The organism is Pleomorphomonas oryzae DSM 16300 (assembly GCF_000422965.1).
Taxonomy (GTDB): domain Bacteria; phylum Pseudomonadota; class Alphaproteobacteria; order Rhizobiales; family Pleomorphomonadaceae; genus Pleomorphomonas; species Pleomorphomonas oryzae.
In genome coordinates this window covers 171,464-226,736 of sequence record NZ_AUHB01000004.1, presented here as the reverse complement: position 1 = coordinate 226,736, position 55,273 = coordinate 171,464, and the positions used below count along the sequence as shown (strand labels likewise).

General features: G+C 63.8%; 56 protein-coding genes and 1 tRNA gene (2 of these 57 cut by a window edge). 32 read left to right on the top strand and 25 right to left on the bottom strand.

All coding sequences use genetic code 11. The features are described 5' to 3' along the window. Window positions 1-69 carry the 3' end of a biosynthetic peptidoglycan transglycosylase gene (locus G522_RS0108725; RefSeq protein ID WP_026790709.1) on the top strand. The gene continues 675 nt to the left of window position 1, outside the view, so only the last 69 of its 744 coding nucleotides appear in the window; the start codon falls outside the window, past its left edge; it ends in the stop codon at window positions 67-69. A 189-nt stretch (window positions 70-258) separates the two neighbouring features. Further along, entirely contained in the window at window positions 259-441 is a 183-nt protein-coding gene (gene rpmF, locus G522_RS0108720) for a 50S ribosomal protein L32 (protein WP_026790708.1), read from the top strand. 99 nt (window positions 442-540) lie between these two features. On the opposite strand, the gene G522_RS0108715 is transcribed toward rpmF, so the two are convergent. Beyond that, entirely contained in the window at window positions 541-924 is a 384-nt protein-coding gene (locus tag G522_RS0108715) for a hypothetical protein (RefSeq protein WP_026790707.1), read from the bottom strand. Between the two features lie 245 nt (window positions 925-1,169). Between G522_RS0108715 and G522_RS0108710 the strand changes: the two genes are divergently transcribed. Next, on the top strand, window positions 1,170-2,921 hold the full coding sequence (locus G522_RS0108710; RefSeq protein ID WP_026790706.1) for an EAL domain-containing protein: 1,752 nt from the start codon (window positions 1,170-1,172) through the stop codon (window positions 2,919-2,921). Window positions 2,922-2,927: 6 nt separating this feature from the next. Here the strand turns inward: G522_RS0108710 and phaR are convergent, their stop codons facing one another. Then, complete coding sequence (gene phaR / locus G522_RS0108705) at window positions 2,928-3,497, bottom strand: polyhydroxyalkanoate synthesis repressor PhaR (protein ID WP_026790705.1); 570 nt, start codon at window positions 3,495-3,497, stop codon at window positions 2,928-2,930. Window positions 3,498-3,734: 237 nt separating this feature from the next. On the opposite strand from phaR, the gene G522_RS0108700 reads away from it, so the two are divergent. Further along, window positions 3,735-6,716: an AsmA family protein gene (locus G522_RS0108700; protein ID WP_026790704.1), complete on the top strand. Its 2,982-nt coding sequence runs from the start codon at window positions 3,735-3,737 to the stop codon at window positions 6,714-6,716. Window positions 6,717-6,726: 10 nt separating this feature from the next. Here G522_RS0108700 and G522_RS0108695 read toward each other — a convergent pair whose 3' ends face one another. From G522_RS0108695 to G522_RS26175, 3 genes are all read right to left on the bottom strand, one after another. Continuing rightward, the gene (locus tag G522_RS0108695) at window positions 6,727-8,967 is read right to left on the bottom strand and encodes a heavy metal translocating P-type ATPase (protein ID WP_026790703.1); all 2,241 of its coding nucleotides are present in this window, start codon (window positions 8,965-8,967) and stop codon (window positions 6,727-6,729) included. Between the two features lie 70 nt (window positions 8,968-9,037). Further along, on the bottom strand, window positions 9,038-10,054 hold the full coding sequence (gene glk, locus G522_RS0108690) for a glucokinase (RefSeq protein WP_026790702.1): 1,017 nt from the start codon (window positions 10,052-10,054) through the stop codon (window positions 9,038-9,040). Window positions 10,055-10,066: 12 nt separating this feature from the next. Next, window positions 10,067-10,492 carry a methylglyoxal synthase gene (locus tag G522_RS26175; protein WP_051228487.1) on the bottom strand — a complete coding sequence of 142 codons (426 nt, stop codon included), beginning with the start codon at window positions 10,490-10,492 and terminating at the stop codon, window positions 10,067-10,069. Window positions 10,493-10,916: 424 nt separating this feature from the next. Here G522_RS26175 and G522_RS0108680 point away from each other — a divergent pair, with 424 nt between their 5' ends. The 10 genes from G522_RS0108680 to upp all read left to right on the top strand — a co-directional run bounded on the left by G522_RS0108680 (window position 10,917) and on the right by upp (window position 21,189). Continuing rightward, window positions 10,917-11,912, top strand: coding sequence for a BMP family lipoprotein (locus G522_RS0108680; protein WP_026790701.1), 996 nt, complete (start codon window positions 10,917-10,919; stop codon window positions 11,910-11,912). A gap of 80 nt (window positions 11,913-11,992) precedes the next feature. Then, a complete protein-coding gene (locus G522_RS0108675) occupies window positions 11,993-13,516 on the top strand; it encodes an ABC transporter ATP-binding protein (RefSeq protein ID WP_026790700.1) in 1,524 nt (507 codons plus the stop codon). 7 nt (window positions 13,517-13,523) lie between these two features. After that, on the top strand, window positions 13,524-14,627 hold the full coding sequence (locus G522_RS0108670; RefSeq protein WP_026790699.1) for an ABC transporter permease: 1,104 nt from the start codon (window positions 13,524-13,526) through the stop codon (window positions 14,625-14,627). 11 nt (window positions 14,628-14,638) lie between these two features. Further along, entirely contained in the window at window positions 14,639-15,607 is a 969-nt protein-coding gene (locus G522_RS0108665; RefSeq protein ID WP_026790698.1) for an ABC transporter permease, read from the top strand. A gap of 1 nt (window position 15,608) precedes the next feature. Then, window positions 15,609-16,028: a cytidine deaminase gene (gene cdd / locus G522_RS0108660; protein WP_026790697.1), complete on the top strand. Its 420-nt coding sequence runs from the start codon at window positions 15,609-15,611 to the stop codon at window positions 16,026-16,028. A 6-nt stretch (window positions 16,029-16,034) separates the two neighbouring features. After that, a complete protein-coding gene (locus G522_RS0108655) occupies window positions 16,035-16,856 on the top strand; it encodes a purine-nucleoside phosphorylase (RefSeq protein ID WP_084633067.1) in 822 nt (273 codons plus the stop codon). Beyond that, entirely contained in the window at window positions 16,853-18,169 is a 1,317-nt protein-coding gene (deoA, locus tag G522_RS0108650; RefSeq protein ID WP_026790695.1) for a thymidine phosphorylase, read from the top strand. Before G522_RS0108655 ends, deoA begins: the two co-directional genes overlap by 4 nt. Window positions 18,170-18,254: 85 nt before the next feature. Further along, on the top strand, window positions 18,255-19,472 hold the full coding sequence (locus tag G522_RS0108645; RefSeq protein WP_026790694.1) for a phosphopentomutase: 1,218 nt from the start codon (window positions 18,255-18,257) through the stop codon (window positions 19,470-19,472). Between the two features lie 11 nt (window positions 19,473-19,483). Further along, window positions 19,484-20,470, top strand: coding sequence for an adenosine deaminase (add, locus tag G522_RS0108640; protein ID WP_036838606.1), 987 nt, complete (start codon window positions 19,484-19,486; stop codon window positions 20,468-20,470). A 92-nt stretch (window positions 20,471-20,562) separates the two neighbouring features. After that, window positions 20,563-21,189, top strand: a complete 627-nt coding sequence (gene upp, locus G522_RS0108635; RefSeq protein ID WP_026790692.1) for a uracil phosphoribosyltransferase — start codon at window positions 20,563-20,565, stop codon at window positions 21,187-21,189. A 75-nt stretch (window positions 21,190-21,264) separates the two neighbouring features. Here upp and G522_RS0108630 read toward each other — a convergent pair whose 3' ends face one another. From G522_RS0108630 to G522_RS29500, 9 genes are all read right to left on the bottom strand, one after another. Next, entirely contained in the window at window positions 21,265-22,239 is a 975-nt protein-coding gene (locus G522_RS0108630; protein WP_026790691.1) for a type II secretion system F family protein, read from the bottom strand. Between the two features lie 8 nt (window positions 22,240-22,247). Further along, entirely contained in the window at window positions 22,248-23,246 is a 999-nt protein-coding gene (locus G522_RS0108625) for a type II secretion system F family protein (RefSeq protein ID WP_026790690.1), read from the bottom strand. A gap of 25 nt (window positions 23,247-23,271) precedes the next feature. Then, the gene (locus G522_RS0108620) at window positions 23,272-24,738 is read right to left on the bottom strand and encodes a TadA family conjugal transfer-associated ATPase (RefSeq protein ID WP_026790689.1); all 1,467 of its coding nucleotides are present in this window, start codon (window positions 24,736-24,738) and stop codon (window positions 23,272-23,274) included. Between the two features lie 23 nt (window positions 24,739-24,761). Beyond that, the gene (locus G522_RS0108615) at window positions 24,762-26,033 is read right to left on the bottom strand and encodes a CpaE/TadZ family protein (protein ID WP_026790688.1); all 1,272 of its coding nucleotides are present in this window, start codon (window positions 26,031-26,033) and stop codon (window positions 24,762-24,764) included. A 12-nt stretch (window positions 26,034-26,045) separates the two neighbouring features. Further along, window positions 26,046-26,756 (bottom strand): CpaD family pilus assembly protein, encoded by a 711-nt coding sequence (locus tag G522_RS26170; RefSeq protein WP_051228458.1) that lies wholly within the window; start codon window positions 26,754-26,756, stop codon window positions 26,046-26,048. Window positions 26,757-26,778: 22 nt separating this feature from the next. After that, window positions 26,779-28,170, bottom strand: a complete 1,392-nt coding sequence (locus G522_RS0108605; RefSeq protein ID WP_026790687.1) for a type II and III secretion system protein family protein — start codon at window positions 28,168-28,170, stop codon at window positions 26,779-26,781. Window positions 28,171-28,211: 41 nt separating this feature from the next. After that, on the bottom strand, window positions 28,212-29,006 hold the full coding sequence (gene cpaB, locus G522_RS0108600; protein ID WP_026790686.1) for a Flp pilus assembly protein CpaB: 795 nt from the start codon (window positions 29,004-29,006) through the stop codon (window positions 28,212-28,214). 151 nt (window positions 29,007-29,157) lie between these two features. Further along, the gene (locus G522_RS0108595) at window positions 29,158-29,670 is read right to left on the bottom strand and encodes an A24 family peptidase (protein ID WP_026790685.1); all 513 of its coding nucleotides are present in this window, start codon (window positions 29,668-29,670) and stop codon (window positions 29,158-29,160) included. A gap of 227 nt (window positions 29,671-29,897) precedes the next feature. Further along, the gene (locus G522_RS29500; RefSeq protein ID WP_084633050.1) at window positions 29,898-30,071 is read right to left on the bottom strand and encodes a Flp family type IVb pilin; all 174 of its coding nucleotides are present in this window, start codon (window positions 30,069-30,071) and stop codon (window positions 29,898-29,900) included. A gap of 409 nt (window positions 30,072-30,480) precedes the next feature. Here G522_RS29500 and G522_RS26165 point away from each other — a divergent pair, with 409 nt between their 5' ends. From G522_RS26165 to G522_RS0108570, 4 genes are all read left to right on the top strand, one after another. After that, window positions 30,481-31,035, top strand: a complete 555-nt coding sequence (locus G522_RS26165) for a pilus assembly protein N-terminal domain-containing protein (RefSeq protein ID WP_051228457.1) — start codon at window positions 30,481-30,483, stop codon at window positions 31,033-31,035. 81 nt (window positions 31,036-31,116) lie between these two features. Further along, on the top strand, window positions 31,117-31,686 hold the full coding sequence (locus G522_RS0108580; RefSeq protein ID WP_051228456.1) for a TadE/TadG family type IV pilus assembly protein: 570 nt from the start codon (window positions 31,117-31,119) through the stop codon (window positions 31,684-31,686). Further along, a complete protein-coding gene (locus tag G522_RS0108575; protein WP_026790683.1) occupies window positions 31,680-32,267 on the top strand; it encodes a TadE/TadG family type IV pilus assembly protein in 588 nt (195 codons plus the stop codon). Before G522_RS0108580 ends, G522_RS0108575 begins: the two co-directional genes overlap by 7 nt. 119 nt (window positions 32,268-32,386) lie before the next feature. Beyond that, window positions 32,387-34,021 (top strand): hypothetical protein, encoded by a 1,635-nt coding sequence (locus tag G522_RS0108570; RefSeq protein ID WP_156886879.1) that lies wholly within the window; start codon window positions 32,387-32,389, stop codon window positions 34,019-34,021. 19 nt (window positions 34,022-34,040) lie between these two features. On the opposite strand, the gene G522_RS0108565 is transcribed toward G522_RS0108570, so the two are convergent. Both G522_RS0108565 and G522_RS0108560 read right to left on the bottom strand, forming a co-directional pair. Continuing rightward, a complete protein-coding gene (locus G522_RS0108565) occupies window positions 34,041-34,544 on the bottom strand; it encodes a retropepsin-like aspartic protease family protein (RefSeq protein WP_026790681.1) in 504 nt (167 codons plus the stop codon). A 63-nt stretch (window positions 34,545-34,607) separates the two neighbouring features. Beyond that, the gene (locus tag G522_RS0108560) at window positions 34,608-35,780 is read right to left on the bottom strand and encodes an amidohydrolase (protein WP_026790680.1); all 1,173 of its coding nucleotides are present in this window, start codon (window positions 35,778-35,780) and stop codon (window positions 34,608-34,610) included. A 189-nt stretch (window positions 35,781-35,969) separates the two neighbouring features. Between G522_RS0108560 and G522_RS26160 the strand changes: the two genes are divergently transcribed. After that, window positions 35,970-36,557: a CAP domain-containing protein gene (locus tag G522_RS26160; RefSeq protein ID WP_156886878.1), complete on the top strand. Its 588-nt coding sequence runs from the start codon at window positions 35,970-35,972 to the stop codon at window positions 36,555-36,557. 112 nt (window positions 36,558-36,669) lie between these two features. Here the strand turns inward: G522_RS26160 and G522_RS0108550 are convergent, their stop codons facing one another. Further along, entirely contained in the window at window positions 36,670-37,086 is a 417-nt protein-coding gene (locus tag G522_RS0108550) for a MarR family winged helix-turn-helix transcriptional regulator (RefSeq protein ID WP_026790679.1), read from the bottom strand. A 54-nt stretch (window positions 37,087-37,140) separates the two neighbouring features. Here G522_RS0108550 and G522_RS0108545 point away from each other — a divergent pair, with 54 nt between their 5' ends. Next, on the top strand, window positions 37,141-37,926 hold the full coding sequence (locus tag G522_RS0108545) for an alpha/beta fold hydrolase (protein WP_026790678.1): 786 nt from the start codon (window positions 37,141-37,143) through the stop codon (window positions 37,924-37,926). A 15-nt stretch (window positions 37,927-37,941) separates the two neighbouring features. On the opposite strand, the gene G522_RS0108540 is transcribed toward G522_RS0108545, so the two are convergent. After that, a complete protein-coding gene (locus G522_RS0108540; protein ID WP_026790677.1) occupies window positions 37,942-38,469 on the bottom strand; it encodes a response regulator in 528 nt (175 codons plus the stop codon). 155 nt (window positions 38,470-38,624) lie between these two features. Between G522_RS0108540 and G522_RS0108535 the strand changes: the two genes are divergently transcribed. From G522_RS0108535 to G522_RS0108505, 7 genes are all read left to right on the top strand, one after another. Beyond that, window positions 38,625-38,710 (top strand) — tRNA-Leu (locus G522_RS0108535). A gap of 145 nt (window positions 38,711-38,855) precedes the next feature. Beyond that, window positions 38,856-39,629: a GntR family transcriptional regulator gene (locus tag G522_RS26155; RefSeq protein WP_051228485.1), complete on the top strand. Its 774-nt coding sequence runs from the start codon at window positions 38,856-38,858 to the stop codon at window positions 39,627-39,629. 105 nt (window positions 39,630-39,734) lie between these two features. Further along, window positions 39,735-41,258 (top strand): putative N-acetylmannosamine-6-phosphate 2-epimerase, encoded by a 1,524-nt coding sequence (locus tag G522_RS0108525; RefSeq protein ID WP_026790676.1) that lies wholly within the window; start codon window positions 39,735-39,737, stop codon window positions 41,256-41,258. Between the two features lie 17 nt (window positions 41,259-41,275). Further along, complete coding sequence (locus tag G522_RS0108520) at window positions 41,276-42,595, top strand: ABC transporter substrate-binding protein (protein ID WP_026790675.1); 1,320 nt, start codon at window positions 41,276-41,278, stop codon at window positions 42,593-42,595. A 162-nt stretch (window positions 42,596-42,757) separates the two neighbouring features. Further along, on the top strand, window positions 42,758-43,627 hold the full coding sequence (locus tag G522_RS0108515) for a carbohydrate ABC transporter permease (RefSeq protein WP_026790674.1): 870 nt from the start codon (window positions 42,758-42,760) through the stop codon (window positions 43,625-43,627). Continuing rightward, window positions 43,624-44,457 (top strand): carbohydrate ABC transporter permease, encoded by an 834-nt coding sequence (locus tag G522_RS0108510; RefSeq protein ID WP_026790673.1) that lies wholly within the window; start codon window positions 43,624-43,626, stop codon window positions 44,455-44,457. The genes G522_RS0108515 and G522_RS0108510 overlap by 4 nt, the downstream gene beginning before the upstream one ends. A gap of 38 nt (window positions 44,458-44,495) precedes the next feature. Further along, the gene (locus G522_RS0108505; protein ID WP_026790672.1) at window positions 44,496-45,569 is read left to right on the top strand and encodes an ABC transporter ATP-binding protein; all 1,074 of its coding nucleotides are present in this window, start codon (window positions 44,496-44,498) and stop codon (window positions 45,567-45,569) included. Between the two features lie 6 nt (window positions 45,570-45,575). On the opposite strand, the gene G522_RS0108500 is transcribed toward G522_RS0108505, so the two are convergent. Further along, entirely contained in the window at window positions 45,576-46,157 is a 582-nt protein-coding gene (locus G522_RS0108500) for a cytochrome b (RefSeq protein ID WP_026790671.1), read from the bottom strand. 369 nt (window positions 46,158-46,526) lie between these two features. Between G522_RS0108500 and G522_RS30000 the strand changes: the two genes are divergently transcribed. Beyond that, window positions 46,527-46,700, top strand: coding sequence for a hypothetical protein (locus G522_RS30000; protein ID WP_156886877.1), 174 nt, complete (start codon window positions 46,527-46,529; stop codon window positions 46,698-46,700). A 70-nt stretch (window positions 46,701-46,770) separates the two neighbouring features. Next, complete coding sequence (msrB, locus tag G522_RS0108490) at window positions 46,771-47,172, top strand: peptide-methionine (R)-S-oxide reductase MsrB (RefSeq protein WP_026790669.1); 402 nt, start codon at window positions 46,771-46,773, stop codon at window positions 47,170-47,172. A gap of 35 nt (window positions 47,173-47,207) precedes the next feature. Here msrB and ppa read toward each other — a convergent pair whose 3' ends face one another. The 6 genes from ppa to G522_RS30370 form a co-directional block, all read right to left on the bottom strand. Further along, complete coding sequence (gene ppa, locus G522_RS0108485; RefSeq protein WP_026790668.1) at window positions 47,208-47,744, bottom strand: inorganic diphosphatase; 537 nt, start codon at window positions 47,742-47,744, stop codon at window positions 47,208-47,210. A 106-nt stretch (window positions 47,745-47,850) separates the two neighbouring features. Continuing rightward, entirely contained in the window at window positions 47,851-48,372 is a 522-nt protein-coding gene (locus tag G522_RS26150) for a GNAT family N-acetyltransferase (protein ID WP_051228454.1), read from the bottom strand. A 75-nt stretch (window positions 48,373-48,447) separates the two neighbouring features. Next, on the bottom strand, window positions 48,448-50,007 hold the full coding sequence (locus G522_RS28925; protein ID WP_051228453.1) for a L,D-transpeptidase family protein: 1,560 nt from the start codon (window positions 50,005-50,007) through the stop codon (window positions 48,448-48,450). 250 nt (window positions 50,008-50,257) lie between these two features. Further along, window positions 50,258-51,217 carry an acetyl-CoA carboxylase carboxyltransferase subunit alpha gene (locus G522_RS0108470; RefSeq protein WP_026790667.1) on the bottom strand — a complete coding sequence of 320 codons (960 nt, stop codon included), beginning with the start codon at window positions 51,215-51,217 and terminating at the stop codon, window positions 50,258-50,260. 159 nt (window positions 51,218-51,376) lie between these two features. Beyond that, window positions 51,377-52,312 (bottom strand): site-specific tyrosine recombinase XerD, encoded by a 936-nt coding sequence (locus tag G522_RS0108465; protein ID WP_026790666.1) that lies wholly within the window; start codon window positions 52,310-52,312, stop codon window positions 51,377-51,379. After that, entirely contained in the window at window positions 52,309-52,545 is a 237-nt protein-coding gene (locus G522_RS30370; RefSeq protein ID WP_036838602.1) for a hypothetical protein, read from the bottom strand. The genes G522_RS0108465 and G522_RS30370 overlap by 4 nt, the downstream gene beginning before the upstream one ends. Window positions 52,546-52,631: 86 nt before the next feature. Between G522_RS30370 and G522_RS26135 the strand changes: the two genes are divergently transcribed. The 3 genes in view from G522_RS26135 to G522_RS0108445 are tightly spaced (at most 35 nt apart) and all read left to right on the top strand, a layout consistent with a single transcriptional unit that may run on beyond the window. After that, window positions 52,632-53,264: a shikimate kinase gene (locus tag G522_RS26135; RefSeq protein WP_051228452.1), complete on the top strand. Its 633-nt coding sequence runs from the start codon at window positions 52,632-52,634 to the stop codon at window positions 53,262-53,264. Between the two features lie 35 nt (window positions 53,265-53,299). Next, the gene (gene aroB, locus G522_RS0108450) at window positions 53,300-54,439 is read left to right on the top strand and encodes a 3-dehydroquinate synthase (protein ID WP_026790665.1); all 1,140 of its coding nucleotides are present in this window, start codon (window positions 53,300-53,302) and stop codon (window positions 54,437-54,439) included. Next, on the top strand, window positions 54,439-55,273 hold the 5' portion of the coding sequence (locus tag G522_RS0108445) for an HlyC/CorC family transporter (protein ID WP_036838599.1). Its footprint extends 461 nt past the window's final position; the window shows 835 of its 1,296 coding nt (coding positions 1-835); its start codon is at window positions 54,439-54,441; its stop codon lies beyond the right edge, outside the window. Before aroB ends, G522_RS0108445 begins: the two co-directional genes overlap by 1 nt.

Sequence of the window (55,273 nt, the reverse complement as noted above, 5' to 3'; positions counted from 1 at the left end):
ACGCTGTCGCGCATCATCGAGCGCCGCGTCAGCCAGTCCGGCGCCTATATCGAATGTCTTGCCCCTTGATGGGCGGCTTTCTCCATCGGTCGGCTGCCATCGGGATTGCGACGGAGGGGCGCACTTTTTTCCGGGCAGGCACTGGCAAAGTGGGCCGTCAGTCTGTATAAGGCCGCATCTTTAGGAACGAGCGCCCGCGCGCCCGAATGATGGACCATTGCGGTTCCCCCTTCCGAGCGGGCGATGGAGTAGAAGACAATGGCAGTTCCCAAGCGAAAGACCTCGCCGTCCAAGCGGGGCATGCGTCGGTCGCACGATGCGCTGAAGCAGCCGACCTACGTCGAAGACAAGACCTCGGGCGAGCTGCGTCGTCCTCACCACGTCGATCTCAAGACCGGCATGTACCGCGGCCGCCAGATCCTGGCGCCCAAGGAAGCCTGATAAGAGATTTGCTCGGCCGTCTTCGGCGGCCGGCATATAGACCTGAAAAGAGCCGGTGCTTTGCGCCGGCCTTTTTGTTTTTGTCCAGAGTGAAGGCGATCAGTATTCGGCGGTGCCGAAGAAGCCGGGCTCGAGATCGGTCACGCGGCGGTAGCCATCGCGATAGAGCGCGTCGGCCCGGGTGACGATCTGCGAGGGGTCGCGGCGAACGCGCCGCTCGCCGGTGGCCGCGTCGCCGAGATTGAGGGCGGCGAGCTGGGCGATGAAAGGCGCTGAGGCAGGATCGCTCGGCGGCATCGTCGTCGCGCGACGGAAAGTTTCAGTCCGTTGTTCGGCGCGAAGATCGACAAGGGCGAATTGCTGCTCGCCGCTGGCGGATGCGCCTTCGGTCGCCTCGACATAACGACCATCTGCGCGGCGAGGCGTCTTTTCGAGACGCTGGCTGCCGACGCTTTCGCCGATGGAGCCGACCGATCCGATCATTGTCGCAGGCCTTTCAAGGGGCTGTGCCGTTTCGGCACAAAGTGAACCGACGTGCAGACTACTGAGCAACCGGCGCGCCACCCTTCAAGAATGGTTAAGAAAAGGTTAATGCGCAAGACGATGGATTGAAAATAGATCGGTGTCCCAGGCATTTCGCAGCCTGGATGGTGGGGAAGGATCAAAATCCCGGTTCCCGTCGCGGGAGTGTTGCGCTAGGTGTTCCAAAACGACGAGGACGGCGGCTGATGGATGACGATCTCGTTTCTTCCGAAGGGCACGGGCTGGCCGGTGGCGCCGTCGGCGCAGCCATGGCTGCGGCGGGCGTCGCTGCCTACGAGCACGACTATGCCGAAGACCGCCTTCGCTGGTCGCCGAACGCCGGCGAAGTTCTCGATCTTCCAAGCTATGAAGTGCCGCTTTCTGGCCGGGCGCTTCAGCGTCTGATTGGGCCGCAAGCGGCAACGCTGCGGCTTGCCGCAACGCCGCCACCCATGCTGTCTGCCGAGCGCATCGGGCCCGACTACCGGATCGTCTACGATCTGATGCCGCGCGGCGGCAAGCCGCAGGGTGTGCGCATCGAAGAGAGCGGCAGCTGGTTCGGCCCGGATGGCCAGCCGGCGCTTGGCGCGCGTGGCACGGTGCGGGTGCTGCCGCGCCATGTGGAGATGGTCGCCCCGGCCCGCCTTTACGGACCGGATCGTCGTCTCGATCGCGACGAACTGCTTCAAAGCCTCGATGACCGGCTGAAGATGCTCGAGGCAGGGGGCGGCACGGCGGTATTCCTGATCATTGCCGTGCTGGACATCGGACGGATCAACGCCAATTTCGGTTACGAGGCCGGTGATCGAGTGATCGATGCCGCCGGTGAACGCATTCTTCGCCGCATGCGGCAGGGCGACATATTCGGCTCGTTCTCGGGGCACAAGTTCGGCGCCATTCTCAATGACTGCGACGAGCATGCACTGATCATCGCCACCGAACGCTTCCGCGACGCGGTGCGCGGCGAGGCGATCGACTGCGACGGTGCCGCCGTACGCGCCGATATCGCCATCGGAGCCGTCATGCTGCCCCAGCATGCGCTGTCCGGCGCCATGGCGGCCAACCGCGCCGAGGAAGCGCTCGGCGACGCCCGGCGCGACATCGATCGCCGCCTCACCCTTTATGAGCCGTCGGCGGCCCGCGATGCCCTCCGACGCCGCAACGTCGAGATCGCCGAGACCATCCAGCGTGGCCTTGCCGAGGACCGCTTCGTGCTGGCCTATCAGCCGATCGCCCGTGCCGGTGATCGGGCGGTGATCTATTACGAGGCTCTCAGCCGGCTGGCGCTGCCATCGGGAGAGATCGTCTCCGGTGGCCCCTATGTGGAAGCGGCGGAAAAGCTCGGCTTGATCCGGCGGCTCGACATGCGGGCGCTGACGCTGGTGATGGCCGATCTCCAGGCGTCGCCGTCGCTCAAGCTCTCAGTCAACGTGTCGCCGGAAACACTGGCCGATCCGGCCTGGCTCAGCATGCTGGTGGCCGGGGCGCGCCGCGATGGCGATGCGCTGAAGCGACTGACCATCGAGATCACCGAGACGGCGGCACTGTCACGTCTCGACGACCTCCGGCATATGGTCTCCACGGTGCGCGACATCGGCTGCCGCATTGCCATCGACGACTTCGGCTCGGGCCATACTTCGCTCAGGATGCTACGCGACATCAAGCCGGATTGGCTGAAGATCGACGGCGCCTTCATCCGCGATATCGGCCGCGACGCCGATGCCGTGGTGTTCGTCAGGGCGCTCACCACGCTGGCCAGCCATTTCGGCATTCGCACCGTTGCCGAATTCGTCCAGGACGAAGCTTCGGCCGTGCTGCTGGCCGAGCTCGGCATTTCCGCTTTCCAGGGACGGCTGATCGGCGAACCGCGCCTCAGGGCCGGCCCGGGCGCCACGGTGCTCGACGGTCTCGATGACGACGGCTGGCTGCACGGCCCACTCGCCGTGGCTCCAGCTTGATCGAACCTATTTGATTTCGGGCGCCGCCAGCCGGTCGAGCCGCCGCCGCATGGCTTCGAGTTCGTCGCGCAGTGCGTCGATATCGGCCGCTCGGCCTTCTGCCGGGGGTGCCTCTTCCTCTGGAGCTTCGCCGGGCAGGGCGGCGCGCACCGCGCGCTCGAAGGATTCGGCGTTGAGCCGAACCTGCTCGCCGAGCTTTTCGCTGAGGGTGGAGGCGCCCAGAGCCTCGCCGGCGATGCCGCGCATCTTGCCCTGCTCGCGGGCAAACTGGCCGATGGAATATTCGAGGAAGGCGGGCACCATGGCCTGCAATTCATCGCCGTAGAAGCGGATGAGCTGCCGCAGGAAGTTGACCGGCAGGAGATGCGGCCCGCGCGTTTCTTCCTCAAGAATGATCTGCGTCAGCACCTCATGGGTAATGTCCTGATCGCTGCGGGCGTCGATCACCACAAAGTCGGTGTTGGCGCGCACCATGGCGGCGAGATCCTGCAGGGTCACGTAGCTGGAGGTGCCAGTGTCGTAGAGCCGCCGGTTGGCGTATTTCCGAATAACCGTGCTCTGCCTCGTCTTGGACATCGGAGCCTCTTGCTACGTCGTCGTTCTTCAACGCTGTCTATCCAACATAGGGGTAATGGTGCGCCGCAGCCAAGTCTTTTGCCCTGCAGTCATTCCTTTCTGCGGCGCGGAATAAGGCTTCTCCCATCGGATAGTCGGAGAAGGATGCCAAAGTCCGAAAGGGCTGGTATTGTATAAACTTGTACCGGTTCGGAGGGGAATCCGGTGCTTGCCTTGGAGGCATGAGGGTCGGGGGGAATGATTCGCGTCGTCACCGCCTTGTCGGGGCTGGTGTTGATCGTCCTGGCGTTACGCCTGGCGATGGCGCCGCTATTTCCGCTCGATAAGTTCGTGGCGCCATCCATCGCTGCCTTCGAAGCGGAGACCGGTACGGCCGTCAAATACGGGGCTGCCGATCTGACGCTGTTGCCGACGCCCTCCGTGGTGGCCAGCGACGTTGCGATCGACCTTCCGGATGGTCTCGGCAATGTGCATGCCGCCCGACTTTTCCTTGCTCTCAACCCGCTGCCTTTCCTGTCCGGTTCGGCCGAACTCGCCAGCGTGACGGTCGAGCGGCCGACCCTCAGCCTCGCCGTTAAGGGTGGCGATCTCGACCCGGCGAAAGTTATCGGCGCGCTGACCGAGCTGGCAAGCCGAGCAACCGATCGGCATTTCCTGGCCACCGATGGGCGACTGGTCATTTCCGCCGGTGGTGCGGAAGCCAGCCTCGACGGGGTTGCGGTGTCGGCGACCCGTACCGACAGCGGCGACCGGCTGATTTTCAAAACGATGCTGCACGACACGCCGCTGTCGTTGACGATAGAGGCGGGAACGACTGGCGCCATGCGGGCGCAACTGACCATTCCGGCGCTGAGTGCCGGTCTCGATGGCGGCGTTGCAGGGGGCGCTTTTGCTGGGCGCCTCGATTTGTCGGTGCCGGATACCGCCGCTCTCGGCGGCCCCTTTGCGGTTGCGCCCGGGGCAGTCGAGCTTAACGGCGCCATTACGCTGTCGTCCGGCCGGGCTGAAATGGTCAATGCGTCGGCAACCGTTTTGGGCAGCAGCGGCCGACTGTCCGCGGCGCTCGATCTCGGTGCACCGCGCGCTTCCGCCGATCTCCATGCCGATTTCGCACGATTGCCGGCCCAATCGCTGGCGACGCTCGCCGCGCTTGCCGCTCGCCTTGGCTTCGATCCCGTTGGCGGCCATGCACCCTTTGACGCCGGAATCGATCTGAAGCTCGCCGAGCTTACGCTTCCCGGCGGCCAGATCCACGGCGTTCGTCTGACGGCCGTCGACCGCGAGGGGCGCTTCGGCGCGCTGTTCGATGCGATGGCGGGCAAAGGCACCTTGTCGAGCCGGCTCGACCTTGTCCCCGACGGGGACGGCCGACGCCTTGGTGCTTCCTTTGCCGTAAAGGACATCGAAGTTGGGGAGGTCTTATCCCTGGCAGGTCTTGCCGCATCACCGCTGAGCGGCCGTCTTGCCGCTGATCTCCGCCTGTCGGCGCACGGCCGATCGACCGATGAGCTGGCGGCAACGATCGCCGTCGATGGCGCCGGCCAGCTTCGTGACGGACGCTTGGGCAGCCTTCCGCTTGCCAGCGGGATCGTGTTGCCGGCCCTGACCGGGATTTCGGCCGATCTTTCTGTGGTCGGTCTCGACAAGCCGGCGCAGCTCACCGGCCAGGCAACCGCTCCATCGGGCGTCATTGCCCTGGAAGCGGCGGTGCCGCCGCGCCGGTTGATCGAAGGGGGCGCGGCACCGGTCGAGGCTCGGCTTAACGGGCCGATCCTGTCCGCCGGCTTCGATGGCGACATCGATCCCATGGCATTCTCGGCGAACGGCAGCCTGACGCTGGCCAGTCGCCAATTGCCGATGTTGGCTGGCGTTGCCGGCCTGCCGGCGGAAGCCTCGCTGGATGGCCAGCTGGAAGCCGGCGCCGGACGCATGACGCTGTCCGACGCGCGGTTGATACTCGGCGATGGCGCCTTTGCCGGCCTGCTCGACCTGTCGACGGCCGGCGATCGCAGCCGGCTGACCGGCCGGCTCAGTGGCGATACCGTCGATATCGCCGCCTTGGCCGGTGCGTTTGGCGAGGCGCTGTCTGGAACAAGCCGGCCGCTGTGGACAGCGACCGATGCCGACCTGCGCATCGAGGCGACGCGGATCGCTGCCGGTCCGGTAGCGGCAGCTGGCGGCCCCGTCGATCTTCACCTTGGCGACAAAGGCGCCGAGATCGGACTTCCTCATCTGTCGCTCGGTGGCGGCAGCGGTTCCGCGGCACTGACCGTCAAGGCGGGGGATCGGCCGGCCTACGTGCTCAAGGGCAAGCTCGAGGGGGCACGCCTTGCCAGCCTCGCGCCGTTGATTGGTAGCGTTGCCGACGGTGAGATCAATCTTGCGGCCGATGTCAGTGCCGAGGGAAAGAAGCGCGATGATCTCTTCAAGTCGGCAACCGGGAGCGCCGATTTCTCCATCGTCCATGGGACTCTCGACGGCCTTGACCCGGTGGCGCTGATCGGCAGGCTTGCCCACTCGGTGCAGACCGGTTTCGGGTCGGATCGGGGACGCTTCGGTTTTGATAAACTGTCCGGCCATGTGAAGTTGGTGAGGGGCTTGGTGACAGGCGACAATCTCGCCTTCGCGGCCGGCAATCTCCAGCTCACTGGGGCGGGTACACTCGGCCTTGCGGGCGGTGCGCTCGACCTGCGCCTCAAGCCAACGATGAAGGATTATCCGGATTTCGAAGCGCCGGTGGCGGTCGTCGGCCCGCTGGCCGCGCCGCGTCTTTATCCCGATCTTCCCGGCCTCATCGGTGATCCCACCGCCGGCTATGCGCACCTCGCCGCCATGACCGGCGGCTTCGCCCGCTTGATCGGTGGCGATGCCGCGCCGAAGCTCGAAGCCGTCGGGCCGGACGCGATGACCTCGATGATCGACAAGCTTGCCGAACCGCCAAAACCGGTGGAAGAATCCGTAGCGCCCGAAGCCTCCGTAGCGCCCGCAGCTCTTGTTACCGCCGTTGCGCCAGCCGCGATCGTTCCGCCTCTGCCGCCGGTTCGTCCGGCCAGCCTTGCCTCCCTACCGCAGCGAGGAGAGGGGACTGCTCGCTCGCCTGGCCTCGCAGGCGGTCCGCTCGATCTTGGGGCACTCGGACGAACGCCCGCCAGCGTAGCGCCGACGAGTGCGCGAACCGGCTCCTGTCGACCGGGGCGGGACGGACGTTGCATTCCCTGACGGGAGTGGTTCAGCCTTTTGCCGACCCTATCGGCAGGAGCTTCGGAACCCAACGGGTGAGCAGGCCGGCATTGGTCACCACCGATACCGAACTCATGGCCATGGCGGCGCCGGCCAGGGCCGGCGTCAGCAGGCCGAAGGCGGCGAGCGGAATGCCGATGATATTGTAGATAAACGCCCAGAACAGGTTCTGGCGGATTTTCCGGGAGGTGGCGGCGGCAATGTCGAAGGCGGCGGCGACAAGGCGCGGATCGGGGCGCATCAGCGTGATGCCGGCCGTTTCCATGGCCACATCGGCGCCTGACCCCATGGCAATACCAACATCGGCGGCGGCCAGCGCCGGGGCGTCGTTGACGCCATCGCCGACCATGGCGAGGCGATTGCCGGCGGCGCGCAGGCTCTCCACCTCGCTGGCTTTGCCCTCCGGCAGCACCCCGGCTCGCCAGTCGTCAAGACCGGCGGCGCCGGCAATGGCGCGGGCGGCGGGCGGCCGGTCGCCAGTGAGCAGCAGCGTCCGGATGCCGCGCTGGCGCAGCTCGGTCACGCCGGCTGGCGCTTCCGGCCGCAGGGCGTCGGCATAGCCGAACAGGCCGATGGCCCGCCCGTTCTCGGCGACATAGGCGAGCGTCATTTCCGGCCGGAGGCGGCCGAGGCCGGCGCGGTCGATATCGGCATGGTCGATGCCATGGTCATCCATCAGGGTGGCGGTGCCGATTAGAACATCGGCGCCGGCGACACGGGCGGTGAGCCCCTTGCCGGGCACGGCCTTTACCTCCTCAGCGGCGAGGGGAGCGGCACCGTCTGCAGCGGCGCGGGCCAGCGTGGCGCGGGCGAGCGGATGCTCCGAGCCCGTCTGGGCGCCGGCTGACAGCGCCAGCAGCCGGGCCGGTTCGACACCGTCGGCGACGACGAGTTCCTGGAGCTCGGGGTGCCCAACGGTGAGGGTCCCGGTCTTGTCGAACACCACGGTGTCGATGTGGGCGGCGCGCTCCAATACCTCGATGTCCTTGATGAGGATACCGGCGCGGGCGGCGGCACCGGTGCCGGCGACCAGAGCGGTCGGTGTGGCGAGGCCGAGGGCGCAGGGACAGGCGATCACCAGAACCGCGACGGCGGCGGCCAACGCCTGTTCGAGATCGCCGCCAAAGATCAGCCAGAGCGCAAAGGCAACGGTCGCCACGCCGACCACTGTCGGCACGAAGACGGCGGCGATGCGGTCGACGAGCCGTTGTACCGGCGCCTTGCCGGATTGGGCGTTCTCGACCAGGCGGGTGATACGGCCGAGCGTCGAGTCCTCGCCGACGGCGCCGACTTCGACGGTGACCGCTCCCTCGCCATTGACGGCGCCGGTGACCACCGGGTCGCTCGACGCCCGCCGCACCGGCAGGCTCTCGCCGGTAATCACCGCCTCGTCGAAATGGCTTTCGCCGGTCAGGATGCGGCCATCGACCGGCACGCGCTCGCCGGGGCGGATCAGAACGCGATCGCCGGGCAGGATGGTGGTGATCGGCACGACGGTCTGGCTGCCGTCGTCGGCGAGCTTGGTCGCCGTCTCAGGACGCAGCGCCATCAGCGAACGCACTGCTCGAGTGGTGGAGGCCTTGGCGCGCTCTTCCAGGAACTTGCCGAGGAGGACCAGCGTCAGCACGACGGCGGAAGCTTCGAAATAGAGATGATCCTCCACCATATGGTGGACGCTTGCCATCATATAGACCGAGAAGCCCCAGGCGGCCGTGGTGCCGAGCGATACCAGCACGTCCATGTTGGCGCCACCACCCCGCAGGGCATTCCAGGCACCGCGATAGAAACGACGTCCGGCCAGGATCTGCACGGCCGTCGCCAGGATGAGCTGGGCATAGGCCGGCAGAATGTGGCCGAGGCCGGCCATCATGGCCACCATGGCGACAACAAAGGGCAGCGTCAGCAGAGCGCAGACCGCCAGCAGCCAGGCGGTACGGCGGCGGGCTGCGGCGGCTTCCGCTTCGCGCGCTTCCCGCTCGGCATGGGCGACAACGGGATCATCAGATCTCAACGTTGCCGAGAAGCCGGCCCGGTCGACTGCCGAGGCAACCGTCTCGGGCGTTACCTCCGGGGCGACCGCGACGTCGGCGCGCTCAAGGGCGAGATTGACGCGAGCATCGAGGATGCCCGGCGTCTTCTTCAGCACACGCTCAAGGCGGGCCGAACAGGCGGCGCAGGTCATGCCACGGATATCGAAGGAGCGGACGGAGCTTTCGGCGGGGTCGGTCATGTCTTACCTCTGCCAACTTATAGCAGATGCCTGTGGCCGGCCGCGCGCCTCCCATTCACTTTGTCGTTGCTCAGCCAACCCAGTGCCGGCCGTCGAGGCGCAGGCCGAAGGTGCCGGGGCGGCGGGCAAAATCGACGAGGCCGGCGAGCGCCGGGCGGTCGTGGACGATGATCGCCGTTGGCAAGGTGGCCATCAGTCCCTGGTGCGGATACTTGTCTTCGAAGGCGGCGCGGAAGCTGCCCTGCTGCAGCACCTTGACGATGCGCGGCGCGATGCCGCCGGCCAGATAGACGCCGCCATGGGCGAGGAAGGTCAGGGCGAGATTGCCGGCGATGCGGCCGAGATGCTCGGCGAACAGCGCGACGGTTTCGACGGCCAGCGGATCGCCCGTTTCGGCGGCGCCGGTGACGGCGGCCGGCGTCTCGCAGGCCGGGAAGGCCTTGCTGGCGGCGGCAACCGCCCGATAGAGGCGCAGAAGGCCGGAGCCGCAGATGATGGTCTCGCCGGTGACACGGCCGCCGGCGCGCTCGATATGCGGCCAGATGTCATAGTCGCGGGCCGTTACCGGTGCGAGGTCGATATGGCCGCCTTCGCCGGGTACCGGCACCCACAGGCCCGCAGCATCGACCAGGCCGGCGGCGCCGAGGCCGGTACCGGGGCCGATCACCACCTTGGTGCCGCGTTCGGGCGGCAGGGTACCGCCGACGGTGACCAGATCCTTCGGCTTGAGGCCGGGTAAACAAAGACCGAGCGCTTCGAAGTCGTTGAACAGAATGACGTGATCGAGCCGGAAGCGTTCGATGAGGCGCTTCGGGGTAACGACCCATGGGCAATTGGTGAGCTGGGTGCTTTCCTCGCCGATCGGTCCGGCCAGGGCGAAGACCAGCGATTTCGGCACGGGCGCGCCGGAGCCGATCACCGCGCCCTGGATGGCGTCCTCAATGGTCGGAAACAGCCGCGTTTCGACGGTGTCGAAATGGCGGATGTCGGCATCGGCATCGGTCAGGAGGGCGAAGCGGGCGTTGGTGCCGCCGATGTCGGCGAACAGGACCGGAAAGGTGACGACGCTGGGGGCGCTCTGGGACATCGTGATCTTCGCTCAGTCAGAGAAAACAGGGATGGGGAGGGCGAAACCGTCGGCGCGGATCAACAGCTCCGCCGTTGCGCGGTTGAGGGCCATCGGGATGTCGTAGACGACCGACAGGCGGGTGAGAGCCTTGACGTCGACGTCGTGCGGCATGGGGGACAGCGGATCGATGAAAAAGATGAGGCCGCCGAGCCTGCCTTCGGCGATCATCGCGCCGATCTGCTGATCACCGCCGAGCGGGCCGCTCTTCAGGCGGGTGATCGTGAGAGAAGGGCAGGCCTCCTGAATCCGGCCGCCGGTGGTGCCGGTCGCGAACAGGCGGAAGCTCGACAGCCAGCGTTCGTGGACGCGGGCGAAAGCGACCATCTCGTCCTTCTTGGCGTCGTGGGCGACGAGCGCAATGGCCGGGGCGATGGCGGATGCGGTAGGCGCAGTCATCGTGTCCTTCGGATGCAGCAGGAACTCGCTGGGCACGCTCTTAGCGCCTTTCCCCCTGAAACGGTATTGGTTTTGCTCCTCGCCCTCTGGAAATTTCAGTGTCACAGGCCTTACTACCCCGGCTATTCTATGGGCAAATACGTAAGTTTCAGGCAGCGTTGGATCGACAATGTCGGCATCGGGCACTCGAATGGAACGCCGGAGCCGCACGATTCCGCGGTTGTTGACGCCGAATCTGGCAGCGTCTGCCTTCGCCGAAAGCGTTGTGCATCAATATTGTCCATTTGGTCAAAAACAGAAGAAAGACGATGCAAACGCGTAGAAAGCATGCTTAGGTATGCGCCACTCGGGGGAGGGGCAAAATGGGGTTTCCTCCGCCGACCAGCCCGAACGGGGGCTCCTTCCAAAAGGGGTGAGGAACACGATGATCAACAAACTGATCGGCGCTACCTTTGTCGCAGCCATGCTCACCAGCACGGCCATGGCGGCGGACATCAAGCCGGCGCTCGTCTACGGTACCGGCGGCAAGTTCGACAAGTCCTTCAACGAAGCAGCCTACGGCGGCGCGGAGAAGTTCAAGGCCGAGACCGGCATCGAATACCGCGATTTCGAGCCGACCGGCGACACCCAGGGTGAGCAGGCGATCCGCAACTTCGCCTCCAAGGGCTTCAACCCGGTGGTGGCCGTCTCCTTCGCCTGGACCTCCGCTATCGAGAAGGTGGCAACCGAATTCCCCGACACCAAGTTCGTCATCGTCGACGCCGTTGTCGACAAGCCGAACGTCCGCTCGGTAGTCTATAAGGAAGAAGAAGGCTCCTACCTCGTCGGCACCGTCGCCGGCCTGTTCTCGAAGACCGGCAAGGTCGGCTTCGTCGGCGGCATGGATATTCCGCTGATCCGTAAGTTCGAGTGCGGCTACGATCAGGGCGCCCGTGCGGCCAAGGCCGGCAACGAGGTGCTGCAGAACTTCATCGGCACCACCGGCGCCGCCTGGAGCGATCCGGTGCGCGGCGGCGAGCTTGCCAAGGGCCAGATCGATCAGGGCGCGGACGTCATCTACGCGGCGGCCGGTGCTTCGGGCATTGGCGTGCTTCAGACGGCTGCCGACCAGGGCAAGTTCTCGATCGGCGTCGACAGCAACCAGAACTACCTGCATCCGGGCTCGGTGCTGACCTCGATGGTCAAGCGCGTTGATCTCGCCGTCTACGGCGCTTTCTCCGACACCAAGGCCGACAAGTTCACGGCTGGCGTCCAGGCGCTGGGTATCAAGGAAGACGGCGTTGCCTGGGCTTATGACGACAACAACAAGCCGCTGATCACGCCTGAGATCCTGGCGGCCGTTGAGAAGGCCAAGGCCGATATCGTCTCCGGCGCTGTCAAGGTGCACGATTACATGTCGGACAACTCCTGCCCGAAGTGATTTCACCATCGTGAGGGCGCAAGGCATGGCCGGTTTTCGGGCGTGCCTTGCGCCTTTTTCGTATCCGGAGCCGTCAAGCCGTGAGCTCATCCCCGACCGCAGCGCCCGCCATCGAACTGATCGGCATCGACAAGAAGTTTGGCGCCGTCCACGCCAACAAGAACATCAACCTCACCGTTGCCAAGGGTTCGATCCACGGCATCATTGGTGAAAATGGCGCCGGCAAGTCGACGCTGATGTCGATCCTCTACGGCTTCTACCAGGCTGATGGTGGGTCGATCCGCATCAATGGCAAGGACACCGTCATCCATGACAGCCAGGCGGCGATTTCCGCCGGCATCGGCATGGTTCACCAGCACTTCATGCTGGTCGAGAATTTTTCCGTCTTGGAAAACGTGATCCTCGGCGTCGAGCGCGGAGCGCTGCTCGGCCGGGGCGTTTCCGACGCACGGTCGGCGCTGAAGCGTCTTGAGGCGGATTACGGGCTGGAAGTCGATCCCGATGCCATCATCGAGGAACTGCCGGTCGGTCTGCAGCAGCGTGTCGAGATCCTGAAGGCTCTCTATCGCGGTGCCGAGATCCTGATCCTCGACGAGCCCACCGGTGTGCTGACGCCGGCGGAAGCCGATCATTTGTTCCGCATCCTCGGCGTGCTGCGCGACCAGGGCAAGACCATCATCCTGATCACTCACAAGCTGCGCGAGATCATGGCGATTACCGATACGGTGTCGGTGATGCGGCGCGGCGAAATGGTGGCGACCCGCAAGACCTCGGAAACCACGGTGGAAGAACTCGCCGAGCTGATGGTCGGCCGTCGCGTGTTGTTGCGGGTCGAGAAGGGACCGGCCGCGCCCAGCGACGTGGTGCTGTCGGTCAGGAACCTCACCGTCAAGGACAGCCGTGGGGTCACCATGGTCGACAACGTGTCCTTCGACGTTCGTGCCGGTGAAGTGGTGGGTATCGCCGGTGTCGCCGGCAACGGCCAATCGGAGCTTCTGGAAGCGATCACCGGCATCCGCAAGCCGGTCTCCGGCGAGATCCTCATGCACGGCAAGCCGGTGACCGGTTTCGATGCTGCCCGCCTCCGGGCGCTCGGTATCGGCCACATCCCCGAAGACCGGCACCACATGGGTCTCGTGCTGGGCTTCGAGGAGAATGAGAATTCCGTCCTCGGTTATCATCGTGACGATCGTTACGGCAAAGGCCCCTTCCTCAATCTCGACGCCTGCCGCGACGACGCCAAGGCCAAGATCGAGAAATACGACATCCGGCCACCCAACTGCCGGCTGAAGACCGCCAATTTCTCCGGTGGCAACCAGCAGAAAATCGTCGTTGCCCGCGAGATCGAGCGCGATCCGTCGCTTCTGGTGGTGGGGCAGCCGACGCGCGGTGTCGACATCGGCGCCATCGAGTTCATCCATCGCCGGCTGATTGCCATGCGCGACGCCGGCAAGGCGGTGCTGCTGGTGTCGGTGGAACTCGACGAGATCCGCTCGCTGTCCGACCGCATCCTCGTCATGTTTGCCGGCCATGTGGTCGGCGAAAAAACGCCGGATACCGGTGAACAGACCCTCGGCCTGATGATGGCCGGCATTGCCGCGTGAGGCCGAGATGAGCACCGCGTCCGTACCGCTTCCCAACTGGATCACTTACGGCCTGATGCCGTTCCTCAACCTCGTGGTTGCCTTCCTGATCTCCGGGCTTGTCGTCTGGTTCATCGGCGAGAGCCCGCTCGAAGCCGTGAAGCTCCTCTTGCAAGGGGCGCTCGGCAATGGCGAGGGTATCGGCTTCACGCTCTATTACGCCACCAACTTCATCTTCACCGGTCTGTCGGTGGCCGTCGCGTATCATGCCGGCCTGTTCAACATCGGCTCGGAAGGTCAGGCCTATGTCGGTGGCCTCGGCGCGGCGCTCGCCTCGCTCGCCCTCGACCATTACGTGCCCTGGTATGTGACGATGCCCTTCGCGGTGATCGGCGCCGCGATCTTCGGCGCCGCCTGGGCGCTGATCCCGGCCTGGCTGCAAGCCAAGCGCGGCAGCCACATCGTCATCACCACCATCATGTTCAACTTCATCGGCGCGGCGATGATGGTCTATCTGCTCGTCCACGTGCTGATCGTGCCGGGCAAGATGGCGCCGGAAACCCGCGTCTTCCTGGAGGGTGGGCAGCTTCCGAAGCTCGATTGGCTGATCGCCATGTTCGGCGGCAAGATTGGTGCTGCGCCGTTCAACGTGTCGTTCCTCATCGCGCTGGTCATGTGCGCCGCCGTCTGGGTGCTGATCTGGCGGACCAAGTTCGGCTACGAGATCCGCACGCTCGGCGCCAGCCCGACCGCTGCCGTCTACGCCGGCATTCCCTATGTGAAGACGGTGATCATCACCATGCTGATCTCCGGGGGGCTCGCCGGCATGATGGCGCTCAACCCGGTGCTGGGCGCTTCGGCCCGCCTGCAGGTGGAATTCGTCGGCGGCGCCGGCTTCGTCGGTATCGCCGTGTCGCTGATGGGGCGCAGCCACCCGATCGGTATCGTGCTCGCCGCCATCCTCTTCGGCGTGCTCTATCAGGGCGGTGACGCCCTATCCTTCGACATGCCGAAGATCACCCGCGACATGATCGTCGTCATCCAGGGTCTGGTGGTTCTGTTCGCCGGCGCCCTCGAATACCTGTTCCGCCCGGCCATCGTCCGGCTGTGGCAGCGGTTCGGCAAGGCCTGAGGGGGAGAGTCATGGAAAATCTCGACATCATCTCGATCCTCGGCTCGACCATCCGCCTGTCGATCCCGCTGATCTTCACCGCACTCGCCGGCCTGTTTACCGAGCGGGCCGGTGTGTTCGACATCGGCCTCGAAGGCAAGATGCTGTTCTCGGCCTTTGCCGCGGCGGTCGCCGCCTTCATGACCGGCTCGCCCTGGATCGGTCTTCTGGCCGGTATCGCCGTGTCGGTTCTGATCTCGCTGATCCATGGCTTTGCTTCGATCACCAATCGCGGCAACCAGATCGTGTCGGGCGTTGCCATCAACTTCCTGGCGTCCGGCCTGACCGCCGTGCTGGGGCAGGCCTGGTTCAGCCAAGGCGGCCGCACACCGCCGCTGTCGCCCTCGGCGCGCTTCACCGAAATTGTCTTTCCCTATGCCAACCAACTGCGAGACACCGGCTTTATCGGCCGCTTCTATGCCAATGTGATTTCAGGCCACAACATCCTGACCTACATTGCCTTCCTCGCCGTACCGGCCTCCTGGTGGATACTCTATCGCACCCGCTTCGGCCTGCGCCTGCGCGCGGTCGGCGAGAATCCCGGTGCCGTCGACACAGCCGGCATTTCGGTCACCTGGCTGCGCTACCGGGCGACCATCTGTGCCGGCATTCTCTGTGGTTGCTCGGGCACCTATCTCGCCATCGCCCAGTCGGCGGGCTTCGTGAAGGATATGTCGGCCGGCAAGGGCTTCATCGCTCTCGCCGCGCTGATCTTCGCCAAGTGGCGTCCAGTGCCGGTGATGCTGGCCTGTCTGCTGTTCGGCTTCCTCGACGCCTTCGCCAACTTCATGCAGGGCAAGAATGTCCCGGGCATCGGCGAGGTGCCGGTGCAGATCTTCCAAGCGCTGCCGTATGTGCTGACCTGCGTGCTGCTCGCCGGCTTCATCGGTGTGGCTCGGCCGCCGAAAGCTGGCGGCGTACCCTACGTCAAGGAGCGCTGAGATGGCCGATTTCGACAAGCTGTTCGCGGCGGCGAGTGCCGCTCGTGCAAGGGCGCATGCGCCCTATTCCAACTATGCCGTCGGCGCGGCGCTGCTCGCCGACGACGGCAACATCTATTCCGGCTGCAACGTCGAGAATGCCGCTTTCCCCGAGGGCTGGTGCGCCGAGACGACGGCGATCGGCCAGATGGTGATGGGCGGCGCCAAGCGCATCGTCCGCGCCGTGGTGGTGGCGAGCCGCATCGACGGCGAGCGCGTGCCGGGCGGCCGTTTCTGCACGCCTTGCGGCGGTTGCCGCCAGCGCTTGTCGGAGTTCGCAGCGTCGCCGGCGACCGAGATTTGGGCCGCCGATCCCGACGGTGCCAGCCAGCATTTCACGATGGCCGAGCTGTTGCCGGCCGGATTCGTTCTGGAGGAGTGAACGAACATGTCCGAGATGTCCAACGCTGCCCGCGCGGCGGCGATGATTGCTGCCAAGACGGATCTGAAGCCGATCGTCGGCATGGTGCTCGGCTCCGGGCTCGGTTCGTTCGCCGATAGTGTCGAGGGCGCCGTCCGCTTCTCCTTTGCCGACCTGCCGGGCTTTCCGGTGTCCACCGTCTCCAGCCACAAGGGCGAACTGGTCATTGGCCGCATCGCCGGTCAGCCCGTCGCGGTGCTATCCGGCCGCGCTCATTACTATGAGCATGGCGAGGCGGCGATCATGAAGACGCCGATCGAGGTACTGAAGCTGATCGGCTGCAAGGCGGTGATCCTGACCAACGCGGCTGGCGGGCTGCATCTCGAGGTCGGCCCGGGCGAGTTAATGCTGCTCACCGACCACATCAACTTCACCGGCTCCAATCCGCTGGTCGGCGAACTCGGCGATGAGCGCTTCGTCGGCATGTCGCAGGCCTACGATCTGCGTCTGCAGTCTCTGTTCCGTGAAGCGGCTGCCGCCGAGGGCATCAAGCTGCATTCGGGCGTCTATGTCTGGTTCACCGGGCCGTCCTTCGAGACGCCGGCCGAGATCCGCGCTGCCAAGATCCTGGGTGGCGACGCTGTCGGCATGTCGACGGTGCCGGAAGTGATCCTCGCCCGCTACATGGGGCTCGAGGTAGCCGCCGTCTCCACCGTCACCAATCCGGCCGCCGGGCTCACCGATCAGGAGCTCAGCCATGAAGAGGTGAAGGAAGCCGCGCCCAAGGGAGCCGAGAAGCTCCGGCGCATCCTGCCGCGCGTTATCGCTGCCTATGGAGCATCCGCATGAGCTTCCTGCCGCAGGAGATCATCCGCAAGAAGCGTGACGGCGCCGTGCTCAGCTGCGAAGAGATCACCTTCATGGTCGAGGGCCTGACCGCTGGCTCGGTCACCGAGGGACAGGTGGCGGCTTTCGCCATGGCCACTTTCTTCCGTGGCATGACCATCGACGAGCGCGTGGCGCTGACGCTGGCGATGCGCGACTCGGGCACCGTTCTCGACTGGTCCGACCTGCCGGGACCGGCCCTCGACAAGCATTCGACCGGCGGCATCGGCGACACCGTGTCGTTGATGCTGGCGCCGGCCGTCGCTGCCTGTGGCGGCTACGTGCCGATGATCTCGGGCCGTGGCCTTGGACATACCGGTGGCACGCTCGATAAGCTCGACACGGTGCCGGGCTACAAGACGCAGCCGGATAACGAACTGTTCCGCAAGGTGGTGCGCGAAGTGGGCTGTGCCGTCATCGGCCAGACCGCCGATCTGGCTCCGGCGGACAAGCGCGTTTATTCCATCCGCGACGTGACCGGTACGGTGGAGAGCATCGACCTCATCACCGCCTCGATCCTCTCTAAGAAGCTCGCTGCCGGCCTCCACGGTCTCGTCCTCGACGTCAAGACCGGCACGGGTGCCTTCATGGCAACCCTTGAGGACTCGCGCGCTCTGGCCGAAAGCCTTGTCCATGTAGCGAATGGCGCCGGCTTGCCCACCATCGGCCTGATCACCGACATGAACGAGCCGCTCGGAACAGCGGCCGGCAACGCGCTGGAAGTGCAGCTCGCTGTCGATTTCTTGACTGGCAAGCGCATCGACCCGCGCATGTGGGACGTGACGGTGGCGCTGTCGGCGGAAATGCTGGTGATCGGCGGCCTTCGTCCCGATGCCGCCGAGGCACGTGTCGCGGTCGAGGAGGCTTTCACCTCCGGCCGGGCAGCGGAAGTGTTCGGCAGTATGGTCAGCGCGCTCGGTGGTCCGATCGATTTCGTGACCAAGGCCGACAGCTATCTTGCCAAGGCGCCGGTGGTGAAGCCGGTTTATGCACCTCAGGCCGGCACCATCGCCGCCATTGATGCACGGGCGATCGGTGTTGCCGTCGTCGGGCTCGGCGGTGGCCGTACCCGGCCACAGGATCCCATCGATCCGTCGGTTGGCTTCTCGGCGCTGGCCGGTCTTGGCGAGGACGTCGGCTCGGATCATCCGCTCGGCTTCGTGCATGCGGCAAATGAATCGGCTGCCGACGCCGCTGCGGCCGCGCTGATTGCTGCCTACCGGTTCGGCGATCGGCCGGAACGCGGCCCGTCGGTGATCGAGCGGGTCGGCGGTTGAGGTCTTTCCTGGGGTGGTCGCGGACGGCGCTGCCCCAGGGAACAAGAATAAGATTGAGGCGCGGCTCAGGCGCCGAGGAGGATCCATGAAACGAGCCATCATCATCGTGCTCGACAGCTTCGGCATCGGCGGCGCGCCGGATGCTGCTCGCTTCGGCGACGAGGGCTCCGACACGCTCGGCCACATCGCTGCCGAGTGTGCGGCCGGACGAGGTGATCGGGACGGTTTGCGGTCGGGACCGCTTGCGCTTCCCAATCTCGAGCGCCTCGGCCTTGGGCTGGCCGCCGAACTTGCTACGGGCCGGAAGCCGGCCGGTTTTACCCGCATGACGGCCGAGGGGCGCTATGCCGCTCCCGCCGAAGTGTCGAGCGGCAAGGATACGCCGTCCGGCCATTGGGAGATCGCCGGCGTGCCGGTGCCTTTCGAGTGGGGCTATTTCCCGCCGGAGCCGCCGAGCTTCCCGCCTGAACTGATCGAAGCCTATGCGCGCGAGACCCACGTGCCCGGCATCCTCGGCAATTGTCATGCCTCCGGTACCGAGGTCATTGCCCGCTTCGGTGAGGAACACATCCGCACCGGCAAGCCGATCGTCTATACCTCGGCCGATTCCGTCATGCAGATCGCTGCGCACGAGACGCATTTCGGCCTCGCCAAGCTGCTGGCCGATTGCGAGATCGCCCGCAAGCTGGTCGATTCCTACAAGGTCGGCCGGGTGATTGCCCGCCCCTTCGTCGGCGAGACCAAAGATACCTTCAAGCGCACCGCCAACCGGCGCGACTATGCCGTGCCGCCGCCCGAGCCGACGCTGCTCACCCGCGTCGAAGCGGTGGGCAGCAAGGTCTACGGCATCGGCAAGATCGGCGACATTTTCGCCCACCAGAACATCACCATCACTCGCAAGGGCAAGTCCAACGACGGCAACCTTGATCTCGGCATTGCCGCGCTCGGCGAAGCCGGCGCCGGTGATCTCGTGTTCGTCAACCTCGTCGATTTCGATACCGAATATGGTCATCGGCGCGATGTTGCCGGTTACGCCGCCTGTCTGGAGGCCTTCGATCGGCGGCTGCCGGAGGTGGAGGCGGCGATGGCCGAGGGCGATATGCTGCTGATCACCGCCGATCACGGCTGCGATCCCACCTGGCGTGGCAGCGATCACACACGGGAACGCGTGCCGGCGCTGTTTGCCGGTCCGCATGTTCCATCCGGTCCCGCCGGACGACCCGACACCTTTGCCGACATGGCCGAGACCGTTGCCGCCTGGCTCGGCCTTGCACCGGGCCTGCACGGCCGCTCACTGCTCTGAAAGACAGCCCCATGACCGAACCGACCGCCGTGCCTTCGGTGCCGAAGGCCGAACTGCACGTTCATCTGGAGGCCGGCGCCGCGCCGGACCTCGTTCGTCGCAACGCCGCCCGTTATGGTGTCGATGTGTCACGTCTTTTCGACGAGGAGGGACGCTATCTCTGGACGGACTTCTCGGCCTTCCTCGTTGCCTATGACCTTGCCGCGTCGGTATTCCGCACGCCTGAGGATTTCGCGGAGATTGCCGAGGTCTATCAGCGGCAGGCTGCCGCTGCCGGCTCGATCTATACCGAGTTCTTCGTGTCGCCGGATTTCGGCGAACGTTCCGGTCTCGGCTACCGCGCCTATCTCGACGGCATCGCCGAAGGATTGCGACGTGCCGAGGCGGCCACGGGCATCATTGGTCGCATCATCCCGCTTGTCGAGCGGCACTATGGTCCCGAGCGGGGTGTCGAGGCCGCGCGGGCTGCGGTCAATAATCTCGTTCCGGAAGTTGTCGGCTTCGGTATGGCTGGCGAGGAGCGCCTGCATGCGCCGCATGAATTCTCCGCTGCCTTCGAGATCGCTGCCGAGGCCGGCCTGCCGCTCACCTGCCATGCCGGGGAATGGTGCTCTTGGGAAGGCGTTGCGGCGACTCTTGATGCGCTTCCGGTGAAACGTATTGGCCATGGCGTGCGTGCCATCGAGAATGCTGATCTCGTCCGTCGCATCGCTGAGGAGGGCATCCACCTTGAAATCTGCCCGGTGTCCAATGTCACCCTCGGGGTCTATCAGGATTATGCCGACCATCCACTCTTGGCGCTCCGGGCAGCCGGCGTTCGCCACTCACTCAATACGGACGATCCGCCGTTCTTCTGGACGTCGGTCGGGCACGAATATCGCGTGGCGCGTGACACCTTTGGCCTGAGCGATGCCGAGTTGGTCGAGGTGACGCGGACGGCGATTGAGGACGCCTTCTGCGACGAGGTCACCAAAGCGAAGCTTTTCGCCCTGTTGTGAGCGGAAATCTGGTGGAGATCGGGGAAAATGCCGGTTTCGGAGGCGGCTTTGAGTCTCTATGGTCGCCGAAACTCAAAGCCCGCGAGGAACCCATGAGCGTCAAGGTCATCGATCATCCGCTGGTGCAGCACAAGCTGACCATCATGCGCAAGCAGGAAACCTCCACAGCGAGCTTCCGGCGGCTGTTGCGTGAGATCTCGACGCTGCTCTGCTACGAGGTGACGCGTGATCTGGCGCTGACCGAGGTGGAGATCGAAACGCCGCTGCAGACCATGACGGCGCCGACTCTCGAGGGCAAGAAGCTGGTGTTCGCCTCGGTGCTGCGCGCCGGCAACGGTCTCCTCGAAGGCATGCTCGATCTGGTGCCTGCGGCCCGCGTGTCGCACATCGGTATCTACCGCGACCATGAGACGCTGCAGCCGGTCGAATATTACTTTAAGGCGCCGGCCGATCTCTCCGACCGTCTCACAATCGTGGTCGATCCGATGCTGGCGACCGGCAATTCATCGATTGCTGCCGTCGACAAGCTCAAGGAGCGTGGCGCTCGCGATATCCGCTTCGTCTGCCTGCTCGCGGCGCCTGAAGGCATCAAGCATTTCACCGAGGCGCACCCGGACGTGCCGGTGTTCACGGCGGCGATCGACAGCCACCTCAACGAGAAGGGCTATATCGTGCCCGGTCTCGGTGACGCCGGCGACCGCATGTACGGCACCAAGTAGGCGCCTCTATCCAATTCGGAATGCTAAAGCCTCGGCCGCTCGACGGCCGGGGCTTTTTCTTACGAGTGATGACACTCAATGCATTGTGGTGAGCTTGATGATGGCCGGCGCCATGATGACGGCGAACAGCACCGGCAGGAAAAACAGAATCATCGGCACGGTCAGCTTGGGCGGCAGCGCCGCCGCCTTCTTCTCTGCCTCGTTCATGCGCATGTCGCGGTTTTCCTGGCTGAGAACGCGCAACGTCTGGCCGAGCGGCGTGCCGTAACGTTCGGATTGAATGAGTGCCAGACACACCGCCTTGACGCCGTCGAGGCCGGTGCGGTTGGCCAGATTTTCATAAGCCTGGCGGCGGTCGGACAGGAAGGACAGCTCGGCTGTGGTCAAGCTCAGCTCTTCGGCGAGTGCCAGTGATTGGCTGCCGATCTCCTCGGAGACCCTGCGGAAGGCAAGCTCGATCGACATGCCGCTTTCAACGCAAATGAGCAGCAGATCGAGGGAATCGGGGAAGGCGCGCTTGATCGATTGCTGGCGCTTTTGCAGTGCGTTGGAAACGATGATGATCGGCAGGTAGAAGCCGGCATAGGCGGTCACCAAGCAGATGCCAAGCTTGAACGGGAGGGGGCGCTCGATCTTGAGCACGATGAAGACATAGAAGATGGCGATGGCCAGAAAGGCGAAGGGCAGCACGAAACGCGCGAACAGAAAGGTTGTGGTGGCCGCTTCGCTGCGGAAGCCGGCCTGCTTCAGTTTTTCCTCGCCCTTGTCGTCGAGCAACGCCTTTCTGAGCGACAGTCTGTCGACGAGGCGGCGCATGTAGGCCTTGGATTCTTTGCCGCGCAGCGAGCCGCGCCCCTCCTCGGCAAGCCGGGCGCGTTCGCGTTGACGTATCTTCTCGCGCTCGTCGGCGACGGCGCGCATGCGCGCCGGCAAGCGATCGCTCGACAGAAGCGGCATGGCCAGACTGAGAACCGTAGCGAAGATGGCAAGCGATACCAAGATGGCCATCAGGGTCACCGGATCGCGTAGGGTATCGATGATCGCGCCCATTGTGGCCCTCAGAAGTCGAAGGAAATCATGCGCTTCATCACGAAGATGCCGGTCAGCATCCAGAGAAGCGAAATGCCGAGAACGATCTGGCCGATCGGTGTAACGAACAGCACCATGATGTAGCTGGGGCTGGTCATGTAGACGAGGCCGGTGACGATGATCGGCAGCGAACCGATGATGGACGCCGACGACTTGGCTTCCATGCTCATGGCCTGGATCTTGGCCCGCATTTTCTTGCGCTCTCGCAGCACTTTGGCGAGGTTGCCGAGCGCTTCGGAGAGGTTGCCGCCGGCTTTCGACTGGATGGAGAGCACGATGCCGAAGAAGTTGGTCTCCGGCAGCGGCACACGCTCGTACATGCGAGCGACAGCCTCGTCGATCGGCACGCCGAGCTGCATCGTCTCGATGACGGCTCGGAACTCGCTCTTGACCGGCTCCTTGGCTTCGCTGGCAATCATCCTGAGACAGTCGTTGAGCGGCAGGCCGGCCTTGACGCCGCGAACGATGACCTCGACCGCGTTGGCGAGCTCCTCGATGAAGGCAGCGTGGCGGCGCTTGCGGACGAAGTTGACAAAGAAGCGCGGCAGACCGAAGGCGCCGACGAAACCCGCTCCAAATATGAGATAAATCGGCAGGCTCATGGCAAAACAAACGGCCGCGAGGATAAGTCCTGTGAGAGCGCTATAGATGTAGAAGCGGGCGATCGGTACGGTGAGGCCGGCTTGTTGAAGGCGAAGTTGCATGGGCGGGTTGGTGGATTTCGACGCCTTGTGCTTCTGCTTGACCTCCAGATCCTTCAACGTCTCCTTGACGTTGCGGCGCCGGGCTGTCGGCGTCGCCGCTTTGGTCGCCTGCTCGACATCGACTGAAGGCGCGACCACCAGGGTTCGCCGACGCTCGACCGAAGCTTGCCGCTCGATGCGCCCGTAGAAAAAGCCGTAGAGCAGGGCAGCGATCGAGAAGCCGACGAGGCCCATCATCGCGAGGACGCGGATGTCAATCTGCATGCTCCTCTCCTATCGCTCGCGATTGTTAGGTGTAAGCGCCGGTTGGCGCCGGTGCTTCAGATGCGTCGAGGGCGGCGGCGAGGCGCCGTTCTTCACCATAGTAACGGGCGCGATCCCAGAACTTCGGACGGCCGATGCCGGTCGACCTGTGACGACCGATCAGCTTGCCATCGCTCTCTTCGCCGACGATGTCGTAGACGAAGAGATCCTGGGTGATCACCACATCGCCTTCCAGGCCGACCACCTCGGTAATGTGGGTGATGCGGCGCGAACCATCTCTAAGGCGTGCCGCCTGGATGATCACATCGATCGACGTGACGATCATCTCGCGCACCGTCTTGGCCGGCAGCGTGTAGCCGCCCATGGAAATCATCGACTCGATGCGGGAAATCGCCTCGCGAGGCGTGTTGGCATGCAACGTACCCATCGAGCCGTCGTGGCCGGTGTTCATCGCTTGAAGAAGATCAAAGGCTTCAGGACCACGCACTTCGCCGACGATGATCCGTTCCGGCCGCATACGCAGGCAGTTCTTCACGAGATCGCGCATGGTCACCTGGCCCTCGCCTTCGAGGTTGGGCGGGCGCGTTTCCAGACGGACGACGTGCGGCTGCTGGAGCTGAAGTTCGGCGGCGTCTTCGCAGGTGATGATGCGCTCCGTCGGCTCGATGTAGGCGGTAAGGCAGTTGAGCAACGTCGTCTTGCCCGAACCGGTACCGCCTGAAATCAGCACGTTGCAACGGCAGCGGCCGATGATCTCGAGGATGGCGGCGCCTTCGGGTGTGATCGAGCCGAACTTGACCAGTTGCGGCAGAGTCAGCTTGTCTTTCTTGAACTTACGAATGGTCAGCGTCGGCCCGTCGATGGCGAGCGGCGGCGCGATGACGTTGACGCGGCTACCGTCCGGCAGGCGGGCGTCGCAGATCGGCGAGGCTTCATCGACACGACGACCGATCTGGCTGACGATGCGCTGGCAGATGTTCATCAGCTGCACGTTGTCGCGGAACCGCACCCCGGTCTTGATCATCTTGCCGCCCACTTCGATGAAAGTGGCGTCGGCACCGTTGACCATGATGTCGGCGATGTCATCCCGGGCCAGCAGCGGTTCGAGCGGGCCATAGCCCAGCACGTCGTTGCAGATGTCGTCGAGCAGTTCTTCCTGCTCGGATATCGACATCACCACGGCCTTCAGCGAGATGATGTCGCTGACGATGTCGCGAATCTCTTCGCGCGCCGTCTCGATATCGAGCTTGGCGAGCTGGCTGAGGTCGATCGTTTCGATCAGCGCCGAGAAGATTGATGACTTGGTGTCGTAATAGCTATCGGACTTGCGCCGCTCCTGCATTTCTGGTGCGGGCGCAGGACGGGCAGTGGGGCCAGGCGCCGGCGTTGCCACCGGCGCGGCAATGGGTGCCGTTTCGACCGTCCGCGCTGCGGTCGCGGTCGCCGGTTTCTCCACTGCCGAACCCGATGAGCCACGCTTGCCAAAAGACATTGAACGTCTCCTTGTCCTGATCGTCAGTGGGCTTTGAGGCGCGGCAGACGGGCGAGCAGGGGCGTGAGAGCCGACTTGCGGCCAGTGCGGGTCACGCTTCGGCCGGTAAGTCGGGCGGCAAGCGTGTCGAAGATCTGAGCGACCGGCGATCGGGCGTTGATCTCGGCAATCATTTGGCCATTGTTGGTGGCTGTGCCGAACAGAGCAGCATCGAAGGGAATGATGGCTGACGGCTCAAGCTGCAGCGCCTTCTGGAAATCGACGGGCTTGATCTCCGGCCGCTTCGGCAGGCCGACCTGATTGATGACCAGCCGTGGCGCTCCGTCATTGGGGCGGGCCATTTTCAGCTGGTCGATGAGGTTCTTGGCGTTCCTGAGGGAGGCGAGGTCGGGCATGGTGGTGATCACCACCTCATCGGCGGCACCGAGGAGGCGGCGAACCCAGGCCGTCCAGAGATGGGGCACATCGAGAATAATGGCAGGTGCGCTGATGCGGGCCGCCTCAAGGATCGGATCGAAGGCCATCTCGTCGTGGTCAAAGGGGCGGTCGAGCGTAGACGGAGCGGCGAGCAGGCTCAGGTTGTCGGCGCATTTGGATAGCAGCCGGTCGAGAAACACATCGTCGACTCGGTCGCCCGCGGCCAGAGCATCCGCCAGCGTCTGCGGCGGCTCCTGATTAAAGTCGAGACTGGCCGTGCCGAACGGCAGATCGAGATCGGCCAGTACGACGCCGCCGTCAAAACCGCGCGACAGTGCAAAGGCGACATTGTGAGCGACCGTCGACGAGCCGGCACCGCCACGAGCGCCAATGAAGGCGATGGTCCGGCCCACCGGCTTTACGTCGGGCGAAAGATAGATCTCGCCAATCTCGCGAATGACGTCATAGAGACCGAAGGGGGCAACCATGTATTCCGACACGCCGCGGCGCATCAGATCGCGATAGAGGGCGACATCGTTGTGATGGCCGATCAGTACGACCTTGGTGCCGGCGTCGCAGACAGAGGCTAGTTGGTCAACCTGCTCCAATACCTGCTCGCGCCGTTCACGCGTTTCGACGAATAGAAGGTTCGGCGTTGGAGCTGCGGCGTAAAAATCCAGGGCGGCCGCCACGCCACCCTGGTGCACCTTGACGTGCGCTTTGGCCATGCGGCGATCGGCCGCCGCCTGCTCCAGTGCCTCGGCGACTTCAGACGTTTCGCAGAATGCTTGGATGGAGATGCGCGGCACGGGCTTGAGCCCGTCGGCATCGGCGGGGCGGCCAGAGGCGGTGGGGACGAACGGGTCGTCGGTGTTCATAGCCGTCGGTTCCTAGAAGGTCGAAGTCGGATAGGTGGCTGATGGGCTCGATCCCTTGGCCGCCTTCTGCAACATTTCCCAGCGTTGCCAGCCGCGCACGGGCGTTTCGGCACGCGGGATCAGGAGATCGTTCGGATTTTCCACCATGGCAGCGAGATTGGCTTGGGTGGAGCAGCCGAACTCGGCGCCGTCGGTGCCCTTCTGGTTGTCGGGCAAGGCGTCCGATGTCCAACGGCCACAGGGTGGGCTTACCGCCTTGATGCGCGCAAATCCAAGCCTGATCGGTGCGGGAACGCGCGGATCGGCAACCGCGTAGGTCTGGCTTCTGAGATAGGTCGCAGCGACGCCCGATTGCTTCAGCACGGTTCGAATCTGACGCGCGAGATAGTCGGCCGCTGCCTGATTGATCGACCCCGAGGGTGTCATCACCACCACCGGTCCGGTGGCGTTGCGCGCCGCGTCTGCTCCAAAATCAGCCACCACTGCTCTGAGGTCGGGCGAAAGGCCTCCGGTGCCGGTGCCGACGGGGATGTCCAGGGTCTGCGGCGCCTCGGTAACGGCGATCGGATAGGCGCTACGGTAGCCGTCGGACGGCAGGCCGTCCGTCAGTACTTGGCCCTGCTGATTGCAAGCGGCGAGCGTCAGCGCCAGTGCGACGATAGTCGGCCTCAAGAACCGACGCGGCGCTCTCTCGGAGCTGATAAGCGGATTCATTGCCTGCATGGCACTCCTCCAATGCGCCGGCTTAATCATAGGAGAAGCCGTAGCGGCCCTGATAGGAACCGGAAGCGGCACCGTTGACGCGATAGATGCGATTGATTTGATTCAGGAAATAGCTTTGGGCATCCGCCTGGAAGTTGAGATTTTGGTCGGGGCGGGTAATGGCCGACGCCGCAACAGGCCTGACGAGATAAGGCGTCACAAACACCACCAGTTCGGTCTGCTGGCGCTGATAGGCCTCGCTCTTGAACAGCGCGCCGAGGATCGGCAGGTCGGACAAGCCGGGTGTGCCGTTGATGCTCTTGGAGATGTTGTCGCGCAGGAGGCCACCGATGGCGATGGCGCCGCCGGATGGTACCTCGACGGTGGTTTCGGCCCCGCGTTTCTTGATGGCCGGTGTGCTTGTACCGTAGGAGGTGTCGATATCGCTCACCTCGGTATTGATGTTGAGGCTGATGCGGCCCGAACTCAGCACCACCGGCGTGAACTTCAAGATGACGCCATATTCCTTGAAGTTGATGGTATTGCCGTTGTTGCTGGCCAGCGTGTAGGGGATTTCGCCGCCGACCACCACCTTGGCCGGTTGGCCGGAAATGGCTGTGACGTTGGGTTCCGCCAGTGTGCGGACCACGCCCTGCGTCTTCAGGGCATTGATCATCGCAGTAAAGTGGTCGGTCGAGATGTTCAGCGCCGAGCTGGTGCTCGTGTCGCCAATACCGAACAGCTTTGTGGAATTGGACGACAACCCGGCCAGATTGGATGTGAGATTGGCCGGAGAGCTGGCGGCGGCAACGGCCCCCACTGCGCCGGCCATGTCGATGCCGAGCTTCCTGACCGTATTCTTTTCCACCTCGGCGATGACGACGCGGAGGTTGACCTGATCCGAGCCGGAGATGGTGATCGAATTGACGATCTTGTCGGGTGAGCCAACGAATTTGCCGGCGATATTGGTTGCCGTGGCAACCGCCTCCGCCGACGTGACGGTGCCCGAGAGCACCAGCGAATCGCCGAGCGACTGAGCCTTGATATGCGAGTCGGGGATAACCTCGGCCAGGGTCTTTTCCAGACCGACGGTGTCGCGCCCGACCACCAGTTCGAAATGAGCGATCTGTCGATTGCCATCACCGAACAGGAAGACGTTGGCTTCGCCGACACTCATGCCGATCAGGTAAATCTTGCGATTGTTGCGGACCACCGCGTCGGCGATCGCCGGGTTGGACACCAGAACGTCGCGGATATCGTCGGGCAGGTCGATGACCATCGATTTGTTGAGACCGAGATTGATAACCCGCCCCTCGATCTCGGCAACCGAACTGAGGCCGGCGGGATCGGCGGCGCGGGCCGGCTCGGGCAGGAAGGCAAGGCCGGTGGCAATGAGGCCCGCGAGGGGAAGAATCAGCGCTAGGCAGCGGTTCATGACCGGGTTTCCTGAAGTTGCAATCGGTCGGGGCGCTTGGTTCATGGCGCTTGCTGAGCCGTGACGCGGGACACGACGCCGAATTTCACGACGGCGACGCCGGTAGGTTTGCGCTGGCGAGCGGCGGGCTGATCGTTGTCGACGAGAGGGCGTAACGCCAATGAAATGGATCCGATCTGCTGAGCTTGGGTGACAAGCTCGGTCTGGTCGGGCGTAAGCTCCAGCGTTGCCGTGTTCTGCGCCACCATCGATGGCTGCTTGTCATCGCCGGTCTGCTGCACCGACTGATCGATGGCCAGCACCCTGATGTCGGTCAGAATGGTCTCGGCCACCGCGTCATTGGCTTCCTTCTGGCGCACCAGAAGAATATCGACACGATCTTCCGGCAAGATGAACCCGCCCGCCGTCGAGGCAGCGTTGACGCGGACCGCCACAGCGCGCATGCCTTCAGGCAGAACGGCGGAGAGGAAGCCGCGATCGGACCGCACCAGCTTGGCCTTGCGGATCGGCTCGCCGGCCAGAATCGGGCCGCGCGTCAGCATGCCCTTCAAATCGGTGACAGCGTCCGGTTCGCCCGATCGCTGAATGTAGCCGTCGTTGAGCCCATCCTTCGGCCAGGGTTTCCAGACGAGGTTGTCGGCGTCGACGGTCTTGCCGATACCGATATCCTTGGCGGCGACGAGCACGTCTTCGAGGTCCATCGGAGGCGCCGCCGGCTGGGCGGCAATATTCTGAGGTGCGTCCGGTGCGCGGGTGCCGATCCGGGTCGCTATGAGCCCCGCACCGGCGGCAGCGCCGACGGCGACGAGCAAAATAACCAGTTGGATCGGGCGCATGATGTTGCCTCGTGACCTAGGACGACGAGCGTTTCACTCAACGTCCGAGTACACGGGGTAACGCTGAATTTATGGTTAATAACTTGTTTGAAATCGTCTCGGTTTGTATCGCCCGTTCAGGAAACGCCAGGAACTGGCGATCTTTGCCGCGTCATATCTTTGCCAAGGCCAGAAATCCCGGCGTGTCGGGAAAGACGACGAGCGCGGCGGCGGCGAGCGCGACGCCATAGGGAACGCCCGCGCCTTTTTCGTGCAGACGTAGTGCCGGTGGCCATCCAAGCAGGAATCCGGGCAGCGGTATCGCACGGAACGCCAGCACGGCGAGCGACAGGGCACCACCGAACAGGGCGGTCAACACCAGAAAGGGCAGAGCCTGCTCGGCTCCGAGCCAGAGCGCGATGGCCGAGGCAAGCTTGGCGTCGCCGCCGCCGAGGAAGCCAAAGGCGAAAAGAACAAAGGTGCCAATAAGGACAGCCAATCCCGCAAGAAAATGAATACCGATCGTAGGAAGCGGCAGGCCGGACAGAAGTGCCAGCGCCAGAAACGCGATGGCAAGCGACACCGGGAAGCGATTGGGAATTTGCATCGTCAGCAGGTCGTAGCAGGCAGAAACCGTGACTACGACGGGGAAGACGGCTGTAATGAGGGCTGCGAGAATGAGCAAAACGGCTTTCTCCGGGACATCTGCCGGAATGCGGGACGGCGCCCGACGCTAGCGGAGCGGGGTAAACGGCGTCTGAACGATGGACGATGATCGTACAAAAGCATAAGGGGAGGCCGTTCTGACCTCCCCTTATGCGATTGACTCAAGAAATCTGTGCTAGAGCCGCAGATCCGGCCGCCTCTTGGACATCCGGTCCGAAGCAGCCTCGCAAACCTTCCGCCCGAATCTCAGGTGGCGTTCTTCATCTTGCCGGCAACCGAACTGAAGGTGTTGGAGATGCTGTTGCCGAGCGTACCGGCGGCGGTGATGATAGCAACGGCGATCAGCGAGGCGATCAGGCCGTATTCGATAGCGGTAGCGCCGGACTCGTCCTTGAGGAAACGCGAAACGAGAGCCTTCATTTGAGGTACTCCTAAGCTCACTTATCTGACAGCACAGGTTCGAAGGTCTAATTTCGCCTGACCCGTCTGAACCGCGATCAAACTAAGCTGTGAGCTGTTTCCACCGAGTTAAGGCGATCGATGAAACACGACCCTATTGGCAGAAATCGCTAGATGGTTAAAGTTAACTGAACGTCCAGGCAAAAAACTCTTCCTTTACCTAGCTATCAACCGGCTACGGAAGCTGAAAAAGACAGAAAAACGCTTCTTTCCGCTCAAACACGAGCCTTGCTGGTACCTCTAAATTGGCTGCCAGTTTGGCACGCCAAGCCTTTCGCCAAGCTGGAGCGCTGAAAAGCGCAGGCACGTTGGCGCTTTGTTTACCAACTTTCGGGATGATGCGGTGAACAGATGGTTACCGGAGCGTTCCATGTCCACGAGGCTCGTTCGTTCGGCTCTACTGGCAGCGGTTCTCGCCGGACCGATGGTCATAGCCCTGATGGCTGGTCCCGGCCGAGCCGGCGATCTAGTAAAGGTCGAACTCGATCAGGCCAAGATCTACCGGCTGGCGGCGCCGGCCAGCACTATCGTGATTGGCAACCCAGCGATTGCCGATGCAACGCTGCAAGATTCACAGACACTGATCGTCACAGGGCGGGCCTATGGCCAGACCAACCTCATCGTGCTTGATGGGCAAGGCGAGACCATCACCGACGTGCAGCTCGCCGTGCTCGCGGCGTCGGAAAATTTCGTCACGGTCTATAAGGGCGCCAAGCGGCAGTCGTTAAGCTGTCTGCCAGAATGTCAGCCAGCGGCTGTGCCAGGCGATGATTCGGAGCATTTCGGAAATATTCTCAGCCAAGTCTCTCAACATAACGGGGCCGGCGCTGGTACTCCGGCCACGACCTCGACCGGCGGAGCTACAGGCAACGGTAGTGGCGGGAGCGCAAGCGCTTCGACCCCGGCTGCTCCGAACAGCCAATAGATATGGTCAGCTACACCGCTTGGTAAGGTGTTCGAGGCAAACTCCGCCTTTGCGAGCCAACTCGCCGCGGGGAGAAGCTCATTGCGCCTGACCTGGCCCCTCCACCGTTTCCACTCGGTCATGACGACCGGTGACGCATCGCCGCATGTCCGGCTTCTTGGCGATCGCCGTGGTGCCGTGGCCATGGAGTTCGCGATCGTCTCGATTCCGTTCTTCCTGTTGCTGTTTGCCATTCTTGAGATGGCCCTGATGTTCTTTGTCGGCCAAGTACTGGATACGGCCACCGTTTCGGCATCCCGCCTGATCCGAACGGGCGAGGCTAAGGCGCAATCACTGACTCAGGCTCAATTCAGGGCGAAAATCTGTGACGGCATGGTCGGTCTCGTTGATTGCAACTCGCGGCTATACGTCGACGTTCAGTCTTATTCGACTTTTGGCGCCTATGTACCAACCAGTCCGCTCGATAAGGACGGAAATATCACCTCAACTAAGTATACAAATGGCAACAAGAGCGAGATCATCGTGGTCCGCAGCTTCTATGCTTGGCCAGTCTTGTTCGATCTTCTGGCTCGCAACACGACGAGATTGGCAAGCGGCGATCAGTTGCTTGGCGCCGTCGTCGCCTTCCAGACGGAGCCCTTCCCATGGTAAAGCGGCTTTCGCTGTTGGAGGCAGGGCTTGGCCGGCTCGCTCGGCGTTTTGTCGGCGAGCGAAGCGGCGTGTCGGCCGTGGAATTTGCTCTCATCCTGCCGTTGATGCTGATCATCTACGCTGGCTGCGGAGAAGTGACGAAGGCGCTTATTCTCGACCGCAAGGTCAGCCGGGCGGCCAGCACCATTTCGGATCTTGTCGCCCAGCAGAGTTCAGTCAGTTCGACCTTGATGACCAGCATCTTTGATGCGACGGCCGCCATCATGGAGCCAGACGACTCCTCCATTGCCAAGGTGGTTATCGTCGTTGTCAACGTCACTTCTTCAGGGCAGACGGTGGCTTGGTCAAAGGCGCGCAACGATACTGCCGCAACAACCGGTGCGGCCCCTCCCACTGGGCTTACAGTTCCCAGCACCATTGCCACGGTGGGCGACGAGGTGGTGGTCGGCCGGGTCACTTATTCCTATACTTCGCCGTTTGCCAGTGTCATGCAAAGCATCACCGGCAGCTCGACCTATAATCTTAGCCACGTCTTCTATCTGAAGCCTCGGCAGGGAACGACCATCGCTTTTACCAATTAGCCGATTAAACGGGCTTGATCTGATCGGAGCCAAGAAGAGATCGGTTAACGGGCCGGCAATACGGGACTGCTAAGGTAGCTGACTTACGGCTTAGCGCCCTTTCCGAGAGACAGCGTTCCGTGGCATCCCCGGTGTTCCACATCTCCACGATCCTGAGGCCGTCGGTACTCGCCTTCGGCGCTGTGCTCATTGCGCTCCTCTCGATTACCAGCTTGGTTCGAGACCGCGACGACGAACGCTATCTTGAGCGGCGATATGCCGATGTGGGCAAGATTCTGTCGGCGGCGATCGATCCCCGCTTTCAGAACAAGGCCGACGAAATCACCCGCGTGGCAGAGCGACTGGTGGTGATTGGTGCCGTAAGAGGCGGTGTTCTTTACGACGGCTCGGGACACGAGCAGCAAGTCTTCGGCGAGCACATTGAAGCCAGCTTCAACTCGGTCATGCGCACGGGGCGTACGGTGTTTCGGCCGGCCGGTGCCAGTAAGGCCGACTTCTACTATCCGCCGGAAGTCTCGCTGACGCCTTTTCACATTTTCCTGCGCGTCGACGTGGGAGAGATCACCAGCCTCGAGACCATCCGCGATGATCGGGCCGTGACCATAGCGCTGGGCGGTGGGGCGGCGGCCGCCGCGATTACCGAAATGGTCATGATGTTGATGGTTTGGTGGCCGTTGCGGCGCCTCCGGACCGTGGTCGAAGCCCTGCTGCAAGACCCCGCCTCGGCGGACCGTAGCCATCCACTCAGGGCATGGGGCGGTGAGGTCGGCCGACTGACGTTTGCCTTCGAATGCCTGCGGTCGATGCTGGCCGATGTCTGGCGCACCCGCGTCATGGTGGCCGATACCATCATTGAATCGTCCCCCTTCGCGGTGCTGCAGATCAACGGCGACGGTCATCCGTTCTTCGCCAACCCCTCCTGTGCACGCCTGTTTGGGCGCGATATTCTAAGGACCAACGAGGTCTCGCCGCTGATGTTGCGGGACGTGACAAGCGGAGCGCGTCATAACCTCAAGTCGTTTGTCGAGGCCAACAAGAGCGGTATTCGCCCGGTGGAGTTTCCGACGCCAAACGGACCAAAGCAGGCTTTGATCGCATCGCTGGTGCTTGGGGCCGAAACCCGGGCACCGGTCAACGTTCTGGTCGGCGTCGATATCAGCGCGGTCTACGGCGCGCGCGTGGCCGCGGAGGCGGCGCTCAAGGCCGGCATGGAAGACGTTGCCAGAGCGACGACGAGGACTTTCGAATACAAGCAAATGCTGGAGGCCTGTCTTGCGCTGATGGGTGGCGGCGGCAAGAAGCGTCAGGATCATCTGCAGATCACATCCTTCGTGCGCGAATGGCTCGACACAGCGGCCGAGGCGGGAGCGGTGCAGGCCTCCGACATTGATGGAGAAGATCCGGAGCTGGCGGGCGGCGCAGATGATCTGCGAGCTGTGGTGCGCTTCGCCGCTTTCGTTGCCTATACGCAGGTGGGAAGCTTGCCGGTCGACATGAAGATCGATATTCGCGGCATCGACTTCGAAACAGCCGGCCTGCAAGTGCAGGCGCGTGCCGCCGCCGGTGGAACCAAGGGCGCCTGTGTTGCCGATACCAATCTGGCGCTCGCCGCCCTCAAGGCCACGGTTGCGCGGGTCAGCGGTCAGCTGTCCGAGGTGGAGAAGGACGAGAATGGCGCTGTTGCCGTGCGCATTGTTCTGCGCGGCGCTGCCGAGCGTGTGCACACCGGCATGAAGTCGAAGACGGCGGAATAAGCCTGCAGGAAAAAGCCACTTACTGGCTCAGGACAAGGCGTCCGTTTTCAACGGTGAAGGTGTTGAGTCGGCTGAGAAAACTCATGCCGAGCAGGTTGGTGGCGAGCTGGCCGTCGGAAAGCACCAAGGCGTCGACGTCGGTCACCCTGATACCACCAACTTCAATTTCCTGCAGACGCACACGGGCGGCCTCGGCGACGCCGCCGGCGGTCGACACCTTGGCCGTGTAGTCGCCCGGCAGGACGATCAGGCCGACCGCCTTCGCGTCGGAAGCGCGCAAGGCCACCAATGTGGCGCCGGTATCGGCCAGCATAGCAAGCGGCCTGCCGTTGACACGGCCGGTGAAAACGAAATGACCGCGACTGTCGGCGGCGATTTCCGCCCTGCCTAGCAAGGCTGCCGGTTTCGGTGTCGCAGCCGGTGCCTTGCTGGTTGCCGGCATATCGGCAATTTTCTGCAGTTCCGGCGCGAAAAAGCCGATGATGACCGTCGCAGCCAACACCAATCCAAGAAGACGGAGCATTGCATCCCCCGCGCGGCCATATGGACCGCTCGGGCAGGTTAGGAGGGGAGGGTTCCCAAAGCCTTAAGCTTGGCTCGCAGCGGAAAGGCTTGCCTTGGCTAGCGCAGTCCAAACGGCCGCGCCCGGCGCGATGGCGTCATCGGCGAAATCATAGGCGGGGTGGTGGAGACCGGCCGATGGGCCGTTGCCCATGAAGAAATAGGCGCCGGGTACGCGCTCGAGATAGTAGGAAAAGTCCTCGGCAGCCATCAATGGCGCGGCCGTGCGGTCGATGGCACTTTGGCCGAGCAGACTTTCCACGACGTCGCCGACCCGCTCCGCGGCGGCGGCATGGTTGACGGTGACTGGATAGCCGCGCTCATAGAGGACGCGTGCTTCGGCGCCGAAGGCTGTGGCCACCGTGGTGGCAATGCGACTGACCGAAGCCTCGAGTTCGCCGCGAACCCTGCCGTCGAGCGCGCGGACGGTGCCTGACAGACGGGCGGTCTGTGGAATGACATTGTCGGTATTGCCCGCATGGAAGGTCGTGACCGACACGACGCCGGAGGCAAGCGGGTCGGTGTTGCGCGCCACGATCGACTGGAGAGCGGTGACCACCTGAGAGCCGACAAGAATGGGATCGATCGTTTCCTGCGGGCGTGCGGCGTGGCCGCCCCGGCCGAGAATGTCGATATAGAAGCGGTCGGTTGAGGCCATGATGGCGCCGTGCCGGACGGCGAAGCGTCCCACTGGCAGGCCCGGCAGGTTGTGGATGCCGTAGATTTCGTCGACCGGAAAGCGGTCGAATAAACCGTCTTCGATCATCGCCTTGGCTCCGGCACCACCTTCCTCGGCTGGCTGGAAGACGAAGACGACGGTGCCGGCGAAGTCCCTGTCGGCGGCGAGGCGACGGGCGGCGGCGAGCAGCGTCGCGGTGTGACCATCATGACCGCAGGCGTGCATGGCGCCAGGCTTCTCGGATGCCCAGGCTGCACCGGTGATTTCCTCGATCGGCAAGGCGTCCATATCGGCGCGTAGCCCTACGGCACGGTTGCCCGGCCGGCCTCTGAGCACGCCGACAACACCGCTGCCACCAACCCCGGTCACCACCTCATCCAAGCCGAAGGCGTTGAGCTTTTGGGCTACGAAGGCGGAGGTTTCGTCGAGGGCATAGAGCAATTCGGGACGGCGATGCAGATCGCGACGCCATAGCACAGCCTCTCCGGCGATGGCGGCGATCTTTTCAAGGGCGGACAAGGGCTGACCTCTCTACGGACAATTGCGGAGGAATTTCAGCCTAGCATGCCGACAACGGCGAAGGCGAGGGCCAATCGTTCCTGGGGATACCCGCTGGAATTTGCCGAAATTTAACCATCCGTTCGTGTTCTTGGTGGCAAATCCACCCGCCGGTCGGCACTGCCGATCGAGCCATCATGGAGATTTCCCGTGTTCGGACGCGCTTTCGCTCTTCTACCGCTTTGCGCGGTGCTGTTCCTCGCCGCCTGTCAGAGTGCGCCGCCACCGCCTGCCAAGCCGACTTTCTACGAGGATCTCGCCTCACCGACGGCGCGTGTCGATGAGACCAAGGCGCTGTCCATGCTCAACCAGTATCGTGCCCAGTCGGGGATCGCGCCACTGGCGCTCGACCCGCAGCTCAGCCGCATTGCCCAGGACTACGCGAAGAAGATGGCGGCGGCCGACAAGATGGGGCACGATGTCGACGGCCACTCGCTGCTCGGTACCCGTCTCAAGAGCTACGGCTATCAGTTCTCCAACGCCGGTGAGAACGTCGCGGCCGGCTATCACACCCTGGCTGAGGCCTTCTCCGGCTGGCGGCAGTCGCCGCCGCACGACCGCGGCATGAAGGACCCGGAGATGAATCTCATGGGCATCGCCACGGCCTACAATCCGAACTCTAAATACAAGGTGTTCTGGTGTTTGATCCTCGCCCATCCGCCGGTGGTGACCGCCGGCGGCAGCCTGATGGGCGCGACCACCGGCGTGGCTCCGTTCACGACGTTGACCATCCGATAAGAACCCAACAATATGGCCGAGCGGCGTGAAGCCGCCCGGCTGTCTCAAAATCTGCCTTCATTGCCGACAGGTCGTCGTCGTAGCTGTTTGCGTCGGTCCTTCAGCCCCGAAATCACGCTTCGGATTCCAGAAGACGCCCTAGAAGCCCATCAAGCATGTCACGTTCCGCAGCATCGAGCGGCGCGAAGGATTTGGCGATGACCTTGGCGTGTATATCTCTTCCCTGAAGATAGAGGGATTTCCCTGCTGGCGTCAGCTGGTGCGTCACTGCCCGGCCTGGTCCATTTTGTCGGACGATCAGCCCCCGCTGGATGAGGCGGCTGGTGAGCGCTCCGAAGGCCTGGTCGGAATTGAAGCTCAGCAGCGCCAACTGATGTTGGGACGCATCAGGATTGCGTTCGATTTCGCGTAGGGCGTTCCACTGAACCAGACTGACGCCAAGTGGTGCCAGCGCTTCGTCAAGCTGTCGATGATGACGGTCTTGAACGCGCTTGATGAGAAGGCCAAGGATTTCGGGTGTGGTTGACATATAAATATGTTTATATAAACTTGTTTATATGTCAACCAGCCGAAGGGATCTCCCATGGCAAATTCATCTATTCGCCTGTTGAACCTGCCATCAGGGCGGCTATCGCTTCGTGTCGCTGAGGCTGGCGAGGGAAGGTCCTATCTTCTCCTGCATGGTGGCGCCGGTCCCCGATCGATGCAGGCGTTGTTCGACGCCTTGGCCGCGACTGGCAAGGCGATCCTGCCGACGCATCCGGGTTTCGAGGGAGAAGATCGACCCGACTGGCTATCGTCCGTCCAGCAACTGGCTGAGTGCTACGTGGCTTTGCTCGAAGAGATGAACCTGGGGGATGTGACGATTGTGGGCAACTCGGTCGGAGGATGGATTGCTGCGGAGATGGGGCTGCTGAGGTCGCCGCGAGTAGGTCGTATCGTGTTGATCAATGCGGTGGGAATCGATGCCGACGTTTCAGGCAACCCGATTGTCGATCCGATGGCTGTCTCCTCCGAAAGGCGGGCGGCGCTGGCGTTTCATGATCCGGAGCGATTTGCCATTGCGCCAAAAGACCCGGCGGGTCTGGCAGCGATGGCGGACAATCAGCGCACCCTTTACACCTACGCCGGCGAGCCCTTCATGCATGATCCCACATTACGGTCCCGATTGGCGGACCTGAGCCTGCCCACCCTGATCCTATGGGGTGAGAGCGACGGCATTGTCGATGTGGAGTACGGCCGGCGTTACGCGGCAGCCATTTGCGGCAGCAGATTCAAGATCATCGCCCAAGCGGGGCATTTCCCGCAGATCGAACGGTTGGGTGACGTTCAGCGCCACATTGCTGCATTTGGCTCGCTGTGTGCGTGAAGCTGCCCGTCCGGCTTACGCTTCGGCAACATCGCCCTTGCCGCAGAAGGCCGTCGTCAGGGCTGCATAAAGCTCGCGCGGCGTGAAGGGCTTGCGCAAGGTTGCCGTGGCGCGCAAATCAGTCGGCATGCGAGCGGAGGCGCTGACCATGACGACGGGCGGCAACCCGCCGGCGAAACGGGGTTCCAGCGCGTCGAGCACGTCGGTTGCCGTCTCGGCGCGGAGCGTCCAGTCGACGATCACCACATCCGGTTGACAGGTGGCCGCAACAGTCAGGGCTTCGGCGCTGCCACCGGCCTCAAAGACGTCCATCTCGAAGGATTCGAGAATGCTCGCCATCAGCATGCGGGCGATCGGGCTGTCATCGACAACCAAGGCCACCGGGCGAACTTCGTTAGCCGACGCATCGTCACTGTCGCTGGCGGTGACCGCGGCAGATTTATGCCGCCCCAGCAGATGACCAACAAGCCGGCGGCCACCTATGATCGCCTGGGCGCCGCCTGAGCCAGCGGACGGAGAGGCAGGGGAGGGGCGCATGGGCATGGTCGGTTTCCTGGCAAAATGATGAGACAATAATAAACACCGGACCTTTCTGTCGTCTTAAGCCCGGCCAGCGGCGCAAAAACCTCTTCAGAAACCGCTCTTTCACCGATCGACCGTTGACGACGGACCGCCGACCGGTATAGTCCGCCTCCGCTGCCCCAGTGGCGAAATGGTAGACGCGGCAGACTCAAAATCTGTTGTTCGCGAGAACGTGCTGGTTCGAGTCCGGCCTGGGGCACCACTTTTCATTTTCTGCACATTTCGAGACCGTGATCGGTGCCCGTGGCTATTGTTGGGCGGGGATGGGCCGCTGATGAGGCGCCGTGTTTCTCTTTCGGCTGCAAGCTGCTACATCGGGCGGACCTCATCGCGATGACCCGTCGATCATGTCAGACCTTCAGCCGAGCCAATCTCCTCTCATCCTGTTTCTCCGCAGTGCCCTCGGTCGGCATTCGAGCGGCGTCATCTATCGTGACCTCGCGGCGGCGCTCAGGCAGGCAATCACCGAGGGCGTGCTCGGCACCGGCGATGTCCTGCCGGGTGAGAGGGATTTTGCCGATGAGATCGACGTTTCGCGTACCTCGGTGCGCAAGGCGATCGAAGCGCTGGTCGGCGACGGCGTGCTGATTCGCCGCCATGGTGCGCGCACCGCCGTTGCCGAGCGAGTCGAAAAGCCGCTGTCGGCGCTCACCTCGTTTTCCGAGGATATGCGCTCGCGCGGCATCGAACCGGGCATGATCTGGATCAGCCGCGAGGTAGGGCCTGCTTCCCCGGCCGAGATCATGGCGCTGCATCTGTCGATGGGCGCCCGCGTCTGCCGCCTGAAGCGCCTCAGGACCGGTGACGGCATGCCGATGGCCATCGAACACGCTGTCGTGCCAGCCGACGTGCTGGACGATCCCGAAGTGGTCACCGGCTCGCTCTACGACGTGCTCGCCGAGCGGCATCGCCGGCCGGTCAGGGCGTTGCAGCGCCTGCGGGCGGCGGTGGCCGGCGCCGAGGATGGCCGCCTGCTTCACCTTGAGATCGGCGCACCGCTGCTGGTCGCCGAACGCCGCTGCTTCACCGCCGACGGTACGCCCGTGGAATTCACGCGCACCTACTACTGCGGCGAGCGCTACGACTTCCTGGTCGAGCTGCGCGCGCAGGAGGCGATGTGATCACTTAGATACCAGTTGAGCAAATTATAGGCCTTTAGTCCAAACTGGTTGCTGACTGGTCTCTACGCTGCTACCACTATCTCAGTGAACAGCAGCGAGGAAACCGTGTCCGACTGTCTCAAGCGCTTCGCTTCATCGCTCGTTGTCTCCTGCCAGCCGGTGCCGGAAGGGCCACTCGATCATCCCGATCAGGTGGTTGGTTTCGCGCTGGCCGCGCTGGCCTCCGGTGGTCGCGGCCTTCGCATCGAAGGCATTGCCAATCTCAAGGCGGTAAGGGCGGCGACCGACGCGCCGATCATCGGCCTGATCAAGCGCGATCTCGATTCGTCGCCCATCCGGATTACGCCCTTTCTCGAAGACATTGCGGCGCTCGCCGAGGCGGGGGCCGACATCATCGCCTTCGACGCGACCGACCGGGTTCGACCCATCGCCGTTGCCGAGCTCTGCAAGGCGGTGCATGCCCATGGCAAGCTCGCCATGGCCGATATCTCGAATATTGACGAAGCGAAGGCAGCGGTGGCGCTCGGTGTCGATGTCGTTGGCACCACCATGTCCGGCTATACCGGCGGGCCGGAGCCGTCCGATCCTGACTTTGCTTTGCTTGCTGCCGCCGTCCGGCTCGGACGGCCGGTGATCGCCGAGGGCCGCATCCGCGTACCGGAACAGGCGGCAGAGGCGATCCGGCTCGGCGCCCACGGTGTCGTGGTCGGTTCGGCCATCACCCGTCCTGAACACATTACCCATTGGTTCGCCGATGCCATCGCGGCGGCGCGCGCCGCCTCGTCCCAGCCGACGCTCGCTTTCGATCTGGGTGGTACCAAGACGCTGGTGGCGCTCGTCGCTGGCGAGCGCGTCATCGAGGTGAGCGAACGGACGACCGATCGTCACCTTGATCCCGACGCGTGGTGCGACGCCATCGCCGAGCTGGCCGCTCCGTGGAAGGGTCGCTATGGCGCTATCGGCGGCGCCGTTACCGGTGTGGTGAATGGCGGTCGCTGGTCGGCGCTCAATCCGGGCACCCTGCCGGTATCCACAGGTTATCCACTGGCTGACGCACTGGCGAGCCGGCTCGGTCAGCCCGTGACGTTGCATAACGACGCGCAGGCCGCCGCGTGGGGCGAATATCGTTTCGGTGCCGGCGCCGGCCGCGATCTTCTGTTCATCACCGTTTCCACGGGTATCGGTGGCGGCGCCGTCATCGACGGCAAGTTGCTCACCGGTCGTGGGGGTGTCGCCGGCTCGGTCGGCCTTGTTCAGGAATCCACCGGCGTTCCGATCGAGACGCTGGCGAGTGGCCGCTTTCTGGCCGACGCCGCCGCGGCCCTTGGCCATCCTGTCGATGCACCGGCCGTCTTTGCCGCCGCTGCCCATGGCGAGGCCTGGGCGTGCGCCGTGCTCGACCGCTCGGTCGATGTGGTCGCCCGGCTCTTCCAGAACCTGCAACTGCTGTTCGATCCGGCCGTCATGGTCTTGGGCGGTGGCGTCGGCCTGGCCGATGGCTATCGCGAACGCCTTGAAGCCCGACTGGCGCATCTGTCGCCACACCTGAAGCCCGAGATCCGCGCCGCGGCTCTCGGAAAATCCGCTGGCGTGATCGGCGCCGCCGATCTCGCCCGTCGCACATTATAAAATCCAAGGGGACACAAATGACGCGACTGAACACTCTTCTGACCAGCGCTGCTCTGTTCGCGGCGCTTGGGGTAACCGGCGCCATGGCCGAGGTGACCGTGCTCGGATGGCCGGGCGGGCCGGAGGAAGCCGGCCTGCGCAAGGCGGCCGATGCTTACAACGCCACGGCCACCGATGCCGACAAGGTGAAGCTGATTTTCTTCAATCGGGATGGCTTCTTCGACAAGCTGGCCGCCGATCTGGCTGCCGGCTCGACGGATTTCGACGTCAACCTGCTCGCTACCTACGCGCTCGGCCGCTATGCGCCGTTCATGGATCCGATCACCCTGCCGGACGCCTCCAAGGCGACCTTCCCCGAGAAGGTGCTGGCGACCATGCAGTATGACGGCAAGCAGTATGGTATCCCGACCGACCTGTCGCTGCACTTCATGTACTACCGTAAGGACCTCGTCGAAAAGCTGCTCGCCGACGCCGACTGGAAGGCCAAGTACGGCGAAATCTCCGAGAAATATCTCGGCAAGAAGCTGGAGCCCAAGGATCCCGACGCCTGGACCTGGGAAGACTGGATGGCGATGGCGCTGTTCTTCACCAAGTCGATCAACTCCGACAGCCCGACCCGCTACGGCACGGTCCTTCAGATGAAGAATCTGCTGTTCAACATGATGGTCTGGCAGTCGACGGCCCGCGCCCAAGGCGGCGACTGGATGAATGACAAGGGTGAGATCACCGTCGACAGCCCCGCCTATCGCACGGCGCTCGATATCTACAAGAAGCTCTATGACGAGGGCACTTCGCCCAAGGATTCCACGACCTACGAGTTTGCCGAGGCCAACGCCGCCTTTGGTGCCGGCCAGGCAGCCACCATGCTGCAGTGGAACGCCGCCTTCGGCGACCTCGACAACAAGGACAAGACACCGGCTGTTGCCGGCAAGATCGGCACCGTGGCGCCGCCCGCTGGGCCGGAGGGACGTTTCACCCACATTCACGGCCTTGGTCTCGGCATCAACAAGGCCTCCAAGAACAAGGAAGGCGCCGTCAAGTTCCTGAACTGGCTGGGCACGCCCGACGCCATGGTGATCTACGCCAAGGCAGGCGGCTCGCCGGCCCTCAGCGATGCGGTGGTGGCCAAGGTCAGCACCGAGCGGCCCGACCTTGTCAAGCTGGGTCAGTATGCGGGTTCCTATGGCTTCGTCATGCATGGCGGTACGGCCGCCAAGGCGTTGCAGGTCTATGAGCTGCAGGCCAAGGAATTCACGGCCTACTGGTCTGGCGGCAAGTCGCTCGACGAGGCGCTTGCCGCGGCCAAGACCGGCATGGCCGATCTCTTGAAGCCTTGATCATCGGGACAGCGACGGCCTGACCGTCGCTGGTCCACCCGTGGCGGATTGCGGTAGATTAGTTGAGCCAGCAACGCCGTGCCGCCATCCCGCGCGCCGATCCCCCCGGCCGGCGCGCGGGTGCCTTTTCAATGTTGTCGATCATCCGAGGACGAGACCCGTATGCCGCGGACTTCCCGTTTCGAGGGGCGCCTTCTGATCGCCCCGCTCACGGCCTTCCTGATCGCCCTCCTGGGGTTCCCGCTCGTTCTCGACATCATCTACTCGATCTCGCACGTCGGCTTTGAGAACATCCGGGCGCCCGAGCTGACTGGCTTTTCCAACTACGCCAAGGCGATTGCCGATCCCGAGTTCTGGGCGGCCGCCTGGTTCTCGTTGCGCTTCGGGTTGATCGTCGCTGTCATCCAGGTGGTGGCCGGTCTCGGCCTCGCGGTGTTTCTGGCCCCGCTGTTTGCCAAGCGCCCCTGGCTGATCGCCCTGTTGATGCTGCCGATGATGGTGGCACCGGCGCTGGTCGGCCTGATGTATCGGCTGATCCTGCACGAATTCGTCGGCGCGGTGCCTTATTATCTTCTCGAGTGGTACGGCGATTTTCCGGCCTTCCTCGGCCGCGACTGGGCGTTCACCACGCTGGTCACCGTCGAGACGCTGCAATGGACCCCGTTCGCCCTGCTGATCCTGCATTCGTCCTACGCGGCGGTGTCGCCGGATATTCGCGAGGCGGCATCGCTTGATGGCGCGCGTGGCCGGCGGCTGTTTCTCAACATCGACCTGCCGCTGATGCTGCCGGCCATCGGCATCACTTTCTTTCTGCGCTTTATCGATAGCTTCCGGGTGTTCGACAACCTTTACACTCTGGTCGGACCGGGCGCCGGTGGCTCGACCACCTCGATGAGCATTTACATCTATCAGGCCTTCTTCAAGGTCGGCGATATCGGCCTCGCTGTCGCCGCCTCGATGCTGCTGCTCGTCGCTTCCTTCATGGTGCTGTGGGTGATCAACGGGCTGACCGCCAGAAAGGCGCCGCTATGAGGAAGTCCCTCGTCAACACCCTGCGCTGGCTGGTGTTCGCCGTGGCCGTCATTGTCCTGAACTTCCCGGTGATTGCCACGCTGGTGACCTCGCTGAAGAGCGAGGCGGAGATCATGACCAACGCTTCGCTGGTGATCGAAGCGCCGACGCTCGACAACTATGCGGCCGTCTTCGCCATGGCCGATCGTTTCGACATCCTGCATTTCCTGATGAACAGCCTCGTCGCCTCGCTGATCGGCTCGGCGCTCGCCATTTTCCTGGCTTTTCCTGCCGCCTATGCCATGGCCCGCTTCGGGGTGGGGCGCAGTTGGTTGTTGCCGCTCGCCGTCAATCTTCGGGCAGTGCCGCTGATCATCTTCGCCATCCCGATCTACCTGATGTTCCAGCAGGTCGGCCTGCTCGACACCCGGTTCGGCCTCGCCCTCATTCTCTGTCTCGTCAACGTGCCGCTGGTGCTGGTGCTATTCGCCTCGTCGATTGCCGATCTGCCGCTGGAGATCGAGGAAGCGGGACGTGTCGATGGCGCCGGAACGTTGCGGCTGCTCGTCTATGTGGTGGCGCCGATGTCGCTCAATGTCGTCGCAGCCTCCTCGGTGCTGGCCTTCATCTACTCCTGGAACGAGTTCCTGTTCGGGCTGATGCTGACCACCAACAACGCAACGCCGGTGTCGGTCGGCGCCTCCTTCTTCTTCGCCGCGTCCGGTGGTGGCGTGCGCTGGGGTGTCGCCGCCGCCGTGATGATCCTGGCGACGCTGCCGCCCCTCATCCTCGGCCTGTTGATGTACCGCCAGATCGGCCGGTCGATGACCGCCGGCGCCGTCAAGGGCTGATCCCACGCTTCACCGCTTCGAATTCCGGGAAAACGACCATGGCCGAGATCGAATTCAAGTCCGTCACCAAGTCCTTCGGCAAGGTTGGGGTGATTGCCGGCCTCGACCTCAAGGTCGATGATGGCGAGTTCATTGTCTTCGTCGGGCCGTCCGGCTGCGGCAAATCAACGGCGCTCCGGATGATCGCTGGCCTTGAGGAGGTGACATCGGGCGATATTCAGATCGGAGGGCGTTCCATGGCAGGGCTCGCGCCGTCGGATCGCAACGTCGCCATGGTGTTCCAGAGCTACGCGCTCTATCCGCACATGACTGTGGCCGGCAATATCGGCTTCCCGCTGAAAATGGCCGGGCGGTCCGCTGCCGAGATTGCCGAGCGGGTGAGGGAGGCGGCCGATATCCTCGACCTCGGCTCCTATCTCGATCGACGTCCTGCCCAGTTGTCCGGTGGCCAGCGCCAGCGCGTTGCCCTGGGGCGGGCGATCGTCCGCCATCCCCAAGTCTTCCTGTTCGATGAGCCGCTCTCCAACCTCGACGCCGATCTTCGCGTCTCCATGCGCGGCGAGATCATGCGTCTTCGCGAGCGTATCAGCGCCACCATGATCTATGTGACGCACGACCAGACCGAGGCGATGACCATGGGCGACCGCATCGCGGTGTTCGCGCCGCTGAAGGACGGCCACCCTCGCAACCTGATGCAGGTCGGACGGCCGGAAGAACTCTACGACCGGCCGGCCAATCTATTCGTCGCCCGCTTCCTTGGCTCACCGAAGATGAACCTGGTCGAGCTTGATGGAGAGCAGGACCCGGCTTTCGGCAGCCTGGACCTCGGTCCGCGTCCGTCAGGACACGATGGCGTGCTGTTGCTCGGCGTCCGCCCTGAGGATATCCGCATCGCCGAAACCGGCGCTCCTGGGCTTGCCGGACGCATCCGGCTGGTCGAGGCGCTTGGGGCCGAATACTATGTCCACGTGGAAACCACAGCCGGCGAGCTGATCGTTCGCATCATGGACAAGCACCTTCGGCCTACGCCGGGCGATACCGTCGCGTTGCAACCGGCCTCCGGTGCGTTCCACCTGTTCGACAAGGCAACCGGCGACCGGATAAGCGGTTGACTGTCTTCAGTCAGCCCGAGCGGCCGGAGCCGGACGGCCGCGCAGCATGCGCGTCAGGGTGTCCTCACGCCAGAGAAAGGCATGGGTCAGTGCCATGGTGACGTGACCCGCCACGAGGACGAGCAAGGCCCAGCCGAGGAAGCCATGCGCAATGTTGGCCGGCTCCACCAACGCCGGGATTCGGTCGCCACTGCCGGCAAATATCTGGATACCGAAGGCCGACAGACCGCGGCCGCTGCCGTAGGCCCTGAGTGTAGCCAGCAGCGGCACAGCCGCCATCAGAACGTAAAGTGCAACGTGTCCCAGACGGGCAGCGGTGCCGAGAAAGCCGGTAGCATGGGCAGGCCGGTTGCCGAGATTGATGAGCGCCCAGACGCCGCGCAAAATGACCGCTATCAGCAACAGGAAGCCGACCGACATGTGCCAGGACCAGAAGAAGCGGGTTACCGGCATTTCGCGATCGATGGCATGCAGCATGGCCGAGAGAAATTGCCAGGCAAACAGCAGGGCCATCAACCAATGAAGGGCACGACTGACCGAGCCGTAGCCCTCCGGGTGGTCAAACAGCGTTGAATGCTCATGGGTCAAGGCAGATCTCCGTCGCTCGGCTGAAGGCTGTTGGGCTACGTAAATGCCCGTAGGACACCCAGGAAATGCCGGTCAGAATCCGGCAATCCCGAGGCGGGCCGTTCAGGAAGGCCTCAAAACTCCGTGAGGCGTTTGGGGCCGCCGTGACAGATCGGGCGAGACCCCAAGGTTGCCTCGCCTTCCGCCTTCCTTTAGTTTCGCGGAAATACCGGGGTTCAGCGCTGCGATGGAGGGCGCCGCCGGTTTTGGCCGGTGGCTGGAGGATTGATGAAGCGCGTTTCCGATCTAAATCACCCTTTCTATCGTCCCCTTTGGCGTCGCATCTTGCTGGTGGCGGTGACCGGAGCTTGGGCGTGCTACGAGAATTTCGTGACCAAGGACCCGATGTGGATGGTGCTCACCGCCGGCATATTCGTTTATGCCGCCTGGGTGTTCCTGATCAAATGGGTCGATCCGGAGGATAAGCCGGCGGAAATTACCGGTCCGGCCGCTGATGAGCCGCCTGTCGTTGAAGAGCGCGACGAGGGCGTCGACCGGCGCTGACTTGCGATCTATGTTAAGGGTTCCCACGTAGAGGGCGATTGATCGCCGAGACCTCTTGCCGGAGCCCGCCATGACCGTCGAAACCTTCCCCTTCACCAGAACCGACGAAGAGTGGCGGCGCCTGCTCACCGACGAGCAGTATCGCATCATGCGCGGCCACGGCACCGAAGCGCCCGGCAGCTGCGCGCTGCTTTACGAAAAGCGACGCGGCGTCTTCCATTGCGCCGGCTGCGACGCCCCGCTGTTTGCCTCGCATGATAAATTCGAAAGCGGCACCGGTTGGCCTAGCTTCAACGAGCCGGAGCCGGGGGCCGTAGAGACCACGGTCGACCGCAGCCACTTCATGGTGCGTACCGAGGTGCATTGCGCCAACTGCGGCTCGCATCTCGGTCATGTGTTCGACGACGGTCCGCCGCCGACCGGCCTGCGCTACTGCATCAATGGCGTAGCGTTGGTCTTTCATCCGGAATGAAGAACGGCGGCCAATCGGCCGCCGTCATTTTTACCTCAAGGGTTGGCGGGTTTGCCGGCGGCGATGGCCGCCAGAATCAGCTCTCCCGCTTCGTCGACGCCACCCCAGCCGGTCACCTTCACCCATTTGCCGGGCTCCAGGTCCTTGTAGTGCTCGAAGAAGTGCTCGATCTGATGAACGGTGATCTCCGGCAGGTCCTGGATCGTCCTGATCTTGGAGTAGCGGCTGGTCAGCTTGTCGGAGGGAACGGCAATGATCTTCTCGTCATGGCCGCTTTCGTCCTGCATCTTGAGCACGCCGATCGGCCGGCAGTTCATGATGGCGCCCGGCACGATGGCACGGGTGTTGACGACCATGACGTCGATCGGATCGCCGTCATCGGACAGCGTGTGCGGAACGAAGCCGTAATTTCCCGGATAGTGCATCGCCGTGTAGAGGAAGCGGTCGACATACATGGCGCCGGCTGCCTTATCCATCTCGTACTTGATGGGCTCGCCGCCGAGCGGCACCTCGATGATGACGTTGATATCTTCGGGCGGGTTTCTGCCGATGGGAACGGCGTCGATGCGCATGATTAATCCTTGAAAAGAAACAAAGTCGCGAGCACGTGTTTATCCGTAACGGTGAGGCGAAAGCAAGGCGACACAAGCAGCGACGGGGCGCCACGCTGCCCGAATTTCAGCCGCGCCCGACCGGCGGCCAAGCGTAGACGGTGACCGGCACGAGCCGGCCGGCGATCTTCTCGCTTGAGCCGACAACCTCCTGGCCGCCGAGCCGTTCGTAGAAGCCGATACCGACGACATTGGCCGCCAGCACGCGCACCACAAGCCCATCGAGATGCATGTCGGCCAGCGCTGCCCGCGCTTCCTCGAACAATCTCCGGCCAAGACCGACACCGTGCATGTCGGGATGAAGGTAGAGTTCGTAGATCTCGCCCCGAAAGGGCAGGGCGCGCATGCGGCTGGGGCCAAGCGTCGCGTAACCGGCGACGCGCCCTTCCACCTTGATGACCAGCATGGCGACGTTGCGGGCGATGGCTTTGGCCCACCAGCGAGGGCCGCGCCGTTCGATCATCCGCTCCAGTTCGACGCCATCGAGAATACCCCGATAGGCGTAACGCCAGGCAGCATCGTGGACCGCCGCGATTTCTGCGGCATCCTCGACGGCGGCGCGCTGAACGTCGATCGAAAGGGTGCTCATGGAAGGAGCTTAACTCGGTCCTTCCAGGAGCGGAAGTCAAAAACCGCGCCGGTCGTCCGCGTCTGCTAACGAGTCCTAAAACCAGCTGCCGATGCGGTCGATAATGCTCTTGTCCTTTTGCGTGGTCTCGGGCGCGGCAGCGACTGCCGGGCAAGGCGGCGTTCCGGCGGGAACCACGGCACCCGGCATGGCGCAGATGGCCTGCGGTGCGGCTGGCGGAGCCGTTGTGCCGGGCCGGCTCGCAGTTGACGGCAACGACTGGCCGGGCAGGAGTGGAATGGGCGCTGCGATCCGTGTCGGTGGCGCAGCCGGCGACGTTGGGGCCACAGGCGCGCTCGGTGGCGGCGGGGCGACACTGGGCGATGCTGCCGCGATCGACGGGACGGCCGCCGGTGCCGGTTCGCTCTTGTCGCCGCCTGTCACGAAGGAGAAGAGCCGAGAGATTGTGCCGGTGCGTTCCTGCTCGACGGGTTCAGCCATCGCGACGGCATGGATCTGCGGCCCGCGGGGATCGAAGATCGGAACCGGCGCACCGGTCGGCGGCACGATCACCGGTCCCACCGTGATGCCGGCATCCGGATTGGGCTCGGCTCCAAACAGACGGGCGATGGCATTGGGATTGCGTTCGGCTTCGATGCGCGCTGCTTCGGCATCGGCCTTGGCCCTTTCCTCGTCGGCTTTGCGCTTTTCGGCGGCCAGCGCCAACTGGACCCGCTTGTCCTCTTCCGCCTTCCTGTCGTTTTCGAGCTTGGCGAACAGCACCTCGGCCTCGGCATAGTCGGCCTTGGCTCTCGTCTGGAGCGAGGCGACGAGTTCTTTCGGCTGCCCGAGGTCGGCAGGGCAGGCCGCGACGGTGTCGAACGGCTGGGCCGGGTTGGCATTGAACACGTATTTGCGGCCGCAGACGTCCACCTTCGGCTCGAGATGCGTCAGCTCGAAGGTGTCGTAGCCTTCCTTCAGCATCTTCCAGAAGGGCATATTGGGGTCGTCCCAATGCTTGGCCATGTTCTTGCCGTCGAGATGGAACGGGAAGGCCTGCAGCTGGAAGGCCTTCTGGCCGCCGCGGAAAGCCTCGCGGGCCAGGGCATAGATTTCCTGGATCTGCGGGTCGGTCATGGCATAGCAGCCGCGCGACGAGCAGGAACCGTGCACCATCAGCGCCGTACCGCTGCGGCCGTTGGCACGGTCGTAGGCGTTGGGGAAGCCGGTGTTGAAGGCGAGGTACCAATCCGACTTCGGATTCATCAGGCCGGGCGTGATCGGGTAGAAGCCTTCCGGCGCCTGCCTGTCGCCCTCCTTGACCTTGGGGCCGAGAGCGCCCGACCAACGGCAGATGTCATAGCTCTTGAGCAGCGCGTAGCGGCCGCTCGCGTTCATCTTCCAGACTTCGAACTTGTTCTCTTCCTTGAAGATGCGCATCAGCACAGGCGAGGAGAGCTTCATGTCGAGCTTCTTCATCAGCTCGATCGTCTTCGGCGACACCGGCCGCTGATCCTTGGGACCGTAGCCGTAGCCGATCTCGTCGGCCTGGCAGGCTGCAAGAAGCGCGGCGACAGCAAGAGCGCCGACGAGTCGGGTAAGGCGACCGGCAATGGAAATGCCAGAGGAGGGCTGGGTCGGGCAGAACGAGGTCATGCTCTCCGTTTCACTCATAGACGCCGTAGCGTTGCCTGCGCTATCGGGGGCTGACCGGTCGCCCCCCGGGCGCCGGACAACATATCATGAAGCAATCCTCGACGGTGATGGTTACCGAAAGGTTACCGCCTTTTGGATCGAGCGGTAGGCCTCATGGGTTGCCCAAGGCCGTCAAGACGCCCTCATTTCCACTGGAAACATGAGAAATTCATGGCAAGACGATGAGAAATCGTAAATTCGATCCTCAGCGTCAGACTTTGAGATCGCGACCGATCGCCAGGAACTTGCGGCGACGGTCGGCGCGAATTTCGTCGCGGCTCTTGCCGTCGAAAGTGGCGAATGCCGCCTCGATGACGCCGCCCACCGCCTCGACCAGCACATCGGGCGAGCGATGGGCGCCGCCGACCGGCTCTTCGATGATGCCGTCGATGATGCCGTAGCGGGCGAGATCCTGGGCCGTAATGCGCATGTTCATCGCTGCGTCCTGTGCCTTGGCCGAGTCCTTCCACAGGATCGAGGCGGCGCCTTCGGGCGAGATCACCGAATAGATGGAATGCTCCAGCATGAAGACGCGGTTGGCGGTGGCAATGGCGATGGCGCCGCCGGACCCCCCCTCGCCGATCACCACCGACACGATGGGCACGCCGACCCTGAGGCAGGCCTGAGTCGAGCGGGCGATAGCCTCGGCCTGGCCGCGCTCCTCGGCGCCGATGCCGGGATAGGCGCCGGCCGTGTCGACCAGCGAGATGACCGGAAGGTTGAAGCGGTCGGCCAGCTCCATGATGCGAATGGCCTTGCGATAGCCTTCCGGACGCGCCATGCCGAAGTTGTGGCGAATGCGCGTCTGGGTGTCGTGGCCCTTCTCCTGGCCGATCACCGCCACGGGCCGGCCACGGAAGCTACCGAGGCCGGCGAGAATGGCCGCGTCCTCGCCGAAATTGCGGTCGCCGTCCAGCGGTGTCCAGTCGGTGATCAGCTTGTCGATGTAATGGACGGCATGCGGCCGGTCCGGGTGACGAGCCACTTGCGCCTTCTGCCAGGGAGTCAGACGAGTGTAGATGTCGGCAAGCGCCTGGGCAGCGCTCGTCTCGAGCTTGGCGATGTCATCGTCGATTGAAAGGGCATTGCCGCTATCGGCCAGGGCTTTCAGTTCCTGGACCTTGCCTTCAAGGTCGGCGATGGGTTTCTCAAAGTCGAGATAGCTTCTCATCCGGCTCTCTTCTAGTACCCCGGCTGCCGTCTTGCCCCGCGGGGACAACCGTGGGTGCGGCAGCCGCGCACACTTGGCTTCCGAACCACCGCCTTGTCAACGCCAATTGCCGCGAAAGCCGGCAAATCTGTGGTCATCTTCGTGCCATTACCAAGTCGATTACTGTTCGGACAGTGGATGATGATCGGCAACGAGCGCCGCGAGCCGATGCTCCAGCACGTGAGTGTAGATCTCCGTCGTCCCGATATCGGCATGGCCGAGCAGCTCCTGAACCACCCGGAGATCGGCGCCGTTCTGCAGTAGATGGCTGGCGAAGGCATGGCGCAGCACGTGCGGCGATACCTTGTCCGGCGATATGCCCAGCCGGGCGGCGGCGTCCTTCAGTTCGCGGGCGAAGCTCTGGCGGGTGACGTGGCCGGTCTTGGAATTGGCTGGGAACAGGAAGGGGCTGCCGGCGTGACGGCCACTTGCCTTGAGAAGCTGGCGATAAGCGAGGACAGCGGTGCGCGCCGTCGTGCCGATCGGCACCAGCCGGTCCTTGGACCCCTTGCCGCGCACGGTGATGGCGGCCGTATTCTCGCGGATGGCTCCGGCCGGTAGCGAGACGAGTTCCGAGACGCGCAGTCCGGATGCGTAAAGCGTTTCTAGCATGGCGGAGAAGCGAGCGCGGCGCAGCGCCTCGGCCTGGTCGTCCAACGGTTCGGCGGCAGCCAGCGCGACGGCGTCCATCAGTCGCCCCACGTCGTCGACGGAGAGCACTTTCGGCAGAGGGCGACGGGTGCGCGGGCGATCCACCTGGGCGGTCGGGTCGTCGGCGCGCCGGCCCTCGGTGTAGAGAAACTTGTGCAACTGGCGAATGGCGGAAAGCCGGCGCGCCTGGGTGGCGGCGGCGTAGCCCTCGGTGGCGAGCCCGGCGATGAACGCCTCGACGTCATCGGTGGTCGCGTCGAGCAGGCTGCGGCCACGGCCGGCGAGGAAACCCGTGTAGAGATCGAGGTCGGCTCGGTAGGCGATCAGTGTGTTGTCGGACGCGGCGTCCTCAATGCTGGCCGCTTCGAGATAGGTCTCGATCAACGTGGTGTCGCTGACGCTCATGGTGTCTTGCCCGGCGACGTGGCAGGAGCTGCCGGGTCCGGCGTGGCAGGCGTCGTGGTGACCGGGGCGGGTGGTGGCGATAGCAGTTTGGCGCCGGATAGAACCGAGGGATCGATCGGCACGGTATAGGTGCGCGGCTCCGGCTTCACCAGGTAGGCCAGCGCCAGAATGGCCGCCGTGCCGGCAATGGCCAGAACGAGAAGAAAGCCGAGGAAGCGGGTAATGGTGGGCATGGTTCCGCTCCGTGTCCGGTCCGGCAAGGTCGCTCGGCAGCGCTAACAGCTTGACAGAAGCTTTGCCCCAACCCATGAGACTTCTCATGACCGACGTCAAGACCAGCCGCAGCCGCGACCACGACGCCGCCCACCGGCGCGGTGGCGCCCATGCGCGCATCGTCGAACTGCTCGGCGGCCGTTCGGTGGTGCTGGTGGGTATGATGGGAGCGGGCAAGACGTCGGTCGGTAAACGCCTTGCCGGCCGTCTCGGCCTGACCTTCATCGACGCCGATACGGCGATCGAAGACGCAGCCAAGAAGAGCGTCACCGAGATTTTCGCCGAACATGGCGAGGACTATTTTCGCCAGGGCGAGCGGCGGGTGATTGCCCGACTGCTGCGCGAGCCGCGGCAGATCATTGCCACCGGCGGTGGCGCCTTCATGAATGCCGAGACGCGGGCGGCGATCCGCAGCGCCGGCGTGTCGATCTGGCTCAAGGCCGATTGGGAACTGCTTTACGAGCGGGTCCGGCGGCGGCCGACGCGGCCACTTTTGCAGACGGCCGATCCCGAGGGTACGCTGAGAAAGCTCGTCGAGGCGCGCTATCCAGTCTATGCCGAGGCGGACCTCACCGTCCAGTCGATCGACGTGCCGCATGAGGCGATGGTCGACGCGGTGGTGTCGGCGCTGGACGCTTGGCTTGTCGAGGAAGCGGGACGGGACAAAAGCGCGCCGTGATGGCGCAAACAGCCGGGGAACGGGCGGGGGCTAAAATGACAGTTGAAGAGGAAGCGGACGGCATCGTCCGGGTACCGGTATCACTCGGCGAGCGGTCCTACGAGATCCTGATCGGCGAAGGGCTTGTCTCTGATGCCGGCCGTTGGTTCCGTGCGATGCTGCCGAAAGCGCGCGCCTGCATCATCACCGATTCCAACGTATCCGGCCGGCATCTCGTTGCCTTCGAGAAATCGCTGAGGCGCGCCGGCGTTACGGCCAGCGCCGTGGTTATCCCGGCCGGCGAGGCTTCCAAGTGCTTCGACGTGTTCGAGCAGGTGGTCGATCAGGTGGTCGGCGGCCGCTACGAACGGGGCGATGCTGTGGTGGCACTGGGCGGCGGTGTGGTCGGCGATCTCGCCGGCTTCGTGGCGGGCGTCGTGCGGCGCGGCATGCGTTTCGTGCAGGTGCCGACGACGCTGCTGTCGCAGGTCGATTCGTCAGTCGGCGGCAAGACCGGTATCAACAGCCGCCACGGCAAGAACCTCGTCGGCGTGTTCCATCAGCCGGATCTGGTACTGGCCGACACCAAGGTGCTCGATACGCTGCCCGAGCGCGAGTTCCGGGCCGGCTATGCCGAGGTGGTCAAATACGGCCTGATCGACAATGTCGATTTCTTCGCCTCGCTGGAGCGGAACTGGCGCGACGTGTTCGCCGGCGGGCCGGCGCGGGCCGAGGCGATCGCTGTTTCCTGCCGCTCCAAGGCGGCCATCGTGGCGCGCGACGAGCGCGAGATGGGTGATCGGGCGCTGCTCAATCTCGGCCACACCTTTGGCCACGCCATCGAGACCGCTGCCGGCTATAGTGGCGCCGTGGTGCACGGCGAGGCGGTGTCGCTCGGCATGGTGCTGGCTCACGATTTTTCGGCGCGCCTCAACCAGATGTCGCCGGACGACGCCAGCCGGGTTCGGGCCCATCTGGCCGAGGTCGGTCTGCCGACGCGGTTGTCCGAGATTCCCGGCGGTCCGCCGTCCGTCAGTGCCTTCATGGAACTGATCGGCCAGGACAAGAAGGTGCAGAACGGTGCGCTGACCTTCATCCTCAGTCGCGGTATCGGCGAGGCTTTCATCGCCAAGGATGTGCCGGCCGAGGCGGTGCGTGCCTTCCTGACCGACAAGCTCAGCGAGGGGCAGGCCTGATGAGCGGACAGGGCGGAGAGATCGCCGATCTCGTCTTCGCCGGTGTGCCGGTCGCTCTGTTCGTTGTCATCACGGTTATCCTGTCGGCGGCCGGTTCGGCGCTGCTCGCGTCCAACCGCACCAAGCTGCATCACATGGAGCGGCTCGGCGACCGCCGCATCGCGCGGCTCGTCGAGCTGACCGCCGAACGGGCGCGGGCCGTATCGGCCATCCGCCTGGCACGGCAGGTGTCGACAGTGGTGCTCACCATCTTCGCGACACGGGCCGTGCTATCCTTCGAGACCGATCCCCTGCGCCTTGCCGGCTGGGCGGTCGGCGGCATTTTCCTCGCCATTCTGCTCGATGCCGTGCCGCGCGTCATGGTGTCGCTGAGGCCGGAGCGCTCGGCTCTCATCCTCCTGCCGGCCATCGAGGTATCGTCCCGCTTGCTCGAACCGCTGATCGGCGGCATCGAGAGAGGCGTGATTGCGCCGCTGAGACTGGTCAGCAAGACGCCACGCGAGGCGGCCTGGACGGCGCATGAGGAAATTCGCGAGGCGGTCGACCTGCTGCATCGCGAGGGCGAAGTGGTCAAGGACGATCGCGACATGGTCGGCGGTGTGCTCGATCTCAGCGAGCTGCCGCTCTCAGATATCATGGTGCATCGCACCAAGATGCGGACGTTCGACATCGACATGCCGGTCGGCGATCTCCTGAAAGCGCTGATTTCCAGCCCCTTCACCCGCCATCCGCTGTGGCGTGACGAGCCGGACAACATCGTCGGCGTGCTGCATTCCAAGGAACTGATGCGCGCCATCGATCGAGCCGACGGCGATACCGGCAAGGTCTGTGTCG

What these genes read in the sequence shown, in the direction of transcription:
- cpaB (WP_026790686.1), bottom strand. Translation starts at nt 29,006, where the DNA reads ATGCGCCCGATCCAACTGGTTATTTTGCTCGTCGCCGTCGGCGCTGCC.
- G522_RS0108465 (WP_026790666.1), bottom strand. Translation starts at nt 52,312, where the DNA reads ATGAGCGTCAGCGACACCACGTTGATCGAGACCTATCTCGAAGCGGCC.
- G522_RS0108520 (WP_026790675.1), top strand. Translation starts at nt 41,276, where the DNA reads ATGACGCGACTGAACACTCTTCTGACCAGCGCTGCTCTGTTCGCGGCG.
- G522_RS0108575 (WP_026790683.1), top strand. Translation starts at nt 31,680, where the DNA reads ATGGTAAAGCGGCTTTCGCTGTTGGAGGCAGGGCTTGGCCGGCTCGCT.
- rpmF (WP_026790708.1), top strand. Translation starts at nt 259, where the DNA reads ATGGCAGTTCCCAAGCGAAAGACCTCGCCGTCCAAGCGGGGCATGCGT.
- G522_RS0108665 (WP_026790698.1), top strand. Translation starts at nt 14,639, where the DNA reads ATGGAAAATCTCGACATCATCTCGATCCTCGGCTCGACCATCCGCCTG.
- G522_RS0108620 (WP_026790689.1), bottom strand. Translation starts at nt 24,738, where the DNA reads ATGTCTTTTGGCAAGCGTGGCTCATCGGGTTCGGCAGTGGAGAAACCG.
- G522_RS0108700 (WP_026790704.1), top strand. Translation starts at nt 3,735, where the DNA reads ATGATTCGCGTCGTCACCGCCTTGTCGGGGCTGGTGTTGATCGTCCTG.
- G522_RS0108550 (WP_026790679.1), bottom strand. Translation starts at nt 37,086, where the DNA reads ATGTCAACCACACCCGAAATCCTTGGCCTTCTCATCAAGCGCGTTCAA.
- G522_RS0108615 (WP_026790688.1), bottom strand. Translation starts at nt 26,033, where the DNA reads ATGAACACCGACGACCCGTTCGTCCCCACCGCCTCTGGCCGCCCCGCC.
- G522_RS0108565 (WP_026790681.1), bottom strand. Translation starts at nt 34,544, where the DNA reads ATGCTCCGTCTTCTTGGATTGGTGTTGGCTGCGACGGTCATCATCGGC.
- G522_RS0108710 (WP_026790706.1), top strand. Translation starts at nt 1,170, where the DNA reads ATGGATGACGATCTCGTTTCTTCCGAAGGGCACGGGCTGGCCGGTGGC.
- add (WP_036838606.1), top strand. Translation starts at nt 19,484, where the DNA reads ATGACCGAACCGACCGCCGTGCCTTCGGTGCCGAAGGCCGAACTGCAC.
- G522_RS26135 (WP_051228452.1), top strand. Translation starts at nt 52,632, where the DNA reads ATGACCGACGTCAAGACCAGCCGCAGCCGCGACCACGACGCCGCCCAC.
- G522_RS0108680 (WP_026790701.1), top strand. Translation starts at nt 10,917, where the DNA reads ATGATCAACAAACTGATCGGCGCTACCTTTGTCGCAGCCATGCTCACC.
- aroB (WP_026790665.1), top strand. Translation starts at nt 53,300, where the DNA reads ATGACAGTTGAAGAGGAAGCGGACGGCATCGTCCGGGTACCGGTATCA.
- G522_RS0108630 (WP_026790691.1), bottom strand. Translation starts at nt 22,239, where the DNA reads ATGGGCGCGATCATCGATACCCTACGCGATCCGGTGACCCTGATGGCC.
- ppa (WP_026790668.1), bottom strand. Translation starts at nt 47,744, where the DNA reads ATGCGCATCGACGCCGTTCCCATCGGCAGAAACCCGCCCGAAGATATC.
- G522_RS0108670 (WP_026790699.1), top strand. Translation starts at nt 13,524, where the DNA reads ATGAGCACCGCGTCCGTACCGCTTCCCAACTGGATCACTTACGGCCTG.
- G522_RS0108645 (WP_026790694.1), top strand. Translation starts at nt 18,255, where the DNA reads ATGAAACGAGCCATCATCATCGTGCTCGACAGCTTCGGCATCGGCGGC.
- G522_RS0108540 (WP_026790677.1), bottom strand. Translation starts at nt 38,469, where the DNA reads ATGCCCATGCGCCCCTCCCCTGCCTCTCCGTCCGCTGGCTCAGGCGGC.
- G522_RS30370 (WP_036838602.1), bottom strand. Translation starts at nt 52,545, where the DNA reads ATGCCCACCATTACCCGCTTCCTCGGCTTTCTTCTCGTTCTGGCCATT.
- G522_RS0108545 (WP_026790678.1), top strand. Translation starts at nt 37,141, where the DNA reads ATGGCAAATTCATCTATTCGCCTGTTGAACCTGCCATCAGGGCGGCTA.
- msrB (WP_026790669.1), top strand. Translation starts at nt 46,771, where the DNA reads ATGACCGTCGAAACCTTCCCCTTCACCAGAACCGACGAAGAGTGGCGG.
- G522_RS0108505 (WP_026790672.1), top strand. Translation starts at nt 44,496, where the DNA reads ATGGCCGAGATCGAATTCAAGTCCGTCACCAAGTCCTTCGGCAAGGTT.
- G522_RS0108470 (WP_026790667.1), bottom strand. Translation starts at nt 51,217, where the DNA reads ATGAGAAGCTATCTCGACTTTGAGAAACCCATCGCCGACCTTGAAGGC.
- G522_RS28925 (WP_051228453.1), bottom strand. Translation starts at nt 50,007, where the DNA reads ATGACCTCGTTCTGCCCGACCCAGCCCTCCTCTGGCATTTCCATTGCC.
- G522_RS0108715 (WP_026790707.1), bottom strand. Translation starts at nt 924, where the DNA reads ATGATCGGATCGGTCGGCTCCATCGGCGAAAGCGTCGGCAGCCAGCGT.
- G522_RS26150 (WP_051228454.1), bottom strand. Translation starts at nt 48,372, where the DNA reads ATGAGCACCCTTTCGATCGACGTTCAGCGCGCCGCCGTCGAGGATGCC.
- upp (WP_026790692.1), top strand. Translation starts at nt 20,563, where the DNA reads ATGAGCGTCAAGGTCATCGATCATCCGCTGGTGCAGCACAAGCTGACC.
- G522_RS0108625 (WP_026790690.1), bottom strand. Translation starts at nt 23,246, where the DNA reads ATGCAGATTGACATCCGCGTCCTCGCGATGATGGGCCTCGTCGGCTTC.
- G522_RS26155 (WP_051228485.1), top strand. Translation starts at nt 38,856, where the DNA reads ATGTCAGACCTTCAGCCGAGCCAATCTCCTCTCATCCTGTTTCTCCGC.
- G522_RS0108515 (WP_026790674.1), top strand. Translation starts at nt 42,758, where the DNA reads ATGCCGCGGACTTCCCGTTTCGAGGGGCGCCTTCTGATCGCCCCGCTC.
- cdd (WP_026790697.1), top strand. Translation starts at nt 15,609, where the DNA reads ATGGCCGATTTCGACAAGCTGTTCGCGGCGGCGAGTGCCGCTCGTGCA.
- G522_RS0108655 (WP_084633067.1), top strand. Translation starts at nt 16,035, where the DNA reads ATGTCCGAGATGTCCAACGCTGCCCGCGCGGCGGCGATGATTGCTGCC.
- G522_RS0108510 (WP_026790673.1), top strand. Translation starts at nt 43,624, where the DNA reads ATGAGGAAGTCCCTCGTCAACACCCTGCGCTGGCTGGTGTTCGCCGTG.
- phaR (WP_026790705.1), bottom strand. Translation starts at nt 3,497, where the DNA reads ATGTCCAAGACGAGGCAGAGCACGGTTATTCGGAAATACGCCAACCGG.
- deoA (WP_026790695.1), top strand. Translation starts at nt 16,853, where the DNA reads ATGAGCTTCCTGCCGCAGGAGATCATCCGCAAGAAGCGTGACGGCGCC.
- G522_RS26175 (WP_051228487.1), bottom strand. Translation starts at nt 10,492, where the DNA reads ATGACTGCGCCTACCGCATCCGCCATCGCCCCGGCCATTGCGCTCGTC.
- G522_RS29500 (WP_084633050.1), bottom strand. Translation starts at nt 30,071, where the DNA reads ATGAAGGCTCTCGTTTCGCGTTTCCTCAAGGACGAGTCCGGCGCTACC.
- G522_RS26170 (WP_051228458.1), bottom strand. Translation starts at nt 26,756, where the DNA reads ATGCAGGCAATGAATCCGCTTATCAGCTCCGAGAGAGCGCCGCGTCGG.
- glk (WP_026790702.1), bottom strand. Translation starts at nt 10,054, where the DNA reads ATGTCCCAGAGCGCCCCCAGCGTCGTCACCTTTCCGGTCCTGTTCGCC.
- G522_RS0108695 (WP_026790703.1), bottom strand. Translation starts at nt 8,967, where the DNA reads ATGACCGACCCCGCCGAAAGCTCCGTCCGCTCCTTCGATATCCGTGGC.
- G522_RS0108605 (WP_026790687.1), bottom strand. Translation starts at nt 28,170, where the DNA reads ATGAACCGCTGCCTAGCGCTGATTCTTCCCCTCGCGGGCCTCATTGCC.
- G522_RS26165 (WP_051228457.1), top strand. Translation starts at nt 30,481, where the DNA reads ATGTCCACGAGGCTCGTTCGTTCGGCTCTACTGGCAGCGGTTCTCGCC.